This window comes from Ferrimonas pelagia, from assembly GCF_039543565.1.
Lineage (GTDB): Bacteria > Pseudomonadota > Gammaproteobacteria > Enterobacterales > Shewanellaceae > Ferrimonas > Ferrimonas pelagia.
On record NZ_BAABJZ010000086.1, the window covers coordinates 1 to 46,387 of the forward strand.

The 46,387-nt window shown below is 58.0% G+C and carries 39 protein-coding genes and 3 tRNA genes; 16 read left to right on the forward strand and 26 right to left on the reverse strand.

Annotated elements, in window-relative coordinates; genetic code table 11:
• Positions 1–184 precede the first annotated feature (184 nt).
• The 9 genes from ABEA08_RS13370 to ABEA08_RS13410 form a co-directional block, all read right to left on the reverse strand.
• Positions 185–736: a hypothetical protein gene (locus tag ABEA08_RS13370; RefSeq protein ID WP_345335830.1), complete on the reverse strand. Its 552-nt coding sequence runs from the start codon at positions 734–736 to the stop codon at positions 185–187.
• A gap of 221 nt (positions 737–957) precedes the next feature.
• Positions 958–2,028: a formate dehydrogenase subunit gamma gene (locus ABEA08_RS13375; RefSeq protein ID WP_345335831.1), complete on the reverse strand. Its 1,071-nt coding sequence runs from the start codon at positions 2,026–2,028 to the stop codon at positions 958–960.
• A 9-nt stretch (positions 2,029–2,037) separates the two neighbouring features.
• Complete coding sequence (gene fdh3B / locus ABEA08_RS13380; RefSeq protein ID WP_345335832.1) at positions 2,038–2,616, reverse strand: formate dehydrogenase FDH3 subunit beta; 579 nt, start codon at positions 2,614–2,616, stop codon at positions 2,038–2,040.
• A 15-nt stretch (positions 2,617–2,631) separates the two neighbouring features.
• Positions 2,632–5,496, reverse strand: coding sequence for a formate dehydrogenase subunit alpha (locus tag ABEA08_RS13385; protein ID WP_345335833.1), 2,865 nt, complete (start codon positions 5,494–5,496; stop codon positions 2,632–2,634).
• 9 nt (positions 5,497–5,505) lie between these two features.
• Positions 5,506–5,700, reverse strand: a complete 195-nt coding sequence (locus ABEA08_RS13390; protein WP_345335834.1) for a twin-arginine translocation signal domain-containing protein — start codon at positions 5,698–5,700, stop codon at positions 5,506–5,508.
• Between the two features lie 95 nt (positions 5,701–5,795).
• Positions 5,796–6,419 carry a TorD/DmsD family molecular chaperone gene (locus ABEA08_RS13395; protein WP_345335835.1) on the reverse strand — a complete coding sequence of 208 codons (624 nt, stop codon included), beginning with the start codon at positions 6,417–6,419 and terminating at the stop codon, positions 5,796–5,798.
• Positions 6,420–6,432: 13 nt separating this feature from the next.
• Positions 6,433–8,139 (reverse strand): 4Fe-4S binding protein, encoded by a 1,707-nt coding sequence (locus ABEA08_RS13400; protein WP_345335836.1) that lies wholly within the window; start codon positions 8,137–8,139, stop codon positions 6,433–6,435.
• A 130-nt stretch (positions 8,140–8,269) separates the two neighbouring features.
• A complete protein-coding gene (locus tag ABEA08_RS13405; protein ID WP_345335837.1) occupies positions 8,270–8,815 on the reverse strand; it encodes a DUF3306 domain-containing protein in 546 nt (181 codons plus the stop codon).
• The gene (locus ABEA08_RS13410) at positions 8,812–9,267 is read right to left on the reverse strand and encodes a DUF3305 domain-containing protein (RefSeq protein WP_345335839.1); all 456 of its coding nucleotides are present in this window, start codon (positions 9,265–9,267) and stop codon (positions 8,812–8,814) included. The genes ABEA08_RS13405 and ABEA08_RS13410 overlap by 4 nt, the downstream gene beginning before the upstream one ends.
• A 257-nt stretch (positions 9,268–9,524) precedes the next feature.
• Between ABEA08_RS13410 and ABEA08_RS13415 the strand changes: the two genes are divergently transcribed.
• Entirely contained in the window at positions 9,525–10,358 is an 834-nt protein-coding gene (locus tag ABEA08_RS13415; protein ID WP_345335840.1) for a formate dehydrogenase accessory sulfurtransferase FdhD, read from the forward strand.
• Positions 10,355–11,260, forward strand: coding sequence for a substrate-binding domain-containing protein (locus tag ABEA08_RS13420; RefSeq protein WP_345335841.1), 906 nt, complete (start codon positions 10,355–10,357; stop codon positions 11,258–11,260). The genes ABEA08_RS13415 and ABEA08_RS13420 overlap by 4 nt, the downstream gene beginning before the upstream one ends.
• Before the next feature lie 174 nt (positions 11,261–11,434).
• Here ABEA08_RS13420 and ABEA08_RS13425 read toward each other — a convergent pair whose 3' ends face one another.
• From ABEA08_RS13425 to ABEA08_RS13435, 3 genes are read right to left on the reverse strand one after another with little or no spacing between them, the layout of a single operon-like run.
• Positions 11,435–11,686 (reverse strand): hypothetical protein, encoded by a 252-nt coding sequence (locus tag ABEA08_RS13425; protein WP_345335842.1) that lies wholly within the window; start codon positions 11,684–11,686, stop codon positions 11,435–11,437.
• An 8-nt stretch (positions 11,687–11,694) separates the two neighbouring features.
• Positions 11,695–13,791, reverse strand: a complete 2,097-nt coding sequence (locus tag ABEA08_RS13430; protein ID WP_345335843.1) for a sensor histidine kinase — start codon at positions 13,789–13,791, stop codon at positions 11,695–11,697.
• Positions 13,773–15,122 carry a sigma-54-dependent transcriptional regulator gene (locus ABEA08_RS13435; protein ID WP_345335844.1) on the reverse strand — a complete coding sequence of 450 codons (1,350 nt, stop codon included), beginning with the start codon at positions 15,120–15,122 and terminating at the stop codon, positions 13,773–13,775. The genes ABEA08_RS13430 and ABEA08_RS13435 overlap by 19 nt, the downstream gene beginning before the upstream one ends.
• A 236-nt stretch (positions 15,123–15,358) precedes the next feature.
• Here ABEA08_RS13435 and ABEA08_RS13440 point away from each other — a divergent pair, with 236 nt between their 5' ends.
• Genes ABEA08_RS13440 through moaA form a run of 6 tightly spaced genes read left to right on the forward strand, consistent with a single transcriptional unit; the run spans position 15,359 to position 20,966 of the window.
• A complete protein-coding gene (locus tag ABEA08_RS13440) occupies positions 15,359–16,174 on the forward strand; it encodes an ABC transporter substrate-binding protein (protein WP_345335845.1) in 816 nt (271 codons plus the stop codon).
• The gene (locus ABEA08_RS13445; protein WP_345335846.1) at positions 16,171–16,881 is read left to right on the forward strand and encodes an ABC transporter permease; all 711 of its coding nucleotides are present in this window, start codon (positions 16,171–16,173) and stop codon (positions 16,879–16,881) included. Before ABEA08_RS13440 ends, ABEA08_RS13445 begins: the two co-directional genes overlap by 4 nt.
• Before the next feature lie 3 nt (positions 16,882–16,884).
• A complete protein-coding gene (locus ABEA08_RS13450) occupies positions 16,885–17,559 on the forward strand; it encodes an energy-coupling factor ABC transporter ATP-binding protein (RefSeq protein ID WP_345335847.1) in 675 nt (224 codons plus the stop codon).
• A complete protein-coding gene (gene mobA / locus ABEA08_RS13455) occupies positions 17,556–18,167 on the forward strand; it encodes a molybdenum cofactor guanylyltransferase MobA (protein ID WP_345335848.1) in 612 nt (203 codons plus the stop codon). Before ABEA08_RS13450 ends, mobA begins: the two co-directional genes overlap by 4 nt.
• Positions 18,164–19,969 (forward strand): bifunctional molybdopterin-guanine dinucleotide biosynthesis adaptor protein MobB/molybdopterin molybdotransferase MoeA, encoded by a 1,806-nt coding sequence (locus ABEA08_RS13460; protein WP_345335849.1) that lies wholly within the window; start codon positions 18,164–18,166, stop codon positions 19,967–19,969. Before mobA ends, ABEA08_RS13460 begins: the two co-directional genes overlap by 4 nt.
• Positions 19,970–19,976: 7 nt before the next feature.
• Positions 19,977–20,966, forward strand: coding sequence for a GTP 3',8-cyclase MoaA (gene moaA / locus ABEA08_RS13465; RefSeq protein WP_345335869.1), 990 nt, complete (start codon positions 19,977–19,979; stop codon positions 20,964–20,966).
• Between the two features lie 133 nt (positions 20,967–21,099).
• Here the strand turns inward: moaA and ABEA08_RS13470 are convergent.
• The 4 genes from ABEA08_RS13470 to rep all read right to left on the reverse strand — a co-directional run bounded on the left by ABEA08_RS13470 (position 21,100) and on the right by rep (position 23,766).
• A tRNA-His gene (locus ABEA08_RS13470) sits at positions 21,100–21,175 on the reverse strand.
• Positions 21,176–21,298: 123 nt separating this feature from the next.
• Positions 21,299–21,374, reverse strand: a tRNA-His gene (locus ABEA08_RS13475).
• 31 nt (positions 21,375–21,405) lie between these two features.
• Positions 21,406–21,482 (reverse strand) — tRNA-Arg (locus ABEA08_RS13480).
• Positions 21,483–21,750: 268 nt separating this feature from the next.
• Positions 21,751–23,766, reverse strand: coding sequence for a DNA helicase Rep (gene rep / locus ABEA08_RS13485; protein ID WP_345335850.1), 2,016 nt, complete (start codon positions 23,764–23,766; stop codon positions 21,751–21,753).
• Positions 23,767–23,887: 121 nt separating this feature from the next.
• Here rep and ABEA08_RS13490 point away from each other — a divergent pair, with 121 nt between their 5' ends.
• Together ABEA08_RS13490 and ABEA08_RS13495 are read left to right on the forward strand one after the other, a co-directional pair.
• Positions 23,888–24,151, forward strand: coding sequence for an accessory factor UbiK family protein (locus tag ABEA08_RS13490; protein WP_345335851.1), 264 nt, complete (start codon positions 23,888–23,890; stop codon positions 24,149–24,151).
• A 120-nt stretch (positions 24,152–24,271) separates the two neighbouring features.
• Entirely contained in the window at positions 24,272–24,745 is a 474-nt protein-coding gene (locus ABEA08_RS13495) for a hypothetical protein (protein ID WP_345335852.1), read from the forward strand.
• Positions 24,746–24,817: 72 nt separating this feature from the next.
• On the opposite strand, the gene ABEA08_RS13500 is transcribed toward ABEA08_RS13495, so the two are convergent.
• From ABEA08_RS13500 to modA, 5 genes are all read right to left on the reverse strand, one after another.
• Complete coding sequence (locus tag ABEA08_RS13500) at positions 24,818–26,788, reverse strand: BCCT family transporter (protein WP_345335853.1); 1,971 nt, start codon at positions 26,786–26,788, stop codon at positions 24,818–24,820.
• Positions 26,789–26,877: 89 nt separating this feature from the next.
• Positions 26,878–28,860: a BCCT family transporter gene (locus ABEA08_RS13505; RefSeq protein WP_345335854.1), complete on the reverse strand. Its 1,983-nt coding sequence runs from the start codon at positions 28,858–28,860 to the stop codon at positions 26,878–26,880.
• 293 nt (positions 28,861–29,153) lie between these two features.
• Positions 29,154–29,987: an ATP-binding cassette domain-containing protein gene (locus tag ABEA08_RS13510; RefSeq protein ID WP_345335855.1), complete on the reverse strand. Its 834-nt coding sequence runs from the start codon at positions 29,985–29,987 to the stop codon at positions 29,154–29,156.
• Positions 29,972–30,652 (reverse strand): molybdate ABC transporter permease subunit, encoded by a 681-nt coding sequence (gene modB, locus ABEA08_RS13515; protein ID WP_345335856.1) that lies wholly within the window; start codon positions 30,650–30,652, stop codon positions 29,972–29,974. Before modB ends, ABEA08_RS13510 begins: the two co-directional genes overlap by 16 nt.
• A gap of 7 nt (positions 30,653–30,659) precedes the next feature.
• Positions 30,660–31,394 carry a molybdate ABC transporter substrate-binding protein gene (gene modA / locus ABEA08_RS13520; RefSeq protein ID WP_345335857.1) on the reverse strand — a complete coding sequence of 245 codons (735 nt, stop codon included), beginning with the start codon at positions 31,392–31,394 and terminating at the stop codon, positions 30,660–30,662.
• A gap of 626 nt (positions 31,395–32,020) precedes the next feature.
• Here modA and ABEA08_RS13525 point away from each other — a divergent pair.
• Both ABEA08_RS13525 and ABEA08_RS13530 read left to right on the forward strand, forming a co-directional pair.
• Positions 32,021–34,270 carry a molybdopterin-containing oxidoreductase family protein gene (locus tag ABEA08_RS13525; RefSeq protein ID WP_345335858.1) on the forward strand — a complete coding sequence of 750 codons (2,250 nt, stop codon included), beginning with the start codon at positions 32,021–32,023 and terminating at the stop codon, positions 34,268–34,270.
• Between the two features lie 16 nt (positions 34,271–34,286).
• Complete coding sequence (locus ABEA08_RS13530) at positions 34,287–34,835, forward strand: 4Fe-4S dicluster domain-containing protein (protein ID WP_345335859.1); 549 nt, start codon at positions 34,287–34,289, stop codon at positions 34,833–34,835.
• A 388-nt stretch (positions 34,836–35,223) separates the two neighbouring features.
• Here the strand turns inward: ABEA08_RS13530 and ABEA08_RS13535 are convergent, their stop codons facing one another.
• From ABEA08_RS13535 to ABEA08_RS13555, 5 genes are all read right to left on the reverse strand, one after another.
• Positions 35,224–35,835 (reverse strand): TorD/DmsD family molecular chaperone, encoded by a 612-nt coding sequence (locus ABEA08_RS13535; RefSeq protein ID WP_345335860.1) that lies wholly within the window; start codon positions 35,833–35,835, stop codon positions 35,224–35,226.
• Positions 35,836–36,032: 197 nt separating this feature from the next.
• Positions 36,033–36,410: a nitrate reductase cytochrome c-type subunit gene (locus tag ABEA08_RS13540; RefSeq protein WP_345335861.1), complete on the reverse strand. Its 378-nt coding sequence runs from the start codon at positions 36,408–36,410 to the stop codon at positions 36,033–36,035.
• A 10-nt stretch (positions 36,411–36,420) separates the two neighbouring features.
• Complete coding sequence (gene napA / locus ABEA08_RS13545) at positions 36,421–38,904, reverse strand: nitrate reductase catalytic subunit NapA (protein ID WP_345335862.1); 2,484 nt, start codon at positions 38,902–38,904, stop codon at positions 36,421–36,423.
• Positions 38,901–39,170 (reverse strand): chaperone NapD, encoded by a 270-nt coding sequence (locus ABEA08_RS13550; RefSeq protein WP_345335863.1) that lies wholly within the window; start codon positions 39,168–39,170, stop codon positions 38,901–38,903. The genes napA and ABEA08_RS13550 overlap by 4 nt, the downstream gene beginning before the upstream one ends.
• Before the next feature lie 405 nt (positions 39,171–39,575).
• Complete coding sequence (locus tag ABEA08_RS13555) at positions 39,576–40,172, reverse strand: response regulator transcription factor (RefSeq protein ID WP_345335870.1); 597 nt, start codon at positions 40,170–40,172, stop codon at positions 39,576–39,578.
• 165 nt (positions 40,173–40,337) lie between these two features.
• Here ABEA08_RS13555 and ABEA08_RS13560 point away from each other — a divergent pair, with 165 nt between their 5' ends.
• The 4 genes from ABEA08_RS13560 (at position 40,338) to nrfD (ending at position 46,253) form a co-directional block, all read left to right on the forward strand.
• Positions 40,338–42,125: a sensor histidine kinase gene (locus ABEA08_RS13560; protein ID WP_345335865.1), complete on the forward strand. Its 1,788-nt coding sequence runs from the start codon at positions 40,338–40,340 to the stop codon at positions 42,123–42,125.
• Positions 42,126–42,444: 319 nt separating this feature from the next.
• Positions 42,445–44,724 (forward strand): thiosulfate reductase PhsA, encoded by a 2,280-nt coding sequence (phsA, locus tag ABEA08_RS13565; RefSeq protein WP_345335866.1) that lies wholly within the window; start codon positions 42,445–42,447, stop codon positions 44,722–44,724.
• Positions 44,725–44,736: 12 nt separating this feature from the next.
• Positions 44,737–45,309 (forward strand): 4Fe-4S dicluster domain-containing protein, encoded by a 573-nt coding sequence (locus ABEA08_RS13570; RefSeq protein ID WP_345335867.1) that lies wholly within the window; start codon positions 44,737–44,739, stop codon positions 45,307–45,309.
• Positions 45,306–46,253, forward strand: a complete 948-nt coding sequence (gene nrfD / locus ABEA08_RS13575; protein ID WP_345335868.1) for an NrfD/PsrC family molybdoenzyme membrane anchor subunit — start codon at positions 45,306–45,308, stop codon at positions 46,251–46,253. The genes ABEA08_RS13570 and nrfD overlap by 4 nt, the downstream gene beginning before the upstream one ends.
• Positions 46,254–46,387 lie beyond the last annotated feature (134 nt).

A 46,387-nucleotide genomic window follows, 5' to 3' on the forward strand; every position in this document is an offset into this window, starting at 1 on the left:
CATCATTGGGCTCGGCTTCCTTGTCGGCCTGGTTGGTTTGGCGATTGATCAGATCGCACTTTGGAAGCCGAGTTCCCTCCAAATCTGAGAACTCAGTGATCTACATTTCGGAACAGTTATTTAGGCAGACAGAGTCTTGCCATAGGCGTGATGCAGCAAGACGTTGTCCATGGGCCGGCTGATCTCAATGTCGAGCGGATCCCCCCTCCCGCACCACCGAATACCAATTCGTCCGCAACGCACCTGAATGACCACCGTCTGCCAGAAACAGCACATTCCCCTCGGCGAAATTCAGCTGACGCTGTTCCATGTCGACGCGCCGACTGGCCGAATAACCTGCGACCCATTGCATCTCGTGCGGGTTACTCAAGCTAAATGGGTGGGGCTCGGAGGCGGGTAGAAGATAATCGCATTGCTCGGTTGTGCGAAAATGCTCGCTTTGGATCAACCTGTGTCCCTGGACTAAGGCGTGATCCACGCTCAGGTAGCGACTGGACGACGCTCCCCGTTCTGGATCCGTGCCTTTGACCGTGAAATAGCCCCCTTCAGGGACTTCCTCCATCAGCAACTGCCCGCTGTCATCGAGGATGCGGTGCACCACGATCTTTCCTTGTGCATCGTGCAACCAAACCTGTGGCTCCATTGCGATGCACAATCGATGGTCGACGAAAGACACCATATCGATCTCGGTAGCCGGTGCATGCTCGGTGCCGCCCCCCCCACCAAGCGCAGGCACACAGGCACTAACAACACGCTCGTTTTCGGGGACATAAAACACGCATCGAGGCGGCAAAGCCGGGCGTTTTACGACCAAACCGAACCACAGACTATCGAGGCGATGCGCTCTTTTCTGGGTTCATTGATCCCGCTCAAGCGACAAAAAATGGCCCTCCAACAGGAGGGCCATGGGACACGATGTACATCATTGAGCGCGAATACGACGCGCTAATGCAAGGCTCAGGTTTCCTTGTACTTCAAGGTCCCTTCCGCTTTGATATCGTCGTACCAGACATTGTGGTGTTGCTTGGCCCAGTTCTCATCGCAGTAGCCGGAAGTCATGCAGGGGAAACCGCCTTCCGACAACACCGTCGCCATAAAGATATGCACCACCGTAAAGCCCGTCAGCACGATAGCAGAAGCGCCATGCACCACGATCGCCATCAGACTGGTGGTTCGACTCGGACTGAACCAGTCAGGAAACAACATAATGGCACCGGAGCCGATCACCGCTAAGCCAAAGATAGTGAAACTCCAGAACCACAACTTCTCACCGGCATTGGAAAATCCCGCATCTGGGTGCTTGCCCTTAAACGGGCCAAAGTTGAGGTAACCCCCCACCACCATAAACCACTTCAGATCGTAGCCAGCCGGAATGTTGTGCTTCATCCAACGCACCATCGCCAGCACCGCACCAATGGCAAAGGGGATCGCCATATAATCGTGGACTGGCTTGGCGATGGCGGCCAGGGCGCCAACCCCATCCGGCCCTAACACCGAGCCAAACACGAAGCGTCCCGCCAACAGTGATAAGCCAGTGACGATCAACAACAGGCAAGGGATCGCCATCAGCCAATGGACAAAGATATCGAACTTACTCCAGCGCAAGACCTCCACACCGGAAAAGCCCTTCTCCAGCTTGGCCGCACCATTGACCAGAACAAACAGGGCAAACACCAAGATCATGCCAAATAACGCCAGAGCCAGCGCTGGTGCGATCCAGCTGGGTCTGGCCGAGATCAGCCGCGGATCGTAGCTATTGATCAGGCTGCGGTGGAACTCCCCCTGCGCCTGAGTCCGCCCCTGCTCACCGTTCTTCACCGCCAACCAGGTCGGATCCAACTCGAACGGTCGCGCTTTCACTCCTTTGTCCGACAGATCCCCGGCACCGCCGTCGATCTCGGCAGCTTGCGCCGCCATGATCGCCTGCACCAGTTGCTCTTCACCTTCCGTTTCCGTCGCCATTGCGCCGCCCAGCCCAAGGCTGAACAGCAACGCCAGCAGGAAACGCCACACAGTATGCTGTGTCATAACGCCTCCTTAGCCGTCCCAACCCGCTTCTCGAGCACCACGAACGGCAACCCGTTGACGGAATATCTCTGAGATCACGTCCGCATCCCCGGCCAACAACGACTTGGTCGCGCACAGCTCAGCACAGAAGGGCAATTTGCCTTCAGCGATCTGATTGGCACCATACAGCAGCCGCTCCTTTTCTGAGCCGACTTCCGCATCCGGTCCTCCAGCACAGTATGTGCACTTGTCCATCTTGCCCTTGCTGCCAAAGGCCGATTTCTTCGGAAACTGTGGCGCGCCAAAGGGGCAGGCGTAGAGGCAGTAACCACAGCCAATACACTTATCCTTACTGTGACGGATGATCCCCTCCTCAGTGCGCTCAAAACAGTCGGCCGGACACACCGCCATACAGGGCGCGTCCGAGCAGTGCATACAGGCCACCGAGATCGAGACCTCCTGCCCCTGCACACCATCATGCATGGTCACCACCCGACGACGGGATATACCCCATTCCAAAGCAGAGTCATTCACATTTTTACAGGCGACAGTACAGCCGTTACATTCGATGCAGCGCTTGGTGTCGCATAAAAACTTCATCGTAGCCATAAGATGACTCCTTCCTTAAACCTTGGTGATCTGACAAATAGACGCCTTCGTCTCTTGCATCTGAGTCACCACATCGTAGCCATAGGTCATCGCCGTGTTGGCCGACTCACCGATGACATACGGTACGGTCCCCTCCGGATAGCTCGTCTCCAGCGACTCCCCTTCGAAGATCCCGGCGAAGTGATACGGCATAAAGCATTCGCCGGGGATCACCCGCTCCGTCACCAAAGCACTGATGTATAGCTTTGCCCCTTCAGGTGAATGCAAGATTACCTCGTCGCCATCACGGATCCCGCGATCGGACGCGTCCGCCGGATTGATCTCAACGAACATCTCCTGCTGCAGCTCCGCCAGCCAAGGGTTGGATCGAGTCTCTTCGCCACCGCCCTCGTACTCCACCAAACGACCCGTGGTGAGGATCATCGGGAATTTGATATCGAGCTCCTCATTACGCACCTTCTCTTGGATCGAGCGATACAGGGTGGGCAGGCGCGCGACCTGACGGTCTTCATAGCTGGGGTACTTGATCGCCAGCTCTCGTTTCGGCGTGTACAAAGGTTCACGGTGGATCGGGATCTCATCCGGGAAGGTCCAGACCCGGCAACGAGCCTTGGCATTACCATAAGGAATGCAACCGTGTTTCATCGCCACGCGCTGAATGCCCCCGGACAGATCCGTCTTCCAGTTACGTCCTTCCGCCGCCACCTTCTCTTCGGCGGTCAGATCATCCCACCAACCCAACTGCTTGAGCATGTCGGCGGTGAATTCCGGGAAGCCATCGCCGATCTCATTGCCTTTTGAGCCCGGATCGCTCGCCAGCAGATTCTCACCCTCGTACTCAACACCAAAGCGAGCACGGAAGTTACCGCCCCCCTCCAGCACATTCTTCGAAGTGTCATAGAGAATATGAGTGCCTGGGTGTTTTTGCTCCGGCGTGCCCCAACAGGGCCAAGGCAAACCATAGGTTTCCCCTTTGGCCGGACCGCCTTTGGCTTGCAGATCCTCGTAATCAAAGGTGCCCCAGTTTTCCTGGTGCAGCTTGAGTCGCTCGGGAGATTGACCGGTGTAACCCACCGTCCACATGCCACGGTTAAATTCGCGGGTGATATCCTCGATCAGGGGGACACTGCCCTCCACCTTGATGTTCTTGAACATCTGCTCGGCGATCCCCACCTTGCTGGCCAGCAGGTACATGATCTCGTGATCCGGCTTGGACTCAAACATCGGCTCAACCACCTGGCTGCGCCACTGCAGCGAGCGGTTGGAGTTGGACACGGAGCCGTAGGTCTCAAACTGGGTCGCAGCTGGCAACAGAAACACATTGTCCTTTCGGGTGTGCATCACGCCCGCCATGGTCGGATAGGGATCCACCACCACCACCGCATCCATCTTATTGAGCGCTTCGCGCACTTCGCGGCCGCGGGTTTCGGTATTAACCGACTGGCCCAGGAAAAACGCCATCCGCACATTGTCGCGCTGGCCGATCTTATCCTTGTCTTCCATCACCCCATCATGCCAACGGGAGCAAGGGATACCCGCCGAAAACATCGGGGTGTCACCCAGATAACTGCCCTGATCGAAGCGAGATTTAACCCATTCAAAGTCCAGATCCCACACACGGGACCAATGCTGCCAAGCCCCTTCCGACAGACCGTAATAACCTGGCAGGTTATCAAACAGCAGACCAAAATCGGTCGCGCCCTGCACGTTGTCATGGCCACGGAAGATGTTGGCACCGCCACCGGAGACGCCCATATTGCCCAGCGCCAGCTGCAGAATGCAGTAAGCCCGGGTATTGGCGTTACCTATGGTGTGCTGCGTGCCGCCCATACACCAGACAATGGTGCCCGGGCGATGATCCGCCAAGGTTTTGGCAACCCGATACATCTGCTTCTCGCCCACCGAGGTGATCAGTTCTACCTCATCCGGCGGATAGTTTTTGATCTCCTCGCGGATCGCCTCCATCCCCCAGGCGCGACTATCAATAAAGTCCTGATCTTGCCAGTCATTTTCAAAGATGTGCCACAACAGGCCGTAAATGAACGGGATGTCGGTGCCGGGACGGATATGCACATACTCATCGGCATGCGCCGCGGTGCGGGTGAAACGGGGATCAACCACAATCATCTTGGCGCCACGCTCCTTGCCCAGCAAGATATGCTGCATCGCCACCGGGTGCGCCTCCGCCGCATTCGAGCCAATAAACAACATGCTCTTACAGTTATGCATGTCGTTATAGGAGTTGGTCATGGCGCCGTAGCCCCAGGTGTTGGCCACCCCGGCGACGGTGGTCGAGTGACAGATCCGCGCCGAGTGATCGACGTTGTTGGTGCCCCACATCGCCGCCAGCTTGCGATACAGGTAAGACTGTTCATTGTTGGTCTTGGCCGAGCCCATGAAATAGATCGAATCGGGCCCCGATTCCTCGCGGATCTTTAGCATAAGATCGCCAACCTGATCGATCGCCTCCTCCCAGGTCAACTTGGTCCACTGACCGTCCACCAGCTTCATCGGATATTTCACCCGCTTCTCACTGTGGGTGTGGTGCAGCAACGATGCGCCCTTGGCGCAGTGGCCACCTCGGTTGATCGGGTGATCAAACGCCGGCTCCTGATGGATCCAAACCCCGTTCTGAACTTTGGCGTAAACGCCACATCCCACCGAACAGTGGGAGCAGATGGTGCGAACGGTGCTGATCTCGCCGGAGCCATCGGCGCTCGCCGCCTCGGCCTTAGTGATCATGCCGGTCCCCAGCATAGAGGCAGCCGCGATGCCGCCGCTGGTCACGCCAGCCCGCTTGAGGAACTGACGCCGATTAAGTCCCAAACCGCCACTCTCACAAGTGGATGCTTTTGGGGGTACTGATCGTGTGAGCTTCATCCGGGCCTCCTAGGAGAGACGCGCAGTGGCGTAATAGGAAAGGACGTGGGGGGTTTCACGATAGCCGGCGGGCTTCGTGTCGGTCTCTGCCACGGGCGTGGCTTGCTGTGCTTGGATCGGCGCACTGCTCAAAGCAGCCGCGCCGGCACCGAGGCCTAGGGCCTTCAGTGCGCGACGACGATCCTGTCGGGGCGTGTCTTTCATAACACCTCCTGGGTGTTAATGTGTTTAAGGTGGGGCGACGACACACTGCCCCACCACCGGAAATCCGAAACTGTCAGACCGGCCTACATCGGCAGTTAGCCGGTCTGTTGCACGCTGATATCCAGCGTCTGGTTATCAAACGTGGTGCGCTCGGTCGCGAAGAACGCGCTACCCAGCGCCGCTACCCCAGTATAGAACGAGGCGTTGTTGGCCTTAGCCAAATCGGCAAAGAACTTATCCACCCAGGTTTCCAGATGGCGCTGCCAGAAGATCAGCTGTTCGTGCTGTCCCGCCTCCAACAGCAGGTACGCCATCACCTCACACAGTGCGGCCAGATGATCCTCTGGCTCCTTCACGGTGTCTTGGCGGGCAAAGCCCAGTCGGGCTAGATCCTGGCGCAGCAGTGCCAACGGTTGATCCATCAATGAACCGGTCAGGTACCAGCTGGTGTAAGGGATCACCTCACCATGGCCCAGGCCGATAAACAGATTGAAGAACTCGTCCTCCAACAGCGCATCCTGATGGGTTTGCGCCGCCAGTTTGAGCGCATGCCAAGCACGATTCATCGGGTTGTCGGTGTCGGCCTCGAGCTCCAGCTCCGCCAAGAAGCTCAGCAGCTCGGTTGTCGGTGCCTGACGCAGCAGCGCCGCCAGCAATTGATAGATATCGGCACGCAATTGCTGGTGCTCGGTCACGACTCGGTTTTGTTGTTGTGTCATTAGTACCTCGGCCTCAGACCCGCAGTTGTTTTTCAGGATCATTCAAAATGTCGGTGAACATATCTTTCACCCGGCAGTCTTCGCACATCTTCAGGCGGTTGGCCGCCTCGCCAGCAAAGGCACTGTGGCCCGCCAACGCAGTGGTCATCTTCTTGATCACCGCTTGAGTCGCAAAAGGTTTGCCACAGGTGATGCACTCAAACGGCGCTTCTTCATTCAGCACTCGTTGCTGCTGGCGAGCTTCCCGATCCAGTAGCACGCGTGAGTGCAGTGAGATCGCTTGCTCAGGGCAGGCTTTCTCACACAGGCCGCACTGCACGCAGGGCTGCTCGGTAAACTTGATGGCGGGCAGATCGCCGCCGTCTTGCAGTGCCCCCGTTGGGCACAACGACACGCAGCTCATGCACAAGGTGCACTTGTCGGTGTCGACGCACACCTCGCCATAGGGCACGCGATTCAGATCCAGCACCTCAATGCTGCCCGTGGCGGCACCGTTAAGATGGTCCAGCGCATTGAACAGGGTCTCGCGCTTGGCCAGATCTTTGCCAAACGCCGCCACCGGCAAGACCGGCATCTCCGCACTGCGAGCGACCATTGCGGCCAGCTCATCCAGCTGCGCCGTGTCGATCAGGCACAATCGCTCTGCCCCTACGCCCACCGCTTCCAACAGCTGCTGCGCCAAGGCATGCTCACTGCGAACCAGCTCCAGCAACGTCGGTGGGGTTTCCGCCGTGGTCAGCACCAGCACCTGGCGCGCGCCCCAAGCCAGGGTCGCCAGCCAGCTGTCGAGCCCCGCCACGGCCACCTCTTCGAGTGCCACCGGCAAGACCTGCCCCGGCAATTGACGCAGCTGTGACAGCGCCTGCTCACCAAGGGTCTGATCGTGGAATAGCACCACAGGGCGTTGATCACACAGGGATTGGTAACGGGTCAACAGACGCTTAAGGTAATCCTTCAGCACCGTTGGAGTCGGCTGATCGTACTGGATCGCGCCGGTAGGACAGGCACTGGCGCAGCTGCCGGCACCGTGACACTGGAACGGATCGATGGTGATCTGACCTTCGACCGAGCTGATGGCGTCCGCCGGACACACATTCAGACAGCGAGTACAGCCGTCGATCCCACTGGAGTGGTGGGCACAGATCGCGCTGTTAACGGTGACGTAGCGTGGCTTATCGAATTGGCCCACCAGCTCGGGCAGTTGGGTCAAGGCATCGGTCAGCTTGTCGTCATTGTCGCCGACATAGAAATACCCCGGCGGCAACAGCTCCAGCGCGATCGCCGGCTCGGCGCCCAGATCCAACACCAGATCGTAATGCGGGCGACGCACCGCACCGAGCGACAGCTCGATCGGGCTGGCCGCTTCCGCCTCACGGATCAGCGCGGTGAATTGACCCAGGTAACCGCTCAGCTGAACCTCACGGCTGTAGTAGGCCGGCAGTGCCTCCGTGGTGTCTGCCGCAGCCATCACCTGCTCCAGATGGGCTTCGTCCTGGCTGCTGATCGCCTCGGTCGCCAGCAGGGTAATGCTGGTCATGCCGTTGCCACTGGCCATCAATCGGGCCGCGGCCAAGCGGATGCGGTCTTCGGCACCCAGGATCAACAGGTGTCCGGCGGTGTGATAGGTCACCGTCTGTGGGATCAGGTTTTCCAACATGGTGGTTTGTGCCAGGCTCTGCTCTCGAGCCGGATCGACCACAACGTTCTCAATAATGCTCACTGTGCGTTCCTAATAATTATATGTTGCGTTCGGGCGTTATCTGCAATGCATACGCGGGCAACCGGGCGCTCAGCCTTACTCTCACTTGAGCAAGGTTCATACCATCCTTGTTCACCCAGCGTCACTTGTACTACGCCTCGTTCTGCGGTTTATCCGCTTTGTCCTGAGCCGATGCGACATTTTGTCCGTCTTCGCCGGCAATCTCCCCCTCCACTGGTGACTTTTTGTCCGTGGCTGCGACGGCGGTATCGAGCGTCTCCTCCACCTCCTTCACCGCATGGCGGAACACCTTATCGGCCAATTCGGCGGCCACCTTGGCGCTGAGCTTGGGCTGAGCGCGGTAATCCAGATCGTAATCACATAGGCCATCACGCACGTTGTAGTGCGGCTGCTTCCACAGTGCCCGCAACGCCTCTTTGCGCTTGGCGGGATCGACGTCCGGTTTCAGGAACTGGGCAAAGCTGCCACCCTCTTCGATCTCATTCGGATCGGGCAAGGACTGCGCGTCATCGCCCGCCTCCGCTGGCTCGGCGGCGACCGCTTCATCTGGCGCGCCAGCAGAGGCGGTCGGCTCGACAACGGCCTCAACGTCCGCCTCGACGGACTTGGCTTGCTCTTCCGCTTCCTGGGCAACCGCCTCCCGGCGTTGACGCCAGCGACTCAATAATCCACTCATGCCTGGCCCCGCTTGGACTTCAGCTCGCCCCGTACGTTAATGTGCTTGCGACGATGGGCATTGATCGGCTGCTCACCATGACGGGTTAAAAAGGATTCCAACCAACAACCGATCGCCTCTGGGATCGGGCAAGTCAACACCGGCGTATCCCCCTCCAGCGCGCCAGCAGCGACATTCTGGTTGGCGGTCACCGCCATCGGTACCGGCACGCCGTCGCCCTTGTCATCACAGATCACGAACAGCTTCGGGGTGTCCAGATCCAGATTGAGTCGGTAGTTTGCTCGTTCATCCAGAAACAGCTCCATCATCACCGCATGGGCCCCTTCCGGCTTCTCACCGCTGGCGGGCAGGAGGGCGTCGATCTCCCATCGTGTTTGACTCCAGCGACCGACTTGAACCTCGGTGGACTTGAGCGTGACATACAGCGGCCAAAGGGATTCGCTACGTTGCATCGTTACCTGCGCTTAAACGTGGGTGGACTAGTGATAAGCATATACGCAATTTCCGTTCCAACTTAGAACAAGCCCCGCAGCTGGATCACGATCACGAATTTCTGTCCAAAAGGGACATTTTGTCCTTGCCCCCCTGGACAGCTTGGGACACCGGCTCCCCCAGAGGGTGATCCCGGTCTCGTTACCGTCGAGTCCCTCAGTGGAATGAGAATTGCATTGTTAAAGTATCTCATCGCCACAACCCTATTGAATCGATTATGACCAAAGCCGCGCATCGCCCCCGTTTATCCCGAACCCACGCCGAAGCGCCGCTGACGCTGGCGGTGACTGCCGTCGACGAAACCGGCCAACTGCAGGACAAGATGATCGCCTGTGAGCGCCCATTGACCCTCTATCTGAATTGGCAGCCCATCGTGACCCTGATGACCCTAGGTGCACGCCCAGAAGCGTTGGCGTTAGGCTATCTGAAGAATCAGGGCTTCATTACCGATATCGATCAAGTGGAGTCGGTCATCGTCGATTGGGAGGTCAACTCGGCTGCAGTGATCACCCGTGAGGACACCGCGCACGTCAGCAAGAAGCTGGAGGAGAAAACCGTCACCAGCGGCTGTGGCCAGGGCACGGTGTTCGGCAGCTTCACCGCCGGGCTGGACGACATCGCCTTACCCACCCCAAGCCTTAGCCAAAGCGGGATCTATGCCCTGCTCAAGAACCTCAACCAATATAACGACACCTACAAAAACGCCGGGGCCGTTCACGGCTGCGCCATCTGTCATGGCGATAAGATCCTCAGCTTTGTTGAGGACGTCGGCCGTCATAACGCGGTCGATACCCTGGCCGGCGAGATGTGGCTAGAGGGACTCGATGGCGGCGACAAGATCTTCTACACCACCGGCCGCTTGACCTCGGAGATGGTGATCAAGATCGGCAAGATGGGCGTGCCGGTACTGCTGTCGCGATCCGGGATCACCGAGATGGGGCTGAGCCTGGCGCAACAATTGGGGATCACCATGATCAACCGGGCCAAAGGCCGACACTTTTTGATTTACCACGGCGCTGAGACCGTACTATTCGATGGAGAGCAGTCATGAATGACCACACGGAAAGCCTATTTCTCAACGCCAAGCAGGTCGCTGACTATTTGGATCTGAACGAGAAAAAGGTCTACGCCATGGCTAACGAGCGCCAGCTGCCGGGCACCAAGATCACCGGCAAGTGGCTGTTTCCCAAAGCCCTGATCGACCGCTGGATCGTCGAATCCTGCCACAGCGGCATGCTGTCAGACCGACTGATCATCACCGGCTCGGACGATCCCTTGCTGCATTGGGCCGTCGGCCGGGTCGGCCAGCGGATCGGCAGCGCCGGGCTGATCAACTACTCCCCCACCGACTCCCGCCTAGGCCTGTCACACCTGGCTCAAGGCTACGCCGATATCTGTTGCATGCATTGGGGCAATGCCGCCGAGCGCGATCTGCGCCACCCGGCGCTGCTCAAGCGCCACCCCTCCTACAAGCAGTGGGTTCTGGTACACGCCGCCAGTCGAGATTACGGCCTGCTGATGCGCACCGAACATCATCACCTGAGTCAGAGCATCAATGAAGCCCTGTCGCTGCGCTATCGCTGGCTGACCCGGCAGGAAGGCGCGGGCTCGCGCTATCACTTTGACAGCTGGCTGGCCGAGCGCGGTCTGACCGGTACGGATCTGAATCTGGTGGCCACCGCCTTTACCGAGCGCGAGCTGGCGGCGGGGATCGCCCGCGGTGACGCCGATTTTGGCTTTGGCTGTCAGGGCATTGCCGGCGAGTTTGGCTTGGCCTTTGTGCCACTGGGGAAGGAGTCGTTTGATTTCGTCATGCCCCAAGGGGTGTTCTTCCGTCAGCACCTGCAGGAGCTGATCACCGTGCTGCAAAACCCGGACACCCTCACCCATGCTCAGCGCCTGGGCGGCTACGATCTGACCGACTGTGGCAAGCTGTTGTGGAGCGCCAGTTAAGCCGCACCTGCGTCAGTATCGACGGGCCGTAAGGCCCGTTTATTGCCAGAAAACGGCGTCGCCACCGCGGCATAGATACTGCGGTGCTCCGACCACAAGGCGCTCCCGCCCAGCAACACAGCAGCGAGCAACAACGGCCAAGCCGGGGCAATACACCGCCTTTGCTGCTGAGTCCTACTTGGCGATCACCTTACCACCGATCATCTTAAACGCCGGCGTGCCCCGCACTAGCGTCTCGCGGGCGAACTGACCATCACAGCCGGGGCAGTGACCCGCGGTGGTGGTAAAATCCTGGACGATCCGCTCCTTGAAACACTTAACCAGTGCCCCCTTGCCGCCTTTACGATACAGATAGAGCCGCGTCTTGCAGCGGGCACACAGCACATCAACCGTGCGCTGCGGCCCCTTCTTATTCGGCTTAGCCATCTGCCCCCCTATTGAATGGTGATCGGCTGAGCCGGCTCGTCATCCAGGATCGGACTCTGTTGAGGCAGCTTGACGGTAAAGACCGAGCCTTTGCCCGGCTCAGATTCGAGCTCCATCACGCCGCCAAAGCGGCGGATGATCCCGTAGCTGAGCGACAGGCCTAAACCGGTGCCCTGCTTGCGCGTGGTAAAGAAGGGATCGAAGATCCGCGACTGCAGCTCGTGTGGGATCCCAACGCCATCGTCTTCAACGGCGATCCAGGCGCCCTTGAGCTCGCCCTGCTCGATCCAATCACCCGTTCGTACCCGCACCTGACCTTGACCATCCAGGGCATGGGCCGCGTTAACCACCAGGTTGATCAACACCTGCAGCAGTTGCTGGCGATTGACCTCCACCGCCTGATCGGTCTGCAGATCCAGCTGAACCTCAACCGATTGCTTACGCAGCGAGTGGCGCACCAGCACCAACATCTCCTCCACCACGGGATTAACCATCACCCGCTCCAATGGCATGTTCAGATCGCCGGGGCGGGCGTACTGCAGCAGCGACTGGATGATCGCCTTGATCCGCTCAACCTGTTGGAAGATCAGCTCGATCTCCTCATCGATGTCGATCTCATGCTCACTGGCTTCCCACTTGATCAGCTCGATGTTGCCGAGGATCACCGCGGTCGGATTGTTGATCTCATGGGCGATCCCCGCCGTCATTTCCCCCAACGCGACCAACTTCTCGTTGGTCACCATCTGCTGACGGGTCTCCTCCAGCAAGGTGATGTTGCGCTTGAGCTCCTGAGTGCGCTTTTTCAAGATGGCGGTGCGCTGCTCCACCTTCTGCTCGAGCTGATCATTGGCCAGCTGGATCTGGCGATTGCGCTCCTGCAGCTGATCCAGCATACGGTCAAACTGACGACTCAACTGGGCCAGCTCATTGCTTGGATCCAGCCCCAGATCCCCGATCCGCCGATCCCGGCCGCGCTGCACCTCCTGCACCACAGACTGGATCCGATCGATCGGCCGCAGCAATCCGGACGCACCGTAGAACACCGCCAGACCCGAGCCCAGCAACACCAACAGCAAGATGGTGCCCAGCTCAAAGATATTCATCAGATAATTATGAACAAACGGCGCCTCGGTAAAGCCGGTGTACACCATGCCGATGCGGTTCCCCTCGATGTCGGTCAAAGGGGCATAGGCCGAGATATACCAATCGTTGAAGACAAAGGCGCGATCGACCCACAACTCGCCCTGCTCCAGCACCTTAAGGCGCACCTGCTCCGACACCAGGGTCCCGACCGCACGACCGATCCCGTCCGCCGAAGGCACGTTGGTGCTGATCCGGACATTATCCAGAAACAGGGTGACCGTCCCTCGGGTGCGCGGGGGCAACGTGCCCTCGGCGTAGGTCAGCTCGCGGATCGAATCCACCAGCTCCTGGTTATGATTAAGCAGGGTGCCACCATCAAGAAAGCCGATCCGGTGTCCCTCCTTCGAGCGCACCTCCACCAAAGAGCGGATCACCATGCCGCGCTGCTCAAAACCCTGCCCTGGCGGCTGCGCCATCGGGGTGGGCTCCAAGGCCATGCTTGCTTCCCGCGCCAAAGCCGAGCTGATCTGCAACATCTGAGCCCGACTCAACACCTGCAAACTGGAACGACCGACCTCGTTACGTTCCGGGATCAGCGGCCGCAACGCCGCATCGGCTAACGCATCCTCCAACGACACCAGGCGCAGGAACTGCAGCTCCATCCGGGCTCGGCTATTCTCCAGATGACGCTCCATCGGCCGCGGATTAAAGGGCAACACCTGCATCAGGCGATTGAAGTCGAGGCCATGCTGCAACTGCACCAGCGACCGCTCCTGCTCGTCAGAGTGGGATGCCACGATCCCCTGTGCCACCGCCAGATCCGAGCGCACCTTCATAAACAGCTGGGTACTGGTGTAGGTCACGTTCCAGTAGATGGTGATGAACACCAGACTGGCCAAAGTGACCAACACCGGCAGCAGCATCAATACCAGCAAGCGGTAACGTACCGTGCTGGTCAATACCTTAACGTCGTTGCGGACGGTCTTCTTCCAGCGGCCCAGCATTACTCCGCCAGACCCCATTCCTTAAACTTGCGATCCAACGTCTTGCGGGAAACCCCCAAAACCCGAGCGGCCGCTGACTTATTGCCGCCTTGCTGCTCCACCACCCTGAGCACATGCAGTCGCTCAACCTCCTTGAGCGCCATATCAACCGGATAGCCGGCCCCTTGCCCTTCAGGCTCCTGTGCCGTCTGCTGCGAGCGCCAATACTCTGCCGGCGGCTTACCCAGCAACAAGCAGCGCTCCACCATGTTGCGCAGCTCGCGGATATTGCCGGGCCAGTCATAGCCCTGCATCACGAGCAGGTCCTCATGACTCCAGGCCACCTCACGCACCCCCAGCTCCGACGACAGTTGACGGGTGAAGTGGTGCACCAAGTCCACCACATCATCCGGTCGCTCACGTAATGACGGGATCAGGATGTTTAGCACATTCAATCGGTAATACAGATCGCGCCGGAACCGGCCAGCGTTGACCTCCTCAAGCAGCTCCCGGTTGGTCGCCGCCACCACCCGCACATCCACCGGGATCTCCTTCTCTGAGCCGACCGGACGGATGGTACGCTGCTCCAGCACCCGCAACAGCGCAGTCTGCATCTGCAGCGGCATCTCGCCGATCTCATCGAGGAAGATGGTGCCGCCGGAGGCAAAGCTAAACAGGCCTTCACGGGTGCCCCGGGCACCGGTAAAGGCGCCGGCGACATGGCCAAACAGCTCACTCTCAAGCAGTTCGGGGGCGATCGCGCCGCAATTCACCGCCACGAAGGTGCCGTTACGGCCGGACAGCTGATGCAGCGAGCGCGCCACCAACTCCTTGCCCGTGCCGGATTCCCCCTCGATCAGCACCACTGAGTTGGTCGGGGCGATCCGACGGATCACCTCTTTCATCTCCAGTAAATTTGGGCTGTTGCCAATGATGGTGCTGGGGTGGCTATGGGCCATCTCCCGCCGTAGCATCAGGTTCTCCCGCCGCAACAGGCGGCGCTCGATACAACGGTCAACAGCCTGGATCATCTGCTCCAAGCGGAACGGCTTGAGGATAAAGTCCGCCGCCCCGGCACGCAGCGCTCGGATCGCCGTATCCATATCGGCAAAGCCGGTCATAAAGATCACATCGGAGCGTCGGGTGTCCAGATCGAGCGCTTCATGCCATTCGATCCCGTCCCGGCCCGGCAGACTGATATCGACGATCAACAGATCAAAGTGGCAGCGGCTGCGCAATTGCTCCGCCTCTTCCACGCTGCCCGCGACCTCAACCAAAGTAAAGCGACGCGCCAGCGCCTTCTTCAGAAACGAGCGCATGCCCGACTCGTCATCCACCACCAACACCGACATTGCGGTGGTTTGCGTCATCTGTTCCGCCATTCTGGATCGCTCACTTCACTTGGGATAAATTTCTGGGCCAAAATGTCCGTTTACGGTCATTTTGACTGCCACCTACTGTAAGGTGAGTCATTTTGACCCTGTTTGCCATACTGAAAACGTGACCAGGTGCAAAGAATGGTCTTAGCCATAGGGTTGGCACCAAAATTGCTGTTTATATCTGTTACGGTGCGAATCCCCCTGGGCATCCTATAAAAGGACGAGGCATGATAAAAAATCTTTTAAAAACAATAGCAACCGCCATTGTGGTACTGCCTTTTATGGTCGCCGCCGCCGATCCCGTGATCCGTCTCGCCACCACCACCAGCACCGATAATTCCGGCCTGCTGGCCCATCTGCTGCCCACCTTCGAGCAGCAAACCGGCTTCCGGGTCCAGGTGATCGCCACCGGCACCGGCAAGGCGCTGCGTCACGGCCGCAACGGCGACGTCGATGTGGTGATGACCCATGCTCCCGCCGCCGAAGCGCAGTTTGTTGAGGACGGCTTTGGCCGCCTGCCGCGCCAGTTGATGGCCAATGATTTTGTGCTCCTCGGCCCCAGCTCGGATCCGGCTCAGATAAAGCACAGCCAAGATGTCCATGACGCCTTCCGCCGCATCGCGCAAAGCCGCGCAGGCTTCGTCTCCCGCGGCGACGAGTCCGGCACCCACATGAAAGAACTGGCGATCTGGCAAAGCGCCGGGATCGACACCAATTTCACCGGTTACGCAGCCATCGGCCAAGGGATGGGGCCGGCCATGCTGACCGCCAGCGAGATGGGCGCCTACGTCTTGGCCGATCGCGGCACCTATCTGGCCTTTCGCGACAAGCTCCAACTCGAAGTGAGCTTGGAGGGCGATGCGTCCCTACTCAACCCTTATCAAGTGATCCTGATCAGCGATAGAAAATACCCGGATCTCAATCATGCCGGTGCCTTGGCATTGAGTGACTGGCTGATCAGCCCGCAAGGACAGCAGATGATCAACGACTTCACCATCGACGCTCAGCCGTTGTTCCAAGCCACCTACAAGGTCGCTCCATGAACGACGGTATGTTGTCAGTATTCCAGCAGGGCATCGTTCTGCTGTTCAGTTTTGATCCCGACGTCTGGGCCATCATTGCGGTCTCATTCAGCGTGTCATTGCGCGCCATGGCCATCATCCTGCTGCCCGCCATCTTGCTGGGCTTTGGCTTGGCGGTCAGCCGCTTCCCCGGCCGCACCGGGGTGATCTCCCTGTTTCAAACCCTGCAGGCGGTTCCCACTGTGGTGGTCGGCTTGATCGCCTATCTGATGCTGTACCGTCAAGGGATACTCGGCGATCTACGCTGGCTGTTTACACAAAACGCCATGGTTCTGGCCCAGATCTTCCTGGCACTGCCGGTACTGGTCTCGCTCAGCTACGGCGCCTTCTCCAGCGGTGATTGGCGCGCCTGGGAAACGGCCCGCACCTTGGGCGCCCCGCGCTACCGCGCGTTTCTGACCCTGTGTCATGAGCTGCGAGCGCCACTGCTGGTCGCGGTGATCGCCGCCTTCTCCCGCATCATCACCGAGGTGGGTGCCTCCATGCTGGTGGGCGGCAACATCCATAACGTCACCCGAAACATCCCCACCGCCATTGCACTGGAAACCAGCAAGGGCGAGTTTGCTCAAGCGGCGGCACTGGGCACGGTCTTGTTGCTGTTGGCGCTGTTTATTAACTTTTCTTTGGGCTCCCTGCGTAATCAGCAGGAAGGCTTGCGACGAGGCTAACCGATGCAACTGTACGCGCACGATCTTGAGATCCACTTCGGCCAACGACGGCTGTTTCAGATCCCCCAGTTGCAACTCAACCCCGGCCAGCGGATCTGGCTGCGCGGGGCCAACGGCGCAGGTAAGACAACGCTGTTAAAGATCCTATCAGGCCTGCAAAAGCCCAGTCGCGGACGGATCGCCCTGCACGGCGAAGCCAATCCACCGGCCAGATGGCGCAGCAGCAACCTGCTGCAGGGCCGCATCGTCTACTTGCACCAAAACCCGTATCTATTTGATGGCACAGTCGAAGAGAACATCAACTATGGCCTCAAACAGCTGGCACTGACCGTCGATGAGCAGCGCCAGCGCCGAGAACAAGCCATCGAGCTGGCCCAGCTCAGCGACTTACGCCACAGCAGCGCTCAGGTGCTGTCCGGCGGCGAACGTCAGCGACTGGCGCTGGCCCGAGCCTGGGTGCTGCGCCCGGCCCACCTGCTGCTGGATGAGCCCACCGCCAGCCTGGATTGCGACTCCATTGCCGCTATGGCGGGCATGGTGGACGAGTTACAACGTCAGGGCTGCGGCCTGCTTCTCACCAGCCACCAGCACACCGCGCTCACCGAGGCGTGCCAGCAGATCTGGCGACTGGAAAAACAACAACTGATCTGCGAGACCCAACAGGAGCTGTCCGCATGAACAAGGTGACCTTGGCAGTCTTAGCCGGTGGCCGCGCCAGCCGAATGAATGGCGAAGATAAGGGCTTGATCACAGTTGCCGGTCAGCCGATGATCCAACATGTGCTCAATCGTGTGCGACTGGATAATATGCCGACCTTGGTGATCGCCAATCGCAATAAGGACGCCTATGCCCGCATAGGCTACCCGGTATTTAGCGATCAACACCCGGATCATCCCGGCCCCCTGGCGGGCATGTGTGTGGCACTGCAACAGGCAACAACCGACTATGTCCTGATCTGCCCCTGCGACACGCCCATGCTGCCGACCGATCTGGCCGACGCCATGTTGCGTCAGCTGGAGCAGGAAGACGCGGATCTCACGGTGGCCTTTGATGGTCACTACGATCACCCGGTGATCCTATTGATGAAACGCAGCCTGTTGCCGTCGTTGCAACAGTACCTGCGCGGTGAAGACCGTAAAATTAAACGTTGGTTTAGCCAGCATCATGCCGTGCGTTGTGAGTTTGCCGGCCAGATGGAAGCGTTTGCCAACATCAACACTCCAGAGCAGCGCCAACAACTCGAACAGATATTGCATGCTCAGGACTCGCAACGAGGCAAATCATGACATTAAATGAACTGCTGGCGGACTGCCGCGTTCCGGTTTTGGGCCTGTGTGCCTACAGCGGCACCGGCAAAACCACCCTACTGCGTAAGCTGCTGCCCACCCTCAATGAGCGCGGCCTCAAGATCGCGGTCCTGAAGCACGCACACTGCAATTTCGAAGTGGATAAGCCGGGCAAGGACAGCTACGAGCTGCGCAAATCCGGCGCCGATCAGATGCTGATCGCCTCCTCCAAACGACGCGCCCTGATGATGGAACGCCCAGTCGAGGGCGATCCGGATCTCAAAGAGCTGTTGGCCATGGTCGATCAATCCCGCGTGGACATGATCCTGGTGGAGGGTTTCAAGAAGATGCCGCTGCCGAAACTGGAGCTGCACCGTGCCGAAGTCGGTAAGCCGTTCGTCTTTACCGACGATCCGCTGATCCAGGCCGTCGCCTGCGACGACGCCACCGAGCTGCCGGCGGACTTCGCCCTGCCCAAACTCGACATCAATGACGTCGACGCCATCGCCGATTTCGTTGCCCAGTTCATTGCCCGCTGGCAGCCGGTCGCGCTGCAACCGCTCGGTCCCAGCTGTGACAGCACCGAACGCAAACAGCTGTCGGTCAAGCAGGGGCTGGATCGCATCCTGGCCATGGTGACGCCGGTCGCAGACCGTGAGCAGCCGCCGCTGAAGCACTGCGTCAATCGCGTGCTGGCCGATGACGCCATCTCGCCGATCAACGTGCCGCAACACACCAACTCGGCGATGGACGGTTACGCCATCGCACTGGATGAGGCGCACCAAAGCGGGCGACGCTACCCGGTGGTCGCGGAGATCTTCGCCGGCTACGCCTATGACGGCACCCTGCAGCCGGGTGAAGCGGTCAAGATCATGACCGGTGCTCCTATCCCCGCCGGTGCCGACACAGTGATCATGCGCGAGCTGGCGCAAGAGCATGATGGCCAAGTGCAGTTTGAAGGCCCGCTTGAGCGGGGCCAGAACGTGCGCCCGGCCGGGGAAGACATCGCCCAAGGCCAGAGTGCGCTCGGTGCCGGTCAGCGGATCGGTGCGGCCGAGCTGGGCTTGTTAGCTTCACTGGGACTGGCACAGCCATCAGTCTGGCGTCGCCCCAAAGTCGCCATCTTCTCCACCGGCGACGAGGTCTGCTCGCCGGAGCAAGCGCTGCAACCCAACTGCATCTTCGACTCCAATCGCTACACCCTGCACGGCATGCTGACCAAGTTAGGCGTCGAGGTGCTCGATCTGGGGATCATCGAAGACAACGAAGCGGCGATGATCACAGCGTTAGAGAGTGCCGCCGAGCAAGCGGATATGGTGCTCACCTCCGGCGGCGTCTCCGTTGGCGATGCCGACTTTATCAAGGATGCACTGGCCAAGCTGGGCCGCATCGATTTTTGGAAGATCGCCCAGCGTCCTGGCCGGCCATTGGCGTTTGGCACCCTGAACGAGACCCTGTTCTTTGGCCTGCCCGGCAATCCGGTCGCGGTCATGGTCTCCTTCCTGCAGTTCGTCCAGCCCGCGCTACGCAAGATGGCGGGCGAGCAGCAGTGGCAGCCGCAGATGATGCGCGCCATCGCCACTGAGCCGATGCGCAGCCGCGTGGGCCGCACCGAGTTTCACCGCGGGATCATGCAACTCGGCGCCGGTGGCCAACTCGAAGTCAAAACCACCGGCCAGCAGGGCAGCGGCATGCTCGGCTCCATGGTCAAGGCAAATTGCCTGGTGGTGATCGAAGAACCGCTCGAACAGGTACAACCCGGCGATCCGGTCTGGGTTCAACCATTTAGCGATCTGCTGTAAGAGGAACATCATGGCACTTATTGATGGCTTCGGCCGGAAGATCAAATACCTACGATTATCAGTGACCGATCACTGCGACTTTCGCTGCGTATATTGCATGGATGAAGACCCCAAGTTTCTGCCGCGAGATCAGGTGCTGAGCCTGGAAGAGCTGCATAAAGTGGCTCAGGCCTTTACCGAGCTCGGCGTCGAAAAGATCCGCCTCACCGGCGGCGAGCCCTTGGTCAAAAGCGATCTGCCCTATCTGGTGACGCAGATAGCCACACTGCCCGGCTTAAAGGATCTGTGCCTAACCACCAACGGCTCTCGGCTGAAGAAGTTCGCCCAGCCGCTGCAGCAGGCTGGCCTCAAGCGGCTCAACATCAGTCTGGATACCCTGGATCCCGAGCGTTTTAAGAACGTCACCCGCAACGGTAAGCTCGAACGGGTCCTGGACGGGATCGACGCCGCCATTGCCGCCGGATTTGAGCGCATCAAACTCAACGCCGTCGCGATGAAAGGCAACAACGACGACGAGGTGCTGGATCTGGTTGAGTTTGCGCGCGACAAGGGCGTGGACATCAGCTTTATCGAGGAGATGCCACTGGGGATCCTCAGTGAGGATCGGCGCAGCCACTCCCTGCTGACCAGCGGCGAGGTGCGTGAGATGATAGAAACCCGATACCTACTGATGCCAACCACGGAGAACACCGGCGGCCCAGCGCGCTATTTCCGCATGGCCGACAGTGACATTCGTATCGGTTTTATCAGCCCTCACAGCCACAACTTCTGTGATGAGTGCAACCGAGTTCGGGTAACCACCACCGGCGAGTTGCTGCTGTGCTTAGGCAATGAGAACTCTATCGATCTGAAAGCCATCCTGCGTCAGTCGCCGGACGACATCGAGCCGCTAAAGCAGGCGATCCTCGAAGCCATGGGCAATAAACCTGAGATGCACCATTTCTCGACCGACGGCGAAACCCAGATCCTGCGCTTTATGAGCCACACTGGCGGATAACCGCGTACGCGGTTAGCTATCAGCTATCAGCTATCAGCTGATAGCTGATAGCTGATAGCTGATAGCTGATAGCTGATAGCTGCTCTGACAACAAAAAAGCCGCACTCATCGAGTGCGGCTTTTTCGTAAAAGATGGGGTGGCTAACGGGACTTGAACCCGCGACAACCGGAATCACAATCCGGGACTCTACCAACTGAGCTATAGCCACCACTGAAACAGTGATGCAGCAGACACGCTGCTCAACGACACAATGGAAGCGTAGACAATCGTCCACTGCAGACCAAATCGTATCATTGGATATTTGCCGAACGGCTTCAGCAAACAAGAAAGATGGGGTGGCTAACGGGACTTGAACCCGCGACAACCGGAATCACAATCCGGGACTCTACCAACTGAGCTATAGCCACCATCGAATATATTGCGTCGGACCATAGAAAATGGCGCGCCCAAGAGGATTCGAACCTCTGACCTTTGCCTCCGGAGGGCAACGCTCTATCCAGCTGAGCTATGGGCGCATCCTTGACGGCGGGTATAATACTCAAGCCACCGGTTGTCGTCCACGAATAATTCATTCCGACGGCGCGGCTGGCACATTTTTGACCAAACTGTGCAAGGGCTGTTCAGTTTCATCCTAAAAACCGCAATGCCGGCAATTTTTCGGCCCGGCTAACTCAGGCCATACCCTTCGCCGTGTTTTATCAAGAGCAACCTCACGTCAATCACCGCTCAGTTCCCCAGGCACAATTGCAGCACTGAGTTGGGCCTGCTGCTGACACTCTGGCCCTACTTCTTGTTAAGCATCGCCCGCATCATGGCGATGTTGCTCTTGCCGGTCTGCTGACGCTGCTCGGCGGAAGGTTTTTTCTGCCGCGCTTCCCACACCAGATCGTCCTGGGGCAGCTCCAACAGGAATCGACTGGGCTCGCACTTGAGCTGCTCACCGTATTGGCGCCGCTCCTTACACAGAGTGAAGAACAGCTCCCGCTGCGCCCGGGTAATGCCCACATAGGCCAGTCGGCGCTCCTCCTCGACATTGCCCTCGTCCAAGCTGCTCTGGTGCGGCAATAAGCCCTCCTCGGCGCCCACCAGGAACACGTAGGGAAACTCCAACCCCTTGGAGGCGTGCAGGGTCATCATCTGCACCTGATCCGACTCCTCGTCCTCATTGTTGCGCTCCATCATGTCGCGCAGGGTCAGTCGGGTCACTACCTGGGCCAGGGTCATCGCCTCTTCCAGATCGTCGCCCTCCAACATATCGGTGATCCAGCGATACAGCTCGGACACGTTTTTCATCCGCATCTCCGCCGCCTTCGGGCTGGGCGAGGTATCGTACAGGTGATCCTCGTAGTTGATGCCGCGGATCATCTCCTTAAGCGCTTCCAGCGTATCGCCGCGCTGTGCCCGGTCGCCCAGCTCCACCAGCCAGCGCGTGAACACCATGGCCGTTTCCGCGCCTTGTGGCGGCAGCGCCTGCTCGATCTCCGGATCGAAACACGCCGCAAATAGGCTGATCTGCTTACGGTTGGCCAAACGCCCGATCTTCTCCAGCGTGGCAGGCCCCATGCCGCGCTTGGGCACATTGCAGATCCGCAAAAACGCGTTGTCGTCATCCGGATTCACCAGCACCCGCAGATACCCCATGATGTCCTTGATCTCCGAACGGCTGAAGAAGCTGGTGCCACCGGAGATCTTGTAAGGAATGCGGTTGGTCATCAACGCTTTCTCAAAGATCCGGGCCTGATGGTTGCCCCGATACAAGATGGCGTAATCCTTGTGCTTGGCGTGGTTCATAAACTTGTGCCGCACCAGGGTGGCCACCACCCGTTCCGCCTCGTGCTCCTCATTATTGGCGGTCACCACGGTCAGCGGCTCGCCATAGTTGAGGTTGGCGCGCAGGGTCTTGTCATAGACGTGCGGGTTGTTGGCGATCAGGATGTTGGCCGCCTTCAGAATGCGCCCGGAGGAGCGGTAGTTCTCCTCCAGCTTAACCAACTCCAGATTGGGGTAGTCCTTGCCCAGCAGCACCAGGTTCTGCGGCTTGGCGCCACGCCAGGAGTAGATGGACTGATCGTCATCGCCCACCACGGTAAAACGGGCACGCTCGCCAACCAATTGCTTCACCAGCTGATACTGACTGGTGTTGGTGTCCTGATATTCATCCACCAACAGGTAGCGAATGCGATCCTGCCACTTCTCGCGCACCGCTTGATTGCTGGACAGCAGTACCGTCGGGATCATGATCAGATCATCAAAATCCAGCGCGTTATACGCCGTCATATGGTCGCGATAACGGGCATAGAGCTCGGCGTGCAGCACCTCTTTCTCGCCTTGGGCGATGCGCTGAGCCCGCTCCGGCAGCACCAGATCGTTCTTCCAATCGCTGATCTGCTTGATCAGCTGCTGCAGCTGATCCTTATCTTCCAGCAGCTCATCCTCGGTCAGCTCCTTGAGCAGCGCCAGCGTGTCCTGATCGTCAAACAAGGAGAAGCCCGGCTTGAGTCCCAGCACCTTGTGCTCGCGGCGGATGATGTCGAGACCGAGGGTGTGGAAGGTGGAAATACGCAGGCCGCGGGCCTCGCCTTTGCCCAGCGTCCCGGCGATCCGCTCCTTCATCTCCCGCGCCGCCTTATTGGTAAAGGTCACCGCCGCAATATGACGCGCCTTATAGCCGCACTGCTGAACCAAATAGGCGATCTTATTAATGATCACCCGAGTCTTGCCGGATCCGGCGCCCGCCAGCACCAGACAGGGCCCGGAGACGTAGGTAACGGCTTGTTGTTGGGCCGGATTGAGTTTCATCGGCAAGAGGATCCTTCAGTAAAATGGGCGCGCAGTTTACCCCAATTACGCGACCGATAGGATCGCAAGATTGAGATCACAATCTGCTACTATACGAGAAAATCGACCAAGGGATGGACCTATGCTGAACCCACAAAAACTGGAAGAGCTCGCACAACAACTGGCAAGCACCCTGCCCCCAGGCGTTAAAGCCGCTGCCGATGAGTTTGAAGTGAAAGCCAAAAGCGTGCTGCAAAGCCAACTGAGCAAACTCGATTTCGTCTCCCGCGACGAGTTCGACCGGCAAACGGCGGTCCTAGCCAAAACCCGGATGATGGTTGAGCAGCTCGAAGCCCGCCTCGATGCACTGGAGACGCCGGCGCCAGAACAAAGCGACGCCGAGTAAGGCGCACAACCGCAGAAAAAACGGGCCCGAGCCCGTTTTTTTGTGCCCGCTCTGGCCCCGATGGGTCACTCGCCATATGCTTAGGGGCGAGTTATCCAAACCAGTTCGGAGTCCCACCCTGTGATCTACAACGTCATCCTTGTCGCCGTCGCCCTTATCGCCCTCTATTTCGTGTTTAAGGCCAAACGCTATCAACGCGAGCATCAGGACGCCAACCAAAACGCCAAGGCCAAACTGGACGCGCTGCAGGCCGACGCCGAACGCGCCTGCGGCGATTGGGCTCAGGGCAGCAATGCCAAACTCGAAACCAAGACCGCGCTCAAGCAGGGCCTAAGCCAGGCCTTTGAGTTTGGCGCCGAGCTGGTGGGCGAGCGCCAAAGCGTCGACAGCAAGGCGATCAAGGCCGTGCTGGCCGATTACCTCGAAGGGGAGCGCAACACTGAGGCCCGCTGGGCACTCTATCACCGCGCACTGCACTGCGCTGTGTTACTGGGCCAGAAAGCCGCCCAACCGAAAATGGCCGGCCAGATCGACTTCCAGATCAGCAAACTGCGCGAAGCGCTGGCTCGCGGCGACGTACCGGAAAATCGCTGATCCAGAGACCGTGCACCTAAGATAAAAAACGCCCCGGCTGAGCCGGGGCGTTTGGGTTTTCAATGGCGGCGATCAGCGCACCAAGTGGAGGAAGTGCAGATGCTTCTCATACTGCTCCACGATGTCACTGAGCACCTGCTCTCGGTTCCAGCCCATGATGTCGTAATCTTGACCCCCCTCGCGCAGATGCACCTCGGCACGGAAGTACTCCTGAGCCTCTTCATCCCCGGCAAACGCAGGTTGAGCATAGGCGCGTGGACGCACCGCATAGTAGAAATCGATCTCCTCACCGTGCAAGACCTCGAGCCAGACGCTGCCTTTCGCCTCATCGTGGGCGATACGCACGTCGATCTGCTCCATCTCCAGCAACTCCGCCACCGACACCATGGCGGGCTCGACCACGCACTTCAGATAACGCTCCACCTGCCCCTTGCGAGAAAAACGCACCACATTTTGTAGCCGAGTATCCCAGGACAGCGTCGCCCCGCCGGTCGTCGGGGCCAGATTGGTCTGGCTCAATGTCTCCCGTTTGGTTTGGTCCATTCGAAGCGCTTTGATCAAGCCATAGGTGCAGGCCAACAGGGCCACCGAGAAGGGTAACGCACTGGCAATGGTCGCCGTCTGCAATGAGGCCAGTCCCCCGGCATAAAGCAGCACCATAGCCACCAAACCGATCATGGCGGCCCAGAACACCCGCTGCATCACCGGCGTTTCATCCTGACCACCGGAAGCCAGCATATCCACCACCATGGCGCCAGAATCCGCCGACGTGACGAAGAACACAATGATCATCACAATGGCCACGGCGGAAAGCAACTGACTCATGGGGTAATGTTCAAGGAAGGCAAAGAACGCCAAGGCCACATCCTGTTCTACCACCTTGGCCAGTGCCTGATCGCCCTTATTGAGGATCAGATCGATCGCGCTGTTGCCAAACACCGACATCCAGAAAAAGGTAAAGCCCACCGGCACCACCAGCACGCCGGTAACAAATTCACGAATGGTGCGTCCGCGGGAGATCCGCGCGATGAACATGCCGACAAACGGCGCCCAAGACAACCACCAACCCCAATACAACAAGGTCCAGCCGCCCATCCACTCACTGGACTCATACAGATACAGATTGAAGGTCTTGTCCACCAAACTGGCCAGGTAGTTGCCCGAGTTATGGACGAACGCCTCCATCAGCCAAGAGGTGGGCCCAAGGAACACCACCAGCGCCAATAACGCCAGTGCCAACACCATGTTGAGCTCGGATAAGCGCCGGATCCCTTTCTCCAACCCAGTGGCCACTGACACCGTCGCCAACAGGGTGATCACCAGGATAAGGCCAATCTGTACGCTGCCCGCCACCGGTACCTCAAACAGATGATTGAGGCCTGCATTGACCTGCAGCACCCCATACCCGAGCGAGGTGGCCACCCCGAAGATGGTGCTGATGATGGCGAAGATATCCACCGCATGGCCGATGGGGCCGTAGATCCGATCCCCGATCAACGGGTGCAGCGCACTGCGTAGAGTCAGCGGCAAGTTATGACGATAGGCAAAGAACGCCAACATCAACGCCACCAACGCGTAGATGGCCCAGCCATGCAGGCCCCAATGGAAGAAGGTCAGCACCAGCGCCTCACGGGCGGCTTCGACCGTGCCCGGCACTTGCTCCGGCGGTGTCAGGAAGTGCATCACCGGCTCGGACACACCAAAGAACAGCAAGCCAATGCCCATGCCCGCGGAGAACAACATGGCAAACCAGGAGCCATAGCTGAATTGCGGTTGCGCATGGTCCGGTCCCAACTTGATATCGCCGAAACGCGACGCCCCCAGATACAGGGTGACCACCAAGATGATGGCCACCGTCATCACATAGAACCAACTGGCCTTGTCGAGGATCTGAGATTGCAGCGTGCCGAATTGCTCGGCGGCCGCATCGGGAAAGGCGGTTGCGAGGATCACCAGCAGGCAGATCAGCGCACTGGCCCCGAAAAACACCGGACGATTCAAGCTGCCAGAAGGCAGCTCTAGCGCCGGTTCAAGGGTATTCATAATGACTTCCTTTGACACTGATACAGCGTCTTCCTTGTCAAATAAAGCGCCCCGAACGATCCGGGGCGTACATCTTTTTCCCTGTTACATCAGCGCACTACGTGCAGGAAGTGCAGATGTTTTTCATACTGATCCAGCATGTCTCCCAACACCTGATCCCGACTCCAACCCATGATGTCGTAATCCTGGCCCCCTTCGGTCAGGTGGACCTCGGCGCGGAAATACTTGCTGTCCTCATCATCCACCTCTTCATCCGTCTGTACAAATGCCGGACGGAGATAATCCTTCGGTCGCACCTCATAGACAAAATCGATCTCCTCGCCGTGCGCCACCTCGAGCGCCACACGATTGGTATCCTCTTCGCGGCGCACTTCGACATCCACCGTCTGCTTACGCAGTTCGTTGGCCATCAATTCCATCGCCGGCTCCACCACATCATCGATAAAGCGATTGACATGACTACGACGAGGAAACTGCATCATGTTGCGTAAACGACGGTCCCAAGACACAGGATTGCGCGTAACTCGCGGCGCCAGAATGGCCGCCAACTGACTGTCCTTTTTCTGCAGATCCACCTGCAGCGCCTGCAGCAAACCGTACGAGGCCACCATTAAAATAATGGAGAACGGCAGCGCGCTGGCAATGGTCACAGTCTGCAATGCCGACAGACCGCCTGCGATCAACAGCACCACCGCCACCACACCAAGCAATGCGGCCCAATAAACCCGCTGCCACAATGGGGTGTCATCTTCACCGCCGGAGGCCAGCATGTTCACCACCATGGAGCCAGAATCCGCGGAAGTGACGAAGAACACCACGATCATCAACATTGCCAGCATCGACAACAGCGCGCTGAACGGGAACTGCTCGAGGAACACAAACAATGCCAATGACGAATCCTGACCGATCACCTCACCCAGGTGAACCACACCCTGATTGAGGATCAGATCAATCGCCGAGTTACCGAACACCGTCATCCAAGCCAGCGTGAAACCCGCCGGCACAAACAGCACCCCCATCACAAACTGACGGATAGTACGACCACGGGAGATCCGAGCAATAAACATGCCGACAAACGGCGACCAAGACAACCACCAGCCCCAGTAGAACAAGGTCCAGCCGCCAAGCCACTCTTTCGGGTCATAGGCATACAGGTTGAAGGTTTTTCCTACAATATCGGATAAGTAGTTACCTGTGTTCTCAACGAACATCTGCAGCAGATAGACCGTGGGGCCGAGTACCAGCACCAACAGGATCAAGCCCACCGCCAGCACCAGGTTGAGCTCAGACAGGCGACGAATGCCCTTATCCAGCCCGGTCACCACCGAGATGGTGGCCAAGGTGGTGATCGCCACGATCAGCACCACCTGAGATTGGGTCCCAATGGGCACATCGAACAGATAGTTCAAGCCCGCGTTGACCTGGGCCACGCCAAAGCCGAGCGAGGTCGCCACCCCAAACACCGTTCCCAGAATGGCAAACACATCTACCGCATGGCCGATAGGGCCGTAGATCTTGTCGCCGATAAGGGGGTAGAGCGCACTGCGCAGTGTCAACGGCAGATTATGCCGATAGGCAAAGAAAGCCAGGATCAGCGCCACAATTGCGTAGATCGCCCAGGCGTGCAGGCCCCAGTGGAAGAAGGTGATATTCATCGCCTCCTTAGCCGCCTCAATCGAGCCCGGCTCCCCTTCGGGGGGACTCATAAAGTGCATCACCGGCTCGGCGACACCAAAGAACATCAGGCCGATCCCCATGCCTGCGGAGAACAGCATGGCAAACCAAGACTTGTTATTGTACTTGGGCTCGGCATGATCCGGCCCCAACTTGATGTCACCAAAACGGGACAAGCCCAAGAAGGCCACAAACATCAAGATCACCGCGACGGTGAGAACGTAAAACCAACTGGCGTTAGCGATCACCGCCGCTTGGGTCGCACTGAAGCTGGACGCCGCTTGCTCAGGCAGAGCCACCGCGTAAGCAACGATGGCGAAGATCAGGGCCGTCGCCCAGCCGAACACTGGCGTATTTATTTTTGATTCGAGTTCGTACGATTGTTTTTCATCAGACATGGATCCTCCATAACGAAACCCTAAGGTTTCGGACTACTCACCACGACAGGCCGGGTGCTTGAATGGAAGGTTCACAGGGGAGGAAAACAGACACCTCGAGCCTTCATCTGGTCGAGTGGTACTGAAATTTGGTGCGCTGCGAGCATCCCATCAAGCGCGATTGTCGCGGTATGGGCAAGCCACCTAACGTCTGGATAGGGGACCGCCAAACCACAGCAGATCGTCGATCTGCCGGTATTAACAACGTGTCAGCATACGCGATCCCGCCAGATGACACTAATCACCCATGGATACTACTCACGCCCCTTGAGCCAACTCGGCTCACTCACCACCCCGACCACCTGCGCCAAGGCCAGATCCGGCGCAAACTCATCGAGTTGAATGGTTACCTGACCGGACGCCGGATCCACCGCCACCACAGTGCCCAGGCCCCGGCGTTTCGGCAGACTCGGTGCCATCGCCTCACCCGGGCCGATCTGCGCGATCCGTCCCGAAGTCATCACCGCAATGGGATCACACAGCTGCAGCGTCTCCGCCACCGAGTGACTGATGAACAGCAGCGGTATGCGCGCCGAAACCCGTTGCAAAAAGTCCAGCAGGTGCTGACGGCTGGCCATATCCAGCGCCGCCAACGGCTCATCCAGCAGCAACAAACGCGGCGCCGCGATCAGGGCCCGGGCGATGGCCACCCGCTGGCGCTGACCGGCCGAGAGTGAGGGCGCGGGCTGATCCAACAACTCACTAAAACAGCACTCATGCGCCAACTCTTGGATGGAGAAGATCGGCTGCCGGGTCTGACGCAACGCCAGTGCTAAGTTTTGCCGCACGGTCAGGTGAGGGAATAGGCGACTATCCTGAAATACCAAGCCAATACGGCGCTTATCGATGGGCACAAAGATCCCCGCCGCCGTATCCTGCAGCACCTCACCGTCGAGCACAATGCGCCCCGGCAAGCCCCGCTCCAGACCGGCGATCGCCCGGATCAAACTGGTTTTGCCCACCCCGGACGGGCCAAACACCCCCAGCGCTCCGTCCATCACCTGATCCAACTGCAGATCAAACTCAAACTCCCCCAGCTTCCCCGCCAAGGCCAACTCTAAACGCATCGCCACTACCAATAACCCCAACGACGTTTCCGTCGATCCATGCCGACATAGATAAACAGCAGCAACACCAGCGAGGTGATCAACAGCCCCGCCGCCAGCACATGCGCGCGGACATATTCCAGCGCTTCGACATGCTCAAACAGGGTAATGGCGATCACCTGGGTTTCGCCAGGAATGTTACCGCCGATCATCAGCACCACACCAAACTCGCCCAGGGTATGGGCAAATCCCAACATGCCCGCCAGCACGAAGCTGTGCCGGGTCATGGGAAACACCACATGGGTAAAGCGCTGCAGCTTACTCATCCCCAGCGTCGCCGCCGCCTCCAGTTCCCCTTTGCCCAAGGTGGTGAACGCCGCCTGCAGCGGCTGCACCACAAACGGCAGCGAGTAGAGCATGGAGCCCAGCACCAGGCCGGTGAACGAGAACGCTAGGGTCGAGCCGGTCAGCGCCTGATAGGTCTGACCGGGAAAATATTGCGGCGAGAACAGCAACAGCAGATAAAACCCCAATACCGTCGGCGGCAGGATCAGCGGCAGCGCCACCAACGCCTCCGCCAACGGACGCCAACGGGCTCGACTGTGAGCTAACCACCAAGCCAACGGCGGCGTCACCAATAGGAGCAGTGCCGTACTGATCAACGCCAACTTGACGGTGATCCACAACGCCTCCAGATCGGACGGCATCAACCACTCAGTCAAGGCGATACCCCGCGTCGGTCAATGCCCCCTCTTGGGTGAGCAGGAAATCCACCAACTGCCGGGCCAACTCAGGCTCATCGGTGCGTTTGAGCACCACCCCCTGCTGTAATATCGGCGTGTGCATCTCTGCTGGCACCACCCAATACTCAGACGCGGGCACTGCAAAGGCGTGCAACTGCGCTAAGGCAACAAAGCCTGCGGCCACATTGCCACTTTCGACATACTGAAAGGTCTGCAAGATGTTGCTGCCACGCACGATGTTGCGACCAAATTCATCAGTCCGTTCAGAACGCTCAAGCACCTCTCGGGCCGCCTCGCCATAAGGTGCAATGCGCGGGTTGGCCATCGCCAATCGCCCCTGCCATTGCATAAAGTGCTGCTTCGTCACCGACTCTCCCGGCACTCCCGGCTGCCAATAAGCCAGAACGCCGGTGGCGTAAGTAAACGGCTGACCGATGATGAGCTCCTGCTGCGCCAACAATTCTGGCCGTTCATTATCCGCCGACAGAAACAGATCGAACGGCGCCCCGTGGAGGATCTGGGTGTATAGAGCACCGGATGCGCCGGAGGATAGACGCACCTTAACGTCATTCTCTTGTTCAAACTGTTCCGCCAGTGGGGCTAAAGTGCTGCGAAAATTTGCCGCTACTGCAACATTCAGCTCTGGCACTGCCCAGGCTGGGCTGCATGCCAGCCACATTACGGCCAGCAACCCGATACATCGCATCCGATCCTCAAATTTATTGGAGTGTATGCGGTTCACTATGTCACGGCCACTAGCTGGGAAAAACCCACAATGCTCAGAAGTTTGATATCCACAGAGTCTGCTCATCTTTCAGCCCCACGAGTGAATGCTATCGAGCACTGTGCACAGAACCCCCAAAACAGCACAAGGCGCACACTACAACAAGAAAATTAAAAAAGATCTTCACCAAAACAGTAAAAAGTATGCAGAGCGAAGATTATTACCCATGTTTAATCCGAATTGAGCAGTGGGTCCCGCTGACACCACAACCCCAACCAAAGTCACAAAACACACCCCTAATGGCGAACTTTCCTCAGCCTGCAAAATCGCAGCTTTTATTTGTCATTTATGGATAACCCGCCGTGATCTTGGTTCAAATTAACTTCAGGGACGAGTAAAAACATTCGCTTCACTCTGCTGACAATATCGGTCAGTTACCCCGACCAAACAGCCACGGGATAGAAATAGTTATCACTTGGCTACGCCCCTCACCTTTTGAACGAATTGCACAATCGCATTTCATGAAATTGCTGTTTTTAAATTTGCCGTCAATTGCCATTCTGAGCCGCATAAAAGCATAAAGTGTTTCTTATATTTGGAGTTCAATGATGAGCATCAACAGGCGTACCTTCTTGAAAGGGGCATCAGCCTTTGCCTTTTCTTCCGGTCTGGTCGGTTGCAGCAGCAGCGATGACAATGATGATGAGATCATCACCCCGGAACCACCATTCGATCACACTCAACACGTCACCTGTCCACGTAACTGTGGCGACCGCTGTAGCCTATTGGTGACCACCAAAGACGGGGTTGCTACTGCCATCACTGGTGATGATCGCCATCCAGTCACTGCTGGAACTCCATGTGTTAAGGGCCACGCCTACCTACAATCGGTATATAGCCCAGATCGATTGCAGCAGCCTCTCAAGCGTGTCGGCCCAAAAGGACCTGGTGCCCGTTTCGAACCGATTACATGGGAAGAGGCTTATGATGCTGTCGCTGCGGGCCTAAAAGAAGCGGTTGATAATCACGGTGCCAACTCTGTTTCCTACTACAAATACTCCGGTTACGGCGGCATGTCTGGTGTTGCAGGTCCCTACCGCTTCTTCCATCGCCTCGGCAGTCGCAAACTGGAAGAGCACATCTGTGCCAGTGCTGGTTACCACGGCATGAGTTCCATTCTTGGTGAGTTTATTGGCCCGAGTCCGGAAGATTACGTCAATACCCAGTGCTACGTATCCTGGGGTACCAACGAGCAATCCACCAACATCCACCACCTCAAGTTTATTAATGAAGCTCGGGACAAAGGTGCGAAAATCCTGGTGGTCAACTCAGCCCGCACGCCAATGGCTTCTCAGGCCGATATTTGGCTGCAGCCAACACCGGGTACCGACGCAATGTTGGTACTGGGGATCTGTAAAGTGCTGATCGAAGAGAATCTGCACGATACCGGCTTCATCGCCGCCAATACCCAAGACTTTGATGCACTGGTAGAGCGCGTCGACGAGTTCACCCACGAACAGATCGCCAAGCACACCGGCGTTTCAACCTACCAGTACCAACAGTTTGCTCGCGCTTACGCCGGCGTCGATGCCGCTATCATTCGTATCGGCTATGGCCTGCAGCGAACTCTGAACGGTGGTCGCATTGTCCGTTCCATCCCAATGATGGCCGCATTAACGGGCAACTTTGGCCGCCCTGGTGCCGGCGTTACCTATTTGAATACTCAAGCGGGTTGCCGAAACGGCGCATGGGCAAATGGAGCTCACCTGACGCCAGAAGATATTGAGAAGCAACGAACAACCGTCAGCATCAACGAATACGCCCGAGCTTTGGTGCCAGAAACCTACGTTCAGCCCGATGGTACAGAAGGGCCCATGGCCTATGGCGAATCTTGCGACCCCATTAAGGCCTTTGTGTGCTGGAACTCGAACCCGATGGCCATCGCACCGAATACCGCCTTGTTTGAGAAAGGGTTAATGCGTGAAGACCTGTTCAGCATCGGCGTCGACTTGTTCATGACTGACACCATGGAATACATGGATTATGTCTTGCCTGCTGCCAGCTTTATTGAGCAAGAGGACACCAGCGACAGTTATCACGCTTATTACACCCAACACAGTCATAAGCAGATCGATCCACTGTTCCAGTCCAAGACAAACTACGAGATCTTTACCACCCTGGCAAAAAAGATGGGCTTTGATGACCCGGATTTTGACCTGACGGCAGAAGAGTTGAACCGTCAGGCATTTAACGGTGATATCAGCTACGACGAGTTTAAAAAACAGGGCTTCTACATGCCACCGGGTATCACCTACCCATGGCGCAAGGATTTCGACTGGCCAACCGCCAGTGGCAAGATTGAATTCAAAGACACCAGCGGTAACTACTTCGATGCCGAACGCTTCCACCCGGTGATCGATATCGGCACCCCGGAAACCGATGCCCATGACTACTTCGGCATGAGTGACGGCGAGAAAGCGCGTGAATTCCGTCTGTTGTCGCCTGCGCACGCCAAGATGAATAACTCACAGTGGGCCAACATCAAGTACACCCGCAACTTGCCGGCACACACCGTGTATGTGCACCCACAAGATGCGGCAGATAAGGGTATCTACGACGGTGCACCGGTAGAACTGACCGCCACCCGTCATAATGACGAGGTGGTCAGCATCGTCTACACCGCCAAGGTTGAGCCTATGACGGCTCCAGGCACCCTGCTTGTGTGGAAATGTTCCTGGAAGAAGACCAACCCGAACGGCAGTAATACCGCCATTAACATGATCACTAACTGTGATCTGACTGACATGAACAACGGCTCTACCTTCCACGCCACGCGCGTTGATATCAGCCTGGCCTAAGCCCTAAGGATCTCTCATGACTAAACAACTTGCGTTCGTCTTCCGTCAGGAAAACTGTGTCGGCTGTGAGGCCTGTACAGTGGCATGTCAGGCCAAAAACAAGCTGGATGAAAAGCGGATGTACCGCCAGATCAGCTGCCACGATCGGCTCAGCCAGCAAGGTCGCTCGGTTCAGGTTTTCTTAAGCCAGTCCTGCCACCACTGTGAAAACCCATACTGCGTCAAAGCCTGTGCTTATGGGGTCTATAGCAAGCGCGCTGACGGCATCGTGGTACAAAACCTCGAGAACTGTGTTGGCTGTGGTCAGTGTGTGCGTGACTGCCCACACGGTGCACTGGCGATGGAAGATATCAATGGTCGCAACCGCGCCACCAAGTGCGATATGTGTGCCGAACTGATTGATGCTGGCGAAAAACCTGCCTGTGTTCGAGGCTGCCCGGTACAGGTATTGGATGTCATGCCACTGGAAGAAGCGGTCCAACTGCCAGGCGCCCAACTGTACGGCCACGGCTACAGCGACTTTGGCAATAAGCCTAATACCGTGATCATCCGTAAGCGCAGCTAATTATTGAGCTACGGTGTAAGACGGTCCGCCATTGCGGGCCGTTTTTTTTGATTCAAAAACAGAGCAACGTGCCGGATCGCCGATTATGCCGCAAAGGGCAACCGGTCGGAAGTCGGCCTAGCGTTAGGCGAAGTTATTTTGAGAGCGGCAGATCGCATTGGTCGCTCAATAACCCAAACTCCTAACCTGTCGATATCGTGACAGCTAGAAGTCTGGATTGAAAGAAACGTCATGTTGGAGTTAGAAAGGACACTTTGTGCTTTTTAGCTCACGATCGCGCCTCAAGACGAGCAAGCGATAACACGGATTCAAGTCTTCTGGTGCTGACTCGCCTCAGACCCACACAAAGCCAGCCAAACAGGTTCTAGCCAGAGGAGAAACAAGGAAATTATTTGTACAAAGGCACCGGCACAACAGTCACCGATAATGCCTGACTCAGGCCATCTAACGTAGACTCAGCCAGCAGCGCCAACTGTTGGTAAAGCTCCGTCTGTGCAGAGTCATTCATACACTGAAGAAAACGTCCGGACCAAGGTAGCAAATGCACCCCCAACAGCTCACTGACCGCTTCATCCTGCTGCTGAAGCAACAAATGCGCCGTCGCCCCCAGCATTAAACCGAAATGATCCAGTGGCTGAGCCTCACTCAGTTCAAACTGTATTTGGTGTTGTTTGCAAAACGCCTGATAGGCCACCGAACTTTCTGCAAACAAACGGTTTTCACGACTGGTATAAACCGAGCCCCATGGATAGGCCTTGCGCCCTTTCGGTGCCAGCAAGAGATCGTAATGATCTTGCTTTAGTTGCTCGAACGGTACATAAGTCACCCCTCGCTGCAACTGCTCCGTCAGCGGCTTCTGCGCCAACCATTGTGGCCAATGTTCAAAGACAGCCTCTTTATCTAAGGCTTCAACGGTACTGGCCTCGAGCGGCCGGTAAAACAGAGTGGCAAGCACATCTAGGGCCGCCAGGGTTTCTTGTCGTTGTTCTGTGGACAGCATAGATCCTCACTGTTTGTAACTGTGTTCTTCCTGCAGTAGAACACAGTTACCCTGAGGGGTATGCGGGGTGGATCTCGATCTGAACAGCGTTTTTCACCCACAAAAAAAACCGGCGGATATGCCGGTCTTTTTGTCTATTTTTTCATTAAATACCTACACGTTTGCGCGGCATGCCCACCTTGTAGGAATCAATAGGATTAAAATTGGATCGGCTGGGACTGCGGCACGTGGCAGGTCAGGCATTGATAATAATGACCATCCAGTTTCGCGTCATCGCCATAGTGACGTTCGGACATCTTCTGCTTGCCGCGACTGTGGCACATGACACAGCCGTTGCGCTTGAGCGTGATCGGGTAGTCAGCTTTGTGCGGAATGATCGGGGTCATCCCCTCCAGCTCAACCGCCACCGACACTCCGCGACTGGGGAATTCCACCGCCTGCGGTACCGGACTGGTTGCCGCTACGGCGACATCACCACGGGTCGACAACGGCGCTTCGCCTGCGGGCTCACTGCCCAACTGACAGCCAGCCAACAGCAACACTAAAGCCGCAGCCGATACGTTCAATTTGTTCATACTCGGCTCCTTACGCCTTGGTCACTTTAACCGGACATTTCTTGTAATCGGTCTCTTTCGAGATCGGATCGGTCGCATCCAGCATCAGCTTGTTGATCAGCTGACTCGAGTCGAAAAACGCCATAAAGATCCGACCCCTTGGCATGCTGTAGCGCCCCTGGGTCTGGACCCGGCTGCGCACCTCGCCGCGCCGGTTGGAGACCACCACAGCATCGCCATTTTCAAGGCCGCGCACGGCCGCATCTTCTGGGTGCATAAACACCTCGGCATTGGGTGCCGCTTTGTCCAGCTCAGGCACACGGCGGGTCATGGTGCCAGTGTGCCAGTGTTCCAGAATACGCCCGGTACACATCCACAGATCGTGCTCGCTGTCCGGCGCCTCGGCAGGCGGCTCATAGATGTTGGCGATGATCACCGCCTTGCCGTCATTGTGGCCATAGAACTCAAAGTCCTTGCCCGCTTTCACATAGGGATCCAGCCCCTCTTTGAAACGCCACAAGGTCTCCTTGCCGTTAACTACTGGCCAGCACAACCCCTCACCGTTGAAGTAGGCATCGAAGTCGCCCAGATCGTGGGCATGGCCACGGGTAAAGCCAGCGTATTCTTCGAACAGCCCTTTTTGCACATAGAAGCCAAATACGTCGTTTTCGTCGTTAAAACGGCCCTTACATTCGCGGGAGTTAAACTTGTCCACTTCGCCATTGGCAAACAGCACGTCGAACAGACTCTTACCCCGGTACTCCGGCGCCTGTGCCAGCTGCGCTTCCGTCCAGACGTCCTCTATCGCAAAGCGCTTGGAAAACTCCATCATCTGGCGCAGATCGGAGCGTGCGCCAGGGATGGGTTTCACCATTTGGTGCCAGTACTGGCCGCGACGCTCGCCGTTGCCGTAAGCGCCTTCTTTCTCAACCCACATCGCACTGGGCAACACCACATCCGCAACGGAAGCCGTCACCGTCATGTAGGCATCCGACACCACGATGAAGTTCTCCGGATTAAGGTAACCCGGCAGCGCCTCTTCATTAATGTTCGGTCCGGCCTGCAGATTGTTGGTGCACTGGGTCCAGTAGCAATTCATCAGCCCATCTTTCAATGCCCGGTTCTGCGCCACGGCATCAAAGCCCGGCGTCGCAGGGATAGTGCCTTCCGGCAATTGCCAGCGCTTCTCGGCGTATGCGCGGTGCTGGTCGTTCATTACCACCATGTCCGCCGGCAAGCGGTGGGCAAAGGTGCCCACTTCGCGAGCGGTACCGCAGGCCGAGGGTTGACCGGTCAGCGAGAACGGGCTGTTGCCCGGCGTCGAGATCTTGCCGGTCAGCAGATGGATGTTGTAGATGGAGTTGTTCACCCACACGCCGCGAGTGTGCTGGTTCGCCCCCATACACCACAGACTCATCACCTTGCGTTTGGGATCAGCATATTGCTGCGCCAACTTCTCCAGCTGCGCTATCGGCACGCCGGTTTGCTGCGCGGCATACTCAGCGGTATAGGCAGACAGGAACTCGGCGTACTGGGCAAAATCGATCGGGGTCGTCTTACCGGAGCCACGGTTTTTAGCGGCTTTTTCCAATGGGTGCTCAGGGCGCAGGCCGTAACCAATGTCCGACTCTGCAACGGCAAACTTGGTGTGTTGATCCACAAAGTCCCAATTCACCGCATCGTTCTGGATGATGTAGTTAGCGATAAAGTTGAGCAGCACCTGATCCTGATGCGGTTCAAACACCATGCCATTGTCGGCAAACTCAAACCCACGATGCTGATAGGTCGACAGTACGTGCACCTGGCACCCGTCATGACTCAAGCGGCGATCAGTAATGCGGTTCCACAAGACCGGGTGGGCCTCTGCGGCATTGGAGCCCCACAACACGATGGTGTCTGTGTGTTCGATGTCATCATAGGTGCCCATCGGCTCATCAATACCAAAGGCGCGCAGCATCGCCACTACGGCGGAAGCCATGCAGTGACGGGCGTTGGCGTCGATATTGTTGGAGCGGAACCCGGCCTTCATCAACTTAACGCCGGCGTAGCCTTCCCATACGGTCCACTGACCGGAGCCAAACATGCCGACCGAGCCCGGACCCTTCGCTTTCAGGCTGGCCTTCCACTTGGCGGCCATCTCGTCGTAAGCGCGATCCCAACTGACCGGCGTCAGCTCGCCATCTTTGGCGTACTGGCCATGCTTCATCCGCAGCAATGGCTGGGTCAATCGCCCGTAGCCATACATCACCTTCGACAGGTAGGCCCCTTTCACACAGGCCATGCCCTTGTTCACCGGGCTGTCCGGATTGCCTCGGGTCGCCACAATGCGGTTATCTCGGGTGCCAACCAAGATGCTACAACCCACGCCACAGAAGCGGCAGGGCGCTTTATTCCAGGTGATGTCATCCGCGCCTTCGGCGGCCTGTACCATCTTTACCGGGATCGCCGCACCCGCCGCAGTTGCTGCCGCCATGGCGGCATTGGCTTTAATAAACTGTCGTCTATCCATCTTCACTGCTTTGCTTCCTCTTGCTCATCAAGGGTTTCGACCCGGTGGTAGGTCAGTGCGGCCGACAGGACGCCATCGAGATTAACCAGGCGGTCCATCGCGCTGCGCATGGCACCTTGGCTGCTGCGCTCCAACGTCACCACCAGCTTGCCGCTGTCGGTCACGGAGTGGATCTCGCTGCCTTCCAGCGCGTGAATGGCTGCGCGCACATCAGACACACGATCTGGCTGGCTGTGCACCACAAAGCTGGTGATGTGATATTCGTTGGACACAGGACACCCTCTGCTCTGAATTCAAAGCCCCATGATGAAAACTGACGCAAATGAGAGGTATACCCCTTCGGAGGTAATCAAAAGAAAGCGTGAAGCGGATCACAAGGCGACGTCAGGAAAATGACGATTCCGCGATAATTGCACAAAGGAAGGACAAGCGAACGCCTTTGACTGGCATTGAAGGCCAGGTTTACTTAGAAGGTAAAAGCGTCAAACACCTTGTTCACCGTCGCAGGTAAGACCGCTCACAGCCCACTCGGCAAGTGCGCAACGGGTGCCCCAATACTTGGGCATAGAGCAAGCCCACAGCCCTGCTAACTGAGACTCCGACGCCACTTATGAGCGATCAACCCCATCGAGCTACGCCGGCATTGTCGGCCTGAGTCTTGCGGTCAATCGGATCGTTCAAGCCACCAAATGGGCCAAACTCATCAACTCCGCCATATTTTCCACCCCCAGTTTGCTCATCACGCGCGCCCGGTGTACCTCGATGGTCCGCACCGTCACAAACAGCTCTGCGGCGATCTGTTTATTGGTCAGCCCCTTCACCACCAAGCGGAAAACCGACAGCTCACGCTCGGTCAAACCGGATAGGCGACAGCGTAATCGCTGCAGCTCCCAACGCTGCTGACTGACCCCGATCGCCTCACGCAATGCCCGCGCCAGATCTTGCCCCTTAACCGGTTTCTGAAAGAAATCATGGGCACCTTGCAGGAACGCCTCCCGCACCATAGGCACATCACCATGGCCGGTCAGAAAGATCACCGCAATGGGACTGCCCACCTCCAGCAGCCGCTGATGGATCCTCTCGCCAGACAAACCCGGCATCCGACTGTCGAGGATCACGCAACCGGGCGCGGTCAGATCCACCGTCTCTAAAAACGTCGCGCCACAGTTGAAGCAACGCAGCTCGAAGCCGTAGCTTTTCATTAAGAAACACAGAGAATCCAGCACCGCCAGATCATCATCGACAAGATAAATTGAGCCGCACTCGTCCACCATTACCTCCAACCCGTCGCCTACGAGGGCACGTTGACCATAACCAAGCCCCCGCAAGCCGACAAGCCACCCCGGCATCAAGCTTCGATCTTATTGATCTAAAGCATTAATTACCCATTATTCAATCGCTAAGATGCCTCTCTGGCCCATCGCTCGGGATACCGTCCAATGACATGGAAAACCGGATGCCGTTATCCCTTCAAATGGCTGAGTTGTTTCCTGCTTCTCCTGTTTAGCGCCATCGGCCATGCCCAGTCGCCCATTCAACCGCTGATCATTGGCGTCTTAAACGACTGGGGGGATCAACAAACCCGAGCACGCTGGCAAGGGCTGCTGGAATACCTCAATACCCAGCTGCCGGCCAACCACTTCGCCATTGAGCCACTGGCGCATGACGCACTGGCCGACGCCCTAAAACAGCGCTCAATACAGCTGGTCATTACCGATCCCGGCCACTATCTGCTACTCGCCAACCGGTATCCGCTGTCACAGTTGGCCACCTCGCGCTCCCTGCGGCACTGGGGCAGCGCCTACGCCAGCGGCTCCGCCATCTGGGTTCGTGCCGATAGCGATTACTACAATATCTTCGATCTCAAGCAGATCTCTATCATTGCCAACCACCCGGCCGATCTTGAAGGGTATCAAGCCGTCGCCGGTGAGCTGCTGCGCCATGGGCTGGATCCCAAGCGCTATCTCAAGCGGGTCAAGTTTCGCGATCTGTCTCATCACGCGTTACTCGCGCAAGTGCAACAACAACAGAGTGACGCCGCCATCGTGCCCTTTTGCGCCAAGGAGCGTTTGGTTGAACAGGGCCTCTATGACAATGGCGACTTTCGCCTGATCAACGCCATGCCACTGGACAGCGGCGAATGCCAAAGCAGTACCGCGCTCTACCCCGGCCTGACCATTTCGAGCACCGATGAGGTTTCAGACCATCTGGCCACCACCATTACCCGGGCGCTGCACAACCTGCCGCCCGAACACCCGGCCGCAGAGCAGGCCGAGATCCTCGGCTGGGTTGCCCCCATCAGCTTGTTATCGGTTCAAAGCCTCTATCAGCAACAACACCTATTGCCCTCGAACCAAGGTCGATTAAACCGCCTCACGCTCTGGTTGCAACGCAATCAGCACTGGGCCTGGCTCTCACTCATCGCGCTGTTCTCGGCGGCGATCTACCACTGCTGGATCGAATATCGCTACCATCAGAAAAGCACCCATCTGATCGGCACCGAACGACGCCTGAGAACCGCCGCACTTCAATTGCAGCGCCTTGAAAACAGCGCCATCCTCGGTGAGATCGGCGCCGGCCTGGCGCACGAAGTGAACCAACCCATCGCGGCGATCAGTGCCTACAGTGAAGGCGGGCTGCATCGTCTGCCGGCGGATTGTCCGGCGGAATATGCGGAAGTGCTGAGCAAGATCCAACTGCAAGCCGATAAAGCCGGCGCCATCGTCCACCGGATCCGTCGTCTGTTGAAGCAGCAAGATGCCGCCATCCAATCCTTGACCCTTGCCCCCTTAATCGACGACTGCTTGCTGTTGTTGGATATGGAGTTTAAACAGCAAGCCTTCCAGCCCAACGTTGAATACCATGGAACGCCCTCCTGCCTGCAGGGCGATCCGGTCGGCCTACAACAAGTCATCCTCAATCTGCTCAAAAACAGCCTGGATGCGCTCAAGCAAAACCCACCCGAGCGCCCACCCGAGCTGTTGATCCGCGTCCAATTCAGTGCAGATCAGATCGCGCTCACCATTGAAGATAACGGCCCCGGCCTGAGCCAGCCGGTGCACTCCCTACTCTCACCCTTTTATTCCACCAAACCCAAGGGCTTGGGCCTCGGTCTCGCCATTTGCGTCGATGTGGCCGAAGCCCACGGCGGACAGTTCACCCTAAGCAATCGTCCTGAGCACGGCTGCCAAGCCGTGCTGATCCTGCCGCTGCGCGGTCACCCATAAACCGGAGCACCTTGCCCTCACCAGAGCACACCAGACGCTCAGCCGGCTCAGCAACGGGCCGTCGAGCGTCCCATCCTGTGCCGTGAACATCGGCGGCGCGGCCCTTTTTCTGCCATGTGGCAAACCACAATTGACGCCTTTGGCTCCGTGTCGCAGGGCGCAATGAACTTGGCTCAAAATGACTATTTTTACCCTAAAAAACCCAATTACTGTGGTTTACCACAATATCCTGAACGCCATGCGCTGCTTATAAACGGGCCATCCCCCTTTCCTCTCTCGGAAGGGATTGTTCTCACGAGCAAGCCAAAAGGACTTCATTATGACGATGAACCGGCGTTCATTTCTTCAGATCGCAGGCGCCAGCTCCGCCGGCTGTGCCCTGGCGAGTTTTCTCCCCGGTACCCTCGGCGCCCTCGCGCCCAGCCCACTGATCGCCACCGGCAAGCGGACGCCGAGTATCTGCGAGATGTGTTCAACCCGCTGCCCCATCTCAGCCCGTGTGGTGGATGGGCGCAACGTATCGATCTTGGGTAACCCTAATGCCAAAGCGTTTGGCGGCAAGGTCTGCGCCCGCGGGGGCTCCGGCCATAGCCTGCTGTACGATCCCGACCGGCTGGTCAAACCGCTAAAGCGGATCGGCAAGCGTGGTGCTGGCCAATGGCAAACCATTGAGTGGGACGAAGCCTACGCCCTGATCGCCGAGCGCATGCAGCAGATCAAACAGCAGCATGGGGCGGAATCGATCGCCTTCACCTCCAAGTCCGGCTCATTGGCCAATCATCTGTTCCACCTCAGCAAAGCCTTTGGCAGCCCCAACACCTTCACCCACGCCTCCACCTGCCCTAATGGCTACGTGGTCGCCGCCAAAGCCCTGTTTGGTGGTGGCGTGAAGCGCGACATTGGTGGCGCCAAATACATCATCAATTTCGGTCATAACCTCTATGAGGGGATCAACATGTCCGAAACCCGCGCCATGATGCAGGCGCAAATGGACAAAGGCGCCAAGCTGGTGGTGTTTGATCCCCGCTTTAGTATCTGCGCCGATAAAGCCGACGAGTGGTACCCCATCCGGCCCGGCACCGATCTCGCCATCGCCCTGGCACTCAGCCAGGTGCTGATCGAAGAGCGGCTGTACGACGCGGCCTTTGTCGACCAATACGTCGAAGGGTTCGCCGCCTTTGCCCAGCAGGTGCGGCAATACACTCCGGAGTGGGCCGCCGAGCAGACCGACGTGCCCGCCGCCGATATCCGCCGCATCGCCCGTGAGCTCGCCCATCACGCGCCCCATGCCATGGTCGATTTTGGCCATCGCACCACCTTCACCCCCGAAGAGTTCGATCTGCGCCGCACCCTCTATGGCCTCAATGTGCTGATCGGCAACATCGAGCGTAAAGGTGGTCTGTACATGGGCAAAAAAGCCAAGGGCTACAACCAACTGGCCGGAGAGAAGGTGGCCCCTACCCTGGCCAAACCGGGCGTCGCGTCCATGCCAACGATCAGCGCACCACGGATCGATCAGGCGGATCCGCAACTGGCCATGGCAGCGGCCTCAGGCGGCGTGTCCCAGTCGGTGCTCGACGCGGTACTCGAGCAAACCCCGTATGCCATCAAGGGCTGGATCATCAGCCGCAATAACCCGATGCAAACCATCGCCAGTCGCGGCCGGGTGGAACAAGCGCTCAAGGCACTCGATCTGGTGGTGGTCTGTGATGTCTACATCACCGAAACCGCAGCACTCGCCGACATTATCCTGCCTGAGTCCACCTATCTGGAGCGGGACGAAGAGATCAGCGATATCTCCGGCAAATCCCCCACCTATTACGTGCGCCAAAAAGCGGTGGAGGTGATCGGCGATACCCGTCCCAGCTGGCAGATCTGGCAGCAACTGGGCCACAAACTCGGCCTGTCCCAATACTACCCATGGGACAGCATGAGCACCTTGCAACTGGCTCAAACCGGCAACGACGCCAGCCTGCTCAATCACATCAAGCAGCAAGGTTTTGTCAGCTATGGCGAGCCACTGCTGCTGCGCGAGCCAGCCAGCGTCAACACGTTCTGCGGAGCCTACCCCAATGCGCGGGAGCAGGATCCGGATCAGACCTTTGCCAGCGCCATGCGCTTCAACACCCCCAGCGGCAAGATCGAGCTGTCCTCAGCGAAAGTCGAAGCGTTGTCACCGGGGCGCGGCGTGATCCGCTACCGTCCGGTCAAACTCAAACAGGACAATGAGCTCTACTTCATTCAGGGCAAGGTCGCGGTGCACACCAATGGCGCCACCCATAACATCCCGATGTTGGCCGAGCTGATGTCCGACAACGCAGTCTGGATCCATCCGGACACCGCTGCCCCCCACGGCATCAAAAATGGCGATGCCATTGAACTGGCCAATCGCAACGGCACCGAGCAGGGCACCGCGCTGATCACTCAGGGGATCCGTCCCGATACCGTCTTTGCCTACATGGGCTTTGGCGCCAAAAACCCGGAGCTCAAGCGCGCCACCGGCCGCGGCGTTCACTGCGGCAACCTACTGCCCCACAGCGTGGCCCCCATCTGTGGCATGAGTCTGCACACCGCCGGCGTCACATTGCGCAAGATCTAGCAGGAGAACATCATGAAACCTCGTTATGTAATGGTGCACGACGAAAACCGCTGCATCGGCTGCCAGGCCTGCAACGTCGCCTGCCGCAGTGAAAATCAGGTGCCCACCGGAGTGACGCGCATTCAGGTCCGGATCGACGGGCCCCACGGCACCAGTCCGAACCTGCGCTTCAACTACCAACGCGTCTCCTGCCAGCAATGCGAGAACGCCCCGTGCGTCTCGGTTTGCCCGACTCAGGCGGCCCATATCGATGACAACGGCATCGTCAGCGTCGATAAGAGCAAGTGCGCCGGTTGCCAGTATTGCCTGGCCGCCTGCCCCTACAAAGCGCGCTTTATCAACCCCACCACCAAGGTGCCAGATAAGTGTGATTTCTGCAGCAAGACCCGTCTGGCCCGGGGGGAACTGCCCGCCTGCGTCAGCGTCTGCCCGACCGATGCCCTGCTGTTTGGTGATGCCAACGATCCCAACAGCGAGGTGGCCAAAGTGCTCGCCAATAACACCCATTATCAAAGCAAAGCCCATTTAGGCACCCGCCCACGGATCTATCGCATTCCAAATCGTAAAGGAGGGATCAGCGCATGAACGCAACCTGGGGAAGTGTTACCCAATACGATCCGGTGATCTGGAACTGGATGATCGCCAGCTATCTGTTTCTGGCTGGCCTCTCTGCGGGCGCGCTGATCGTCGCCCTGGCGATACGCTGGTACCGCAAAGCCAAAGATCAGCCCTATGATCATACGCCGACCCTGCAGGCGGCGGCGTTGATCGCCCCAGTCAGCATCTGCCTCGGCATGCTGTTTCTGGTGATGGATCTGACCAAGCCGTTAGAGTTCTACCTTATCGTGTTGAACTACAACCCGTCGTCGGTGATGTCGCTGGGGGTCATGGCGTTGAACCTCTACATCCCACTGACCTTTGTGTTCTGCTTCTGGGTGTTTCGCAAACCGATCCAGCGTCGTCTGCCGCGCTTAACGGGCCTGATCGACCGGATCGACCGCCATCATCGCGGCCTACTGGTGGTGCTGTTTGCCTTGGCCCTGATCGCCGCGATCTATACCGGGATCCTGCTCTCCGTCCTCAACAGCTACCCCATCCTTAATACCGCGGTATTGCCGGCGCTGTTTTTAGCCTCCTCCATCGCCGCCGGCTCGGCGGGCAATAGCCTGGTTGGCTACTGGTTAGCGAGGCATCAACCCAGTGATGATCTGAACCAAATGCATCAACTGGAATATCCCGTCGCCTTCAGTGAAGCGCTCTGTCTGGTGCTGCTGTTTGTCGGCCTGCTGTTTTCCGGACCGGCAGCCCAAACCGCCATCAATGCGCTCACCAACGGCGCCTGGGCTGTATTGTTCTGGTCTGCCGTGGTGGGGCTGGGGCTGGGCGTGCCTGTGCTGGCCAACCTATTCGCCAGCAAACACTGGCTGCATGGGCGTTTCGCTTCGCTGCTGTTGCCCTGCTGCACCCTAGTGGGTGTGCTGGCCATGCGTTACTTCGTCGTTTACGCCGGCCAGAGCTATACCATTTAACCTCTGCGAATCGAGTAGGAGGGGGCCTTGCGGCCCCCGTCCTCTCACACCACCGGGCATACGGTTCCGTACCACGGCGGTTCAAGTTAAACCTTTGAGCCGCTGATAATGACCCAGCAGCGATATCAGTCCTA

Coding starts and splice junctions, on each gene's coding strand:
- phsA (WP_345335866.1), top strand. CDS start 42,445: ATGACGATGAACCGGCGTTCATTTCTTCAGATCGCAGGCGCCAGCTCC.
- ABEA08_RS13490 (WP_345335851.1), top strand. CDS start 23,888: ATGCTGAACCCACAAAAACTGGAAGAGCTCGCACAACAACTGGCAAGC.
- fdh3B (WP_345335832.1), bottom strand. CDS start 2,616: ATGGCTACGATGAAGTTTTTATGCGACACCAAGCGCTGCATCGAATGT.
- ABEA08_RS13500 (WP_345335853.1), bottom strand. CDS start 26,788: ATGAATACCCTTGAACCGGCGCTAGAGCTGCCTTCTGGCAGCTTGAAT.
- ABEA08_RS13570 (WP_345335867.1), top strand. CDS start 44,737: ATGAAACCTCGTTATGTAATGGTGCACGACGAAAACCGCTGCATCGGC.
- ABEA08_RS13390 (WP_345335834.1), bottom strand. CDS start 5,700: ATGAAAGACACGCCCCGACAGGATCGTCGTCGCGCACTGAAGGCCCTA.
- ABEA08_RS13535 (WP_345335860.1), bottom strand. CDS start 35,835: ATGCTGTCCACAGAACAACGACAAGAAACCCTGGCGGCCCTAGATGTG.
- ABEA08_RS13450 (WP_345335847.1), top strand. CDS start 16,885: ATGCAACTGTACGCGCACGATCTTGAGATCCACTTCGGCCAACGACGG.
- ABEA08_RS13405 (WP_345335837.1), bottom strand. CDS start 8,815: ATGAGTGGATTATTGAGTCGCTGGCGTCAACGCCGGGAGGCGGTTGCC.
- rep (WP_345335850.1), bottom strand. CDS start 23,766: ATGAAACTCAATCCGGCCCAACAACAAGCCGTTACCTACGTCTCCGGG.
- modB (WP_345335856.1), bottom strand. CDS start 30,652: ATGCCGTCCGATCTGGAGGCGTTGTGGATCACCGTCAAGTTGGCGTTG.
- ABEA08_RS13430 (WP_345335843.1), bottom strand. CDS start 13,791: ATGGGGTCTGGCGGAGTAATGCTGGGCCGCTGGAAGAAGACCGTCCGC.
- ABEA08_RS13375 (WP_345335831.1), bottom strand. CDS start 2,028: ATGACACAGCATACTGTGTGGCGTTTCCTGCTGGCGTTGCTGTTCAGC.
- ABEA08_RS13460 (WP_345335849.1), top strand. CDS start 18,164: ATGACATTAAATGAACTGCTGGCGGACTGCCGCGTTCCGGTTTTGGGC.
- ABEA08_RS13395 (WP_345335835.1), bottom strand. CDS start 6,419: ATGACACAACAACAAAACCGAGTCGTGACCGAGCACCAGCAATTGCGT.
- ABEA08_RS13555 (WP_345335870.1), bottom strand. CDS start 40,172: ATGGTGGACGAGTGCGGCTCAATTTATCTTGTCGATGATGATCTGGCG.
- mobA (WP_345335848.1), top strand. CDS start 17,556: ATGAACAAGGTGACCTTGGCAGTCTTAGCCGGTGGCCGCGCCAGCCGA.
- ABEA08_RS13415 (WP_345335840.1), top strand. CDS start 9,525: ATGACCAAAGCCGCGCATCGCCCCCGTTTATCCCGAACCCACGCCGAA.
- ABEA08_RS13505 (WP_345335854.1), bottom strand. CDS start 28,860: ATGTCTGATGAAAAACAATCGTACGAACTCGAATCAAAAATAAATACG.
- ABEA08_RS13445 (WP_345335846.1), top strand. CDS start 16,171: ATGAACGACGGTATGTTGTCAGTATTCCAGCAGGGCATCGTTCTGCTG.
- ABEA08_RS13410 (WP_345335839.1), bottom strand. CDS start 9,267: ATGCAACGTAGCGAATCCCTTTGGCCGCTGTATGTCACGCTCAAGTCC.
- ABEA08_RS13425 (WP_345335842.1), bottom strand. CDS start 11,686: ATGGCTAAGCCGAATAAGAAGGGGCCGCAGCGCACGGTTGATGTGCTG.
- ABEA08_RS13420 (WP_345335841.1), top strand. CDS start 10,355: ATGAATGACCACACGGAAAGCCTATTTCTCAACGCCAAGCAGGTCGCT.
- ABEA08_RS13435 (WP_345335844.1), bottom strand. CDS start 15,122: ATGACGCAAACCACCGCAATGTCGGTGTTGGTGGTGGATGACGAGTCG.
- nrfD (WP_345335868.1), top strand. CDS start 45,306: ATGAACGCAACCTGGGGAAGTGTTACCCAATACGATCCGGTGATCTGG.
- modA (WP_345335857.1), bottom strand. CDS start 31,394: ATGCGATGTATCGGGTTGCTGGCCGTAATGTGGCTGGCATGCAGCCCA.
- ABEA08_RS13560 (WP_345335865.1), top strand. CDS start 40,338: ATGACATGGAAAACCGGATGCCGTTATCCCTTCAAATGGCTGAGTTGT.
- ABEA08_RS13525 (WP_345335858.1), top strand. CDS start 32,021: ATGAGCATCAACAGGCGTACCTTCTTGAAAGGGGCATCAGCCTTTGCC.
- ABEA08_RS13540 (WP_345335861.1), bottom strand. CDS start 36,410: ATGAACAAATTGAACGTATCGGCTGCGGCTTTAGTGTTGCTGTTGGCT.
- ABEA08_RS13440 (WP_345335845.1), top strand. CDS start 15,359: ATGATAAAAAATCTTTTAAAAACAATAGCAACCGCCATTGTGGTACTG.
- ABEA08_RS13530 (WP_345335859.1), top strand. CDS start 34,287: ATGACTAAACAACTTGCGTTCGTCTTCCGTCAGGAAAACTGTGTCGGC.
- ABEA08_RS13385 (WP_345335833.1), bottom strand. CDS start 5,496: ATGAAGCTCACACGATCAGTACCCCCAAAAGCATCCACTTGTGAGAGT.